We start from the raw sequence: 57,671 nt of genomic DNA on the forward strand, positions 1-57,671 counted from the left end.
CATGCAGTTCGACGAAGGCGAACTTCGAGGTGCGATCGGTGGCGACGAACATGTGCAGCTTGCCCTGCTCGGTGCGCACCTCGGCGACGTCGATGTGGAAGTAGCCGATCGGATAGGTCTTGAACTTCTTCTTCGCCGGCCTGTCGCCTTCGACAGCCGGCAGGCGGCTGATGCCGCGACATCGATCGCTGCCGGCGCCATCACCTCCAGCAGGAGCGCGCTCACAGCGTCGTCGACCGGTGCGCCGCGCACCCATTGGCAATGTTTGCCGGCGTGCCGCACGACGGCTTCGTTGCAGACGTAATACGGGCGCAGCCGCCCCTCGAACGGCTCGTAATGGACCCGCATGCGTGCACCGCAGCGGCCGCACAGTAGCCGTCCCTGCAACAGACCGCTGCCCTGGCGGGGCATGCGCCCGCGCAGGCCAGGTGAAAAGCCGGCGGCGTTCTGTTCCAGGGCTGACTGATTGCGCTCATACTCGGCCCAGGAAATGTAGCCCTCGTGGGCTTCGGGAATAAGCGCCTGCCAGTCGGATCTCGCCACGCGCAGCTGCACGGACTTGAGCTTGGCATTGTAGGCGGTGCGCGTGCGCCCATAGGCGAAGGCGCCGGCATAACGCGGGTTATGCAGAATCTGCAGCACGCGGGAATGGTCGATCCCGCTCCACAGGACGTCGCCCTTGCCGATGCCGCGACGGATACGCCGGGGAAAGAGGATCTTCTCGCCGCGCAGACGGCGCACGACGGCGCAGGCCGAGCCGGTCTGGCGGAAGGTATCGAACAGGAGCCGCACCGTGTCCTGGATCTGTCGGTCGGGATCGAGCACGACCCGCGCGTCAGGGGTGTAGACCAACCCGATCGGCAACGGCATCTCGAGCTCGCCGCGGCGCGCCTTGTTGAGAATGCCGCCTTGCAGCCGCGACTTCAGAACGTGCAGCTCGGCCTCGCTCATCGTGCCCTTCAGCCCGAGCAGCATGCGATCGTGAAATAGGCCGGATCGTCGACGCCGTACTCGTCCATGATGAGCGTACGCGACAGAGCGGCCAGCTCAAGGAGACGGTGCCAGTCGGCATTGTTGCGTGCTAGGCGACACTTCCAGCCCCAGCACGATCCCTGCATGCCCCATCGCCACTTCGGTCACCAGGTGCTGGAAGCCGTCGCGGTCCTGCGACTGCGCGCCGGAGAGGCCCAGGTCACTATCGATGACGTGGACACGTTCGATCGGCCAGCCCAGCGCCACTGCGCGATCGCGCAAGGCGTATTGCCGCTTGGTGCTCTCGGTGTTCTCGAACACCTGACGAAGAGAGGACCGACGCACGTAGAGGAATGCATCACGCCGCAGATGGTCGGCGTCAACCTTCATGGCGATGTCAGTAGACATGATTGCCTCGGATCTCTGCTGCCAGCACATGTTGGCGAGCATGTGCACGAGCTGGCGATCGTGCACTGCAGCCGAAGCCGTGGGCGGTGGTTCCGGCCGCCGATGCATCGGCGGGGAAGGCTGAGGAGCCGCGATCAGCACCGCCAGCCCTTGCCAAAAGCGATGAAAAACGATGGCGCCGGTGTCCTTGACGCAGGCCTGACCGCACAGGACGGCGGCGCGCAGCGTCTCGTAGAAATCCTTGCAGCCGTGCGGCAGCATCGGGGTGCGCGCATGGGGCTCACCGTTTTTTTTTACGGGCGATCGCGCGTTCGATGCTGCTGGGATGGACACTGATACCGAGCGTCGAATGCAGCAGTTGCGCCAGGGATCGCGCCTGCAGCGGGGCACCCGCGTGCTGGTTCTGCTCGATGAGATGCATAACCTCCTCGGTGAGCTTGTGGGCCGACTTTGGCCCACGGGTGCGCGGCAGCAGGCCGGCAATGCCCTCGCGTTCGAACGCGGCCTCGGCCTGATAATAGGTTGGCCGCGACAGACCGAAAAGCGCGGCGGCATCGGCCTTGTTGACGCCATCCTCCTGGACGTGACGCAGCATCTCGTACTTCACCTGCACGAGATCGAGAGGATCGAAGAAGCTGGATTCACGAAACCAGGGTGCGCGGACGGCTTCGGGCCGCGCGTTGAGTGCTCCGAGCTGGCGCAGTCGATCGCGTTTGGTCTCGTTGGACATGGTATATCCCCTTCCTTGTTTGTAAATCAAATTACGCCTCAACAGAGAACGTTTCAATCTAATGAAGGCAGCTTCAATGCTGACGATGTGCTGGAACACCTCGCAATAACGAGGCCGGCGCCCATGGAAACGCCTGCATGCGGGGCATAATTAGGTTTACATATGCGGCATAATTGCCTGACACGCATTCAGCCGACATGGCTGCGCTCGATCTGCTCGATCAACGCCGCCAGGGTTGCCAGGTCACCTACCCGCCGAGACCTGAATGAAAACATCGGGTGCGGCGACGTCCGTCCATGACGCAAGCAGTGAGCGAAGCCGTCCCTCCGCGTCGTAGAACATGACGCGGTCCTCGCCCCAGTTCTGCTTGCGTGTCGACAGCACGAAGCGCTGGCCGCGCCACGGATGGAACGGGTGAGTGATCTCGAACTCTATACGCGCTTGAGTGTCAGCACGAACTGCAGTCCTGAACTTGAAAGAATGGCAAGGCCGAACGCTTCATCCAGACCAGCCTGCGCGAATGGGCTTACGCGCGAGCCTACAACAGCTCTCAACACGGACGAACTGCTGCATTGGCTTCATCGGTACAATTGGCACAGGCCTAACGGCAGCCTAGGATCAAAACCACCCATCAGTCGCATCGGCTTAGATCGGGACAACCTACTGAGGCTCCACAGCTAGCTCTCGCTTCGGGTCATTCTCCTCGTTCCGGTCCTTCGGATGTGGTGCGGCTCAGAAGGCGGGCCCGTTCCAGTCATGACTCGCCGCCGCACCGGTTCCTGGGAAGCAGCCATTGGCGAGCGGAGGACAAAACGATGAGACAGCGAAGCGCTGGGCCATCCGCGCCCACTGGAATTCCTCGCGATCATCTTGGAGCGCATTCGCGCTGTGGTGATGCGCCGATGCATGGTGGTTACAGCGAGTTCGTTGCTTGAAGCGAAGCGACCGCCCCGCCCATTCGTCAGCTGGCGAACAAATCCTTGTAGCCGCTCGTCACCACCCAGTTTGCACGGTCGAGATGACTGCGAAGAACGTTCCGTGCGCGCTCCGGTGCCGGATCAATGCCGAGGATCACATGGGCCATTTCCTCTTCAGTGGCGTTGTCGGCTGAGGCGTCCAGGAGCCTCATATAGGTTGTAAAGTGGTCCTTGTCGTAGGCTGTAATGCGGTCCGACCAGGGGACCTCGTCGGCAAACGGCGTGTTTGATTTGGGCTGTAATATCGCTAATTCTATCTCCGGCCAATGGACCCGCGAAGCCCTCTGCCTGCAAAATGTGGATTACATATTATAGTTGATAAGCTCAAGCTGCCTGATCCGCTGGCTTGCGTGCATGGATATGCGCAAGTTGGTCGGACGGAATGTGCAGAGGATCAGGCAAAGGAAGCGTCTGACGCAGGAGCAGCTTGCGGAGATTTCCGGGTTCAGTCAGCAGTACATCAGCGGCTTGGAGAAAGGCCGAAGAAATCCGACAATTATCACGATCTATGAACTGGCATTGGCCCTCGGCGTCAGCCACATGGATCTGGTTCGGCCCGACAAACAGGCCTGATGCACCCGCCCTCCAAGTAGCTAGCGGCCTGATGGCGCGCGTCGGGGGCTCGTGAACCCAACCCGCTTTTCTTAGGGGCCCCGGCAGCCCCTGCCATTTGGCTCGCCCTGGCGCGGCTATTGGACAGTCGGCCGCTGCGGTTTTTGTCAGCCTTCCCTGGGGCGTGGGGGTTGGTCGGCATTCCCTTTTAGGCCCGCCGCGGGCTCCCGCAACCTTCGCTCTCGCTTCAGGTCCTTCTCTTCGTTACGGTCCTTCGGATGCGGTCCGCCGCTTTCAGCGGGCCTAATCGCTTTTTGCCGCCCACCCACGGGGACAGGCACGCGAGACTGGTATGGAGCGTTGCGGTTAGCGCGCGAACAGCAAAGGAACTGAAAAAACAGGCAACTGTCGCAGCATGGCTGAACCAGCCATCGTGTCGGCATCTAGGAGCCGCGTGTTCGCCTTGCGCTGACACGAAGCTCAGACATGACGTCCGGGAGACGATGCTGGCAAATGGTCTGGCTGAAGCATTCCACCCATAATACCAAAGCCCGTCCCGATCCAAAGCGCTTCTAAGCACTCCATCTCAGGCGCAAGGCCGGTTGGCCAGTGCACCTTCTTGGTCCGCCAGAAGAGAACCCCGCCCGAGAATAGCTTCATGAGGTCTTGCCCTGCAGTGTCGACCGTAAAAAAGGGCGCGCGAGGCGCCCTTCACTTTAAACCGGCAGTCGGGAAGCAGACTTCACTCTGATATTCAAAAGCGGTAGGTGACACCTGCGCCTATCAGCCAGGGATCGAGCTCCGCCTTCCCCGTCAGCTTCGCGCCGGCCACCGTGACGTCGAAGTCCGGCTTCAGGAAAAGCTTCTTCACGTCGAAGTTGACGCCCCAGTGCTCGTCCACCATGTAGTCGAAACCGACCTGCAGCGCCGTGCCGAACGTATTCTTCACCTTGAGAGCGTCGGCGCTGCCGGTGTCCTGGTTATAGAAAACCGTGTAGTTCACGCCGGCGCCGACATAGGGCTTGAACGCGCCGAAATCGGTAAAATGGTACTGCAACGTGAGCGTCGGCGGCAGCAGCCAAACTTTGCCGATGCTGCCCAACCCACCGATCGTCCCTTGGCCCGCGATGTTGGCATAGGTGGTACCGAGTATGAGTTCGGCGGCGATGTTGTCGGTGAAGAAATACGAGATATCGAGTTCCGGCGTCACCGTGTTCGAATAGGAAAGACCGGAGCCGGGAAGCGTATCAACGTAGCCCAGATCTTTCGTAACGACGCCCAACCCCGCAGGCGGACCTGCCAAGGGCTTGGCGCTTCGGTGACCGAGGCTCCCGTCTCCGCCAGGACGGTCTCTGCTTGCGCAGGCTCCGCGGCGACGGCCTGCTGTCCCACGATGATCAGGGCCACCGCCGCTGCTATTGCCCGCGCTACGCCCATTCGCGTTCTCGCCATGATATTCACTCCTTGATGTTCAGAAAGGATGCACTGCACTATTTCGTCTCCTGCTCGAATGAATTGTTGATGGAGCTCAAACGCTCCTCTTGCGTTGCAACGCGTTCCGCCATCTCCGGAAGGTGATCGTTGAAGCCGATTGCGCTGCGGAGAAAATTGGTGCCTAGACTGATGAATGCGGCTTGCTCCCGATTGTCCTTGCCGTAGCCGTGCCCGCCTGCGCTGGCCTCGTAGAAGTAAGCGGGATAGCCAAGAGCCTGCAGTTTTGCGGCCATCTTGCGCGCATGGCCCGGATGGACGCGGTCGTCGCGTTTCGTGGTGGCGATCAGGATAGGCGGATAGGGCTGTCCCGGCGCCGCGGCGTGATAGGCGGAGATTTCCTTCAGGAAAGCCCAATCGTGAGCCTTGTCCGGATCGCCATATTCGTCGATCCAGCTCGCGCCCGCCAAGAGCTTGGTGTAGCGACGCATGTCGATAAGCGGAACTGTGCAGAACAGAGCCCCGAAATGCTCAGGATAGCGGGTCAGCATGTTTGCGATCAGCAGGCCGCCATTTGAGCCGCCCTCAGCGGCAATCCGCCTCGGCAGGGTGATGCCCCTTCGCACGAGGTCGGCGGCAACGGCGGCGAAATCGTCATGGGCGAGACGCTTGCCCTCCCTGCGCCCGGCATCGTGCCAGCGGGTGCCGAACTCGCCGCCCCCGCGGATGTTCGCCTCCACACACGTGCCGCCGCGCTCGAGCCACAGCTTGCCCAGCGGGGAGTTGTAGTAGGGCAGGAGTGATGTGCCGAACCCGCCATAAGCGGAAAGGTGAACCGGAGCATCTCCGTTCCCGTTCGCCGGACCAACCTGCGTGTAGGGGATCAGCTCATGATCGATAGAGACTGCCTCGTGGCGCGTGACCACCAGTCCGGATGCATCGAAATTCTCCGGGCTGCGCTTCAGGATTGCTGAAGCGCTGAGAGACGGCGCGGCATTGAGATCGAATAGCAAGAGCTGCGGCGGCGTGATCGGATCCTGAGCACAGACCAGAACCTCTCCATTGGTCTCGTGAACTGCCGCATCGAATGACCAGACGTGGACAGTCCCTTCGGCGGGCAGGGTGTCCAGGACTCGGCGCGTCCATTCCTGGTGGCCGGGAGTGAACATCTCGAAACGCGGTACGAGATTGACGAGGTAAGAGATAATGAGCTTCTCGTCATTCCAGAAGAATGACTGCAGAGAGCGCCTTTCCCCTGGTTGAAACAGGGTCTCAAAACGGCGTCCGCCTGCGAGGAAAGAGGAAAGCGAGATGACGATCAGCGCGTCGGCGGGATGGGTGGTGCCTCCCACCGTCCAGGGCTTGCGCGGCCTTACCGCCAGCCAGTCGCCGAAGACCCGCCACGACGCGTCGCGAGGAAGATCGATCTGCGTCCTCGGCCCGCTCCTGTCGCCGATCCAACTGATCTTCTCGTAGAAGGCCCGTTTCTCAATGAACCAAAGGCGCTCGCTGCGGCCGGTGCGGTCCGAATGACCAGACACCTCGAGGCTCTCGAACCCGGCCTCGAAGATTACCGGCGTGGTGAGGGGATCCGCGTCACGCTTCCACAGTCGCACGGTGCGCGCATAGCCGGAGCGGGTGGCCATGCCATTACCAAGCGCACTGGAAAGCAGAAGCGTGTCAGGGTCCAGCCAACTAACGTAGCCTTTGGCCTCGGGGAGATTGAAACCGTCGGCGACAAAGCTCAGAGAGATCAGGTCGAATTCGCGATGCACGACCGCGTCGCTGCCGCCGCGCGACAGGCGCAGAACGGCTCTTTCCCGTCTCTCCGGCTCGACGGACGCGCCGTCCCAGATCCAATCCTCTCCGTCGCTAGCCGCGAGAGCATCTAGATCGAGCAGTAGCTCCCATTGGGGATCCGCCTTCATGTAGGCGGCAAGGGTGGTCCGGCGCCACAGTCCGCGTGGATTTCCGGCATCTCGCCAATAATTGTAGAGGTACTGACCACGGCGCGCGATCAGGGGAAGGTTGTCGCGATTGTCGAAAATGGCTGTCAGAGCCGCCCGGTCGCGCTCGAACTGCGTTCCACCGAAGTGCTTCAGGGTCTTTGCCGACTGGCCGGCGGCCCAGGCAAGTGCCCGCTCGCCCTCTACATCTTCAAGCCAGAGATAGGGATCGTCGTCGGGAGCATCCAGCGTTGGACGGACATCAAATGCGTTCATGTCCGGACAGCCTTCAGAAAGAAGGGATAGAGGCTTCCGTCGGCTCGGGAACGCTCAGTGTTGGTAGCGGCGCCCACATGTTCGAAAAGCGTGATCATTGATGAGTTCTTCCAGTCGGTGCGGCATCGCAGGGCTTTTGCGCATAGGATCGCAACCGTCGTGCCAACTGGGAAAATCGTTTCGGAACAATGCGATCGCTCTGGAAGCGTTGTGTCACATGTCCGACATCGTCGAGAATCCGACAACGAGTGCTCTTCCTAATCACCGGATCAACCTCCGGCGCCAGTCGGTGACACCGTGCAGAACTCGAGCAGTGAAGCTCATTGGTGAACTTGGTTGACGCCCAACATCTTCGCTCTGGAGCGCTTCACGCACACGGATTCATGGCAGACACCATGAGGCGATCGATGCGGTTAGCGACCAAGCTGGCTGCGCCTGTGGGTTTCAGCCGCCAGCTGGAAGCAGCGGAGTTCTGAGGAGATGCGAGGAGCGCCCCCAAAGCTCGCGAAGCGCATTGAAATACGTGAGCACTGTCAGATACGGATCGGCGGGATCTTCCCCTTCTTGCGTCGGGCTGGAAGTCGGTGCCTGCGCGCCTGCCAGCAGGGTCTGCATGCTCCGAAGAAAGAGGAGTTTAGGCCCGCGATCCTGACTCGCCACACCGACGTAGAGGCGGGCTGGCTCTCGTGTCGATGGCACAGTCCTGGCGAAGAAGCTGTCGGTACGGTGGATGCCGGGTGGCGGAAATACGGCCGTCTCCGAACGATCGAACAAGGCTGCGATCTGTTTCTCCGCCCTTCGGACGGTCGCGGTCGAAGCGACGATTTTGGACGAATGAGTCCATGAAGACCCGGCCGCGACGACAGCAGGTCGATCGCTGTTTCGTAGAGTGCGGCCACCGTTCCAAGCGGGCCAGAGATCAGGTGCAGTTCGTCCTGGATGACAAGATCCGGCGGATCGAGCCGATGCCCGTTTCCGAAGGGGCGACCTTCGCCTGGCTCATACGCGCCGAAGAACCCCTTGTCCGGATCATACCGGTCTACGTGTCCAAAGAATGCGCCGCTCTTGCCAATCCATGGAAGGGAGGCAAATTTGTCCACCGTGGCGATGAGAAATGCGGGAAGACGGCGGTAAATTGGCTCGTCCACCACGAGCACCGGCAGGTGTCGATCCCGCGTGAAGTCGCATTCGGCGTTCTCGCATTTTGAGCACTAGATTCTGCGGAGCCGTCCTGTTGGGCGTGAAGTGGAAGCTCTCTGGCTTGAAGGGCTCACCACACCACGGACATGCCTTCAGTGGCACCGGGGATTTCGTCTTAGGTCTGCTCTGGTACCGCTTCAGCCAGGTCGTCGCGGCGTCCTTGTCGGAAGAATTTCGCGGCTGGATTGTTCGGTGAGGCTGCGCCGCCTACCCAGAGTCCAATCTCGATCGGCCATTCGCCAAGCGTCTTCCGGCCATTGTCATCATGGGTCCGCAGGAATTCGAGCGCGCAGACGAGACCAGCGGCGTGAGCAGGCGTAACGCGTAGCGCATGATGACGCTGATGCCCGCACCCAGCACGCCAGATCCGCGGAGCCGCCTCAGCACAATCGCATAGGCGGCAAGTCCAAGATACGCTCTTGCCGCCGCCGGTCGGAAAAAAAAGCAGGTCGACGATCTCGCGCTCACCACTGTTTCGGTCGGTCACGCCAACGAGATTGAGGAGGACGAAGGCTAGCTGGAACGGCCGCCATGTTGGCGGGTCTACATCGCCCGGCAGCCTCTTCTGGATCACTGCCTCGCGCCGGCGGTTGGCCATCGCCATCGCCGTATTCATCAGCCCGAATGCTTCACGCGCCACCGTATCACGCTTAAGGAGATCTATCCCATCGCGAATCCTGCTGCCGGCGGTGTCAACATTTTCCAGAAGCGCCTGGCCCGTCTTTAGCCGTCTCGGCGCAAGCCCTGTCATCATTCCTTCCTGACCCCGCCGCCACTCGGCGTAAAGTTCAGGCAGTGAATCCAAGGCTGCACTGACCGCTTCGGCTCCGGAAACGGCAGCCCGAGCGAGAGCCTCCATGCCGAACTCGACGCCATCGCTCCTTGCCGGGACGACACGCTCCACCTCCTGCTGCGGAAGGAAATCGGTCCAAACACGCGTCACGGGGAGCGGATCGTTCGTCGCGTCACGCCGTTCTTGCCAGCCTGCAGATGTGTTGCGACCAACGGCATATTCGCGGACATCGCGATAATGGAGATCGCCCAGCCTAAGTTCGAAATCATCGGACTGGTAGGTGGACAGGTCGCTGCGCGGATAAAATCCATCCGCACATTCGAGCTCGATCCGGGTCTGGAACGCGTAGGCCACGTCCTTGTACGGAGCCTTTGTGCTCCGTCGACGGTTTACCAAGAAGACGGTGATGACGCGCAGACGCTCTTCAGCCCCTTCCGGAGTCTTTTGACGGAGCACACGGTGTGAACGGCGACTTCGATGCCGCCGCCCGGCCTGTGAGGCGCAGCGCTTTCCGGCAGCGGGATCCCGGACTGGTTCCGAGTGACGTCGAGGACGATCGCGGCTTCGCCGGAAACCCGAACCCAACGGAGGTTCTCGGGCTTTTCTGGGTTTGGCTTGCCCTTTCCCGACACTTCGGGAATGAGGAGCGCATCGGGCAATGGGGGCTCCGTCTTATAGTTCCCCATGTTGCGCGCAGCGTGACTTGACTCACCGTTTCCGGAAGAACCACCGTCAACCCTATCGACGACGGAAGAAACCTGTCCCGCGGTGGTTGGTCAGTCGAATCCTTCTCATCGACCTCCTCCTCGACAGCGGAGTCCAGCGTCTCACTGGCGAGAAGGTCGTCGGCGGTTTCTTCGATGGTTTCCTCGCCGTCAGGTATCACAGGCGCAACACCGTCGTAGGCGGGAACGATAAAGCCCCCGACGTACCAGCGATGGCTTCTTGGTCAGGACTTCGCGTGCGAGATCCTGATCAAGGTCAGGATTCGGGCCGACTAGGTCGGATATATCGCGATTTGGACCAGCGAAGCCCCAGTGAGGATCGTGGCTGGCCGTTGATCGGAAACGAATCGGAGGCACCTTCAGGTAACGCACGATGAAGTTCACCATTTCCCTTTCTGATGCAGCTCGTCACACTATTACGCTTGCCACACTGGAAGCCTATGTTCTCGGAGATGGTCGTCCGCGCCGGACAAAGCTGGAAACGCTGGGGTATCTTTGGGGCTTCAGTCGCGAGGACTCGAAAGGAACGACCCATTTCCATGTCGATCTTATGAGTCTCAGCATTTCAGCCGAGCGATCACGGAACAGCGTGAAGCCCAACGATCAGGCTGTCCGCCTGAAGAGCGAACTGATGGATCGATGGGCACCACACTTGACGCTCATCGGTGATTTCCACAGTCATCCCTATGAAAATCTTGCCGAGGTACGGGACAGTAGTGGATTCGAGTTTTCGGATGCTGACGAAGCATCATTTCTAGACGACGACTTCCTGTGGGAGCGGGCTAACGACCAGCCAATCATGCTGGCAATGACAATCTGCAAGCTGGCGCGGGTCCATGAAAAGCATGCCGCTGAGACCATACGCTCGAACATTGCGCATTTCGACGTGGGTGAATTTCGGTTCTGGTTGAATGCTGCTGTTGGATTCCTAGACGCCTCCGGGTCCAGACGCTGCACTGGGAATCGTCCTTCAAACGTGAAACTCAGAATTGATTCTCGCTTCTACAATTACTCGAGAGACAGGCTCGTCGTTGCTACCGCGCATTGATTTCCTCGCCTTCTCCCATGGGAGCTTAAGTTTCGTGCGGAAAAACGATTATCAAGAACTCGCCGACGTAAGTGCGGAAATTGGCACGTACAGGCAGGCCTTACGGTTGGAATGATAATGACACCTAGACCTCATCTTATGACTTGCGAGTCGGTTTCCGATGTAACTACGCGAAATATCAATCGTCACAGCTATGTCCCTGTGGTTCATGACGGTGGTTTCGGGGGACTATTCTTTGCAGAACGCTTCTTCGACGCGACACCGCCGAGTGGAAAAATCTCTGAGCGTGTTTCCGCTCCAGAAGAGACGTTGGTTGGAGCCGACGCAAGCATTTCTAGACTTCATCCGAGACGCCGACCAAAGGCCGTGTCGGCTAGGGTCAGGACTTCGGTAACGGGGCCGTCCTCGTCAAGGCAAATTTGATGCAAGAAGGGATCGCCCATCCGGGTGTGCGGAGAGCGTGATTGCATTTTGGTTGTGCTATATCGCCTGCTTTCCTGCCGTATGAGGTTCTGCCCGGGTTCATGCTTCGGTCCGTGGTCGGCGCGGCGGCCGCCAACATGATGCTTGTCCAATATGGTTCCGATGCGCCCATCTCATTGGCGTGCTCGCCCGGCGGGGCGGCATCAGTCCAGACCGCGGCGTCATCGGGACCACGTCCCGGGTCGGGGACCTCGCAGGTCTGCGCTCAGGCAGACATCAACACGGAGATTAGCTCATGCATGGATCGGCTCTGGCGCTCCTTCGGTAACGGGGCCGTCCTCGTCAAGGCAAATTTGATGCAAGAAGGGATCGCCCATCCGGGTGTGCGGAGAGCGTGATTGCATTTTGGTTGTGCTATATCGCCTGCTTTCCTGCCGTATGAGGTTCTGCCCGGGTTCATGCTTCGGTCCGTGGTCGGCGCGGCGGCCGCCAACATGATGCTTGTCCAATATGGTTCCGATGCGCCCATCTCATTGGCGTGCTCGCCCGGCGGGGCGGCATCAGTCCAGACCGCGGCGTCATCGGGACCACGTCCCGGGTCGGGGACCTCGCAGGTCTGCGCTCAGGCAGACTTCAACACGGAGATTAGCTCATGCATGGATCGGCTCTGGCGCTCCTTCCCAGCGGAAGTTTCCTCCGTCCAGCCACATCCGATGCAGGATCACACCGATCCGACGCGCCAAGGCCACCATGGCCCGCTTGGTGCCGCGCCGTTTCGCGACCCGCGAGGCCCATGTCCGCAACCACGACCCACGGCCCCGGTTCATCATGACGGTTGCGGCCTGGCATAAGGCGTGGCGTAAATGGGCGTCACCGGCTTTGGTGATACCGCCTGTCACGTCGCGCTCGCCGGACTGCTGCCGTGAAGGGGTGAGGCCGACCCACGGGCCGACTTTCTTCGACGACGAGAACCGAGCCGGATCATCCACGGCCGACTTGAAGGTCAATGCGACCACCGCGCCAACGGCCGGCATGGTCATCAGCAAGCGGCAGGTCGGGTCGTCCTGTGCTAGGCTGCGCACATGCCGCTCCAGTCGCGCCAGTTCATGGCGGAGGGTGGCACGGGCGCGAAGCATCGGCTCGGTTGCCGCCACCAGCGTAGTGTTGCTGGCAACCAGTTCCTGAATGCGAGCATCAAACCGTCCTTTGGAGATTGCGCCGACTTTCAAGCCGAAGTTCCGCAATAACCCGCGCAAGGACATTTCCAGAGCGATCACGCCCTGCTGGATGGATTTGCGCGCCCCGAGGAGTGCGCGGATCTCCTGGGCAGACACCGACTTGCAATGGACTGGCCGGAACCAGCCCAAATGTAGCAGCCGGGCAATACCTTCAGCATCGCGCCGGTCTGTCTTGATCGGCATGGCTTTCAGAGCACCCTTCACTTGCCGGGTTTCCATCAGAACCACTTCCAGGCCGGCTTCGGTCAGCCCACGGTGCAGCCATCGCGACAACGGCCCGGCTTCCATCCCGATCATCGCAATTTCGCCCTGTTGCTCCAGCGCGAATTGCGTCAGCGCCGCGGGATCGCTGCCGACCTCAGCCTCCTTCACGATCTTGCCGTGCTCGCTGACAATGCAGACCGCAGTCTTGGCGAGTGAGACATCCAACCCAATGAACAGTTTCATCCCGTAATCCTCCTGTCAGAATCAGATACGGGAGCGTCGGCGGCAACCGGTCAGCATGCAATCGGTAACGGGCAGCGCACGACGCAGGCCCCGTTACAGCATCTCATTGATCCAGAAGATGAACGCTGCAGCGAAGGCGATTGCTGACAAGAATGTGTGCGCGCATCGGTCGTATCGAGTGTGGATGCGTCGCCAGTCCTTGGTCGGTCTGCCGGGGCACCGAGTTATAATGGAGATAATCTTCTTTTGTATCTATGTCGATGATGATATCCGTCATGCCTGCCAAAATGAGTCGGCGCTGGGCACAGCGTGACGACCCTATTCTGGCGGGCCGAGGCGGCTGCCCCAGCACCTAGCAGCGAGAAAACACACGCAAGGAGAACTCCATTGCCTTCTTCAGAGACCAGAGCGCAGACACTCGGCCCTAGCATGATTTGGCGGAACTGGGTGAGCAATCAGGTTTGTCGGGTGAAGCATTTCGAAATGCCAAGTTCGGACGATGACGTCTGCAGAACGATCAAGACAGCAGCTTCAACCAATCTGCGCGTCCGCGTAGTGGGTACGGGGCACTCTTATACGCCGATTGTCCCCACGGACGGAGTTCTAATCTCCGCGGAGCGTCTAACAGGGATCGAAAATATCGACCCAACCAACGGCAGCGTAACCCTCCGCGGCGGAACGCGGATTTGTGACGTTGGCCTTGAACTGCGTTCTGCTGGTTGGGCATTGCCCAACCAGGGCGATATCGATCTGCAGACGATGAGCGGGGCCGTATCGACGGGTACGCATGGCAGCGGCGATAGTTTGCAATGCTTAGCGGGCCCGATAATTGGAATGCGGATAGCGATGGGCGATGGATCCATCGCCAATTTCGATGCTTCGCAAGACATCGATGTCCTCAACGCTGCGAAAGTTTGTCTCGGAATGCTTGGCGTGGTGCTTTCCGTCACGATGAAGCTTGTTCCTGCTTTTGATCTTCATGACAAAATATGGCGTGAGGATTTTGAAGAATGCATGAATCATTTGGATCAGCTATGTCAGGAAAACCGGAGCCTCCGCGTGTTCTGGTGCCCGACCGAACACTCGGCATCGTTATACAGCCTGCCCGACACGTCTGGCATTGGTCGTACGCGCAGTAAAGCTGATGTCTGCGAAATCAGAACGCTGAACGTCACAACTCAGCCGTCAGCAGCTGTCGAAGCACAGGCCGGCGAGAGAATAGGGCCCAGCTATCGGATATTTCCGGGTTCAATTCCGATGCCGAACCATAACGAATGCGAATACTCGGTGCCCTACGAGGACGGTCCGGCGGTATTGCGTGAAATACGCAAGCTGATCCAGACGAAGCATCCGTCGCAGATATTCCCGGTTGAGTATAGAACCGTGGCGGCTGACGATATTTGGTTGAGTCCATACTTTGAGCGGAAGACCGCAATGATATCGGTGTCCGGCGCAGCAGGAGAGGACTACTGGGATTTCATCCGCGATTGCGAGACAATCTTTTCCTGGGTAAAAGGTCGTCCGCATTGGGGCAAACTTCACAGCCTGGGCCGGTCCGAGATCGAAGCCTTGTACCCAAGATACGGGGATTTTATTTCTCAAAGGGCTCGCTTCGACCCGGACGGTCGCTTCCTGAACGACTACCTGCGCGAACGTTTCGGCTAAAAGCTTTTATCTATGGTGGCTTCTGCGGTTCGCTGCATAGCCGCCTGGAACTTGCTGCCATCTTTAGCGATCATGTTGGCGAGGATGTCGATGATCAAATATTGTCCAGCGACCCTGGAGAATGCTCCTCGCGTGATGGGCGTGTCTGTTGAGGATGCTCCCAGTACAGCGTCCGCGTTGGCAGCGATCGGACTGCGTATATGACAGGTGATTGCGATGGTAAATGCGCCAGCCGCCTTGGCCGCCATAAGTGAGTTGATTGTATCCTTGCTCGAGCCAGATTCCGAAATTGCCAGTGCGACTTGCTTCGGCCCGAGATTCACTGCACTCATGACGGCGAGATGTGGGTCGTCCAGCACGCGCGACACCAGTCCGAATCGAACAAACAAGTAATGCGCGTATCGGGCCACATTCGCAGAGCCGCCGAACCCGTACAGATCTATGCTTTTTGCTCGTATGATCTGTTTTGCCGCCAATTCGAGAGCGGCGTGGTTCAACAGGTCCTTTGTCTGCTTGAGCGCGGTGATGGCCGTCGACAGCGTGTCGTCGATGACGTCACCAGACGGGCTGGCGTGTCTGATTGTCTGGTGAGTGGAGAGTTCGATCCCCAATGCCAGTTTGAAACGCTGGAAGCTCGAAAATTTGATGTCTCTACAGAACCTCAAGACGCTCGCTTCGCTCGATCCGGATCCGTCAGCAACCTCCGTGATAGTTTGGTTCACGACCTTCGCGGGATCGTTAAGGACGTACTCACTGATGCGAAGGAGCGCCGGACTGAGGCTGGGCTGAGACGAACGCAAGCGCGCCAAGATCTTTTCCTGCATTTACGATTCCCTTGATGTCGCCGAGCTCCAGCTCCCTAGGCTTGATTGACACAGGCAGTGAAAGCAATAGGAATTTTTCAGCAGATTGCCAAGCCGTGAACATTGTTTTCGTTAGAGCCCCCAGCCGCCTGCCAGCCTTTTTGCACGGCATTTGACCATCATCGCCGCGCGGGGAAAGAGTCGCGCATGATGAAAAAAGCCATCTTTGACAGACGAAAAAAAAGTGATATTCCTTCAGCGAGAGACTGGGACCGCGGCCGCTGGGCGCGAATGCGAACAGAGATGACGAGATGGGTTCTATATCGATTGGTGTCGACATCGGAGGCACCAAAACGCATTTGAGAAGCTGCCTGGAACAGGGCATGGGCCGCGACTTGGTGGTGAGGACCAGTGAATGGCGTTGTGGAGCCTATGACCACGATATTCCTGGACTAATCGCGCTAATCAGCGGATTTGCGGATGGCGCCACTCCCAACGGCATCGCGATTGGCTCTCATGGATGTGATGATGAGGCCGAGTGTGCCATCCTGCAAAAACCACTTTCCAATCATTTTGCCTGCCCGTTGAGGGTCGTCAACGATGCAGAGCTATTTCCCCTAGCCATGGGGCTTTCCAGCGGAATTGGTGTCGTCGCGGGAACTGGCTCAATCGCCGTTGCTCGGGACCAGAAAGGCAGGATGCATGTCGCAGGCGGTTGGGGCTGGGCAATCGGAGACGAAGGGAGCGCTCCCGGTTTAGTACGTGAGGCTGGTCGAGCAGTGCGACGGCACATTGACCTCGGAGGGGCAAGGTCAGAGCCGCTTGTCGAAGCGCTTTGTGAGGCATTTGGACTGAATAGCCCCACGAACATCGGCACCGCTATCGCGAAGGAAGGCGGTGCCTCGGCTCTGGGGCGACACGCACCCGTTATCTTCTACGCAGCCAATGAAGGCTCGTCGTTGGCTAAGCGCGTTATTGACGAGGGCGCAGCGGCCCTGACCCAATTAGTTCACCACCTGAAGTTGGCGGGCGTGTCCGACAAAGACGTGGTGGTAGGCGGAGGGGTCATCCTCGCCCAGCCACTTTTAGCCAATGCGTTCTCCCATCAAATTTCCGATCGTTTCGGGGCGACAGTGGCGGTCACCTTCCTCGACAAGCCGCCGGTCTTAGGCGCCTGCGTCTTGGCGCGGCAACTTTGCAGTGCCGGGGATGGCCCAGAGACCTCAATTGTCTCTCAACATATGGATATCCAATGATTTACAGGTCAACGATCGCCCGTCAACCCAATCAGTTTCGCCATACCTTGGAAGTGGTCGGAACGCAGCTTCGCGACCTTGATCTCGCGCCATTTGAAAAGGGGACTGTCGTCGTTACAGGAATAGGCGCGAGTTACGAGGCAGCGGGGGTAGTGGCCGGTGAGCTGCAACGCCGCGGCAGACGAGCAAATACTTGGCGCGCAGTCGATCTCATGGAGCCGGGGGACCCTGGCGACGCGATCATAGTCTTTTCTGTCGGAGGAAGAAGCATCGAGCCAATCGCTGCACTCACCATCCACAGCACGTTACCATCCCTCGCGATTACAAGCGGAGGCAACGACCCGCTGTCACGCACCGCTTCGGCAGCACTTCGCTTCGAGTCCGGTCCGGATTCACTGCCGTCGAGCACCGGCTACACAGGCTCGCTGCTGGCAGGCGGGCTGCTGATAGATGCGCTCTGCGGTGAAGACAGCTTCAATTGGAACGACATTCCTCTGATAGCAAGCGAGGTCTTGGAAACCTCTGCGAAAAAGATGGCACGCATTGGAGAAATGTTTCATGACCAGCGGGCGATCGATTGCGTTGGCGCGATATCGGCTTTGGGTACGGCGGGCGAGGCTTGTTTGCTCATTCGCGAGGCTGCGAGGGTGCCCACCGGCGTCGCAGACACGCTGCACTACTTGCACGGCCCGATGGAATCGATGGATCAGGCAACCGGGATTTTGATATTTGGTGACGGCCGCGAAGTGCGATTGGCGCAGGAATTGGCTGAAATCGGCTGTGCAGTTCTTCTGGTAACCGCAAGCGAGTCGCCTCAGGACGCCAAAAACCTCGCAGTTGTGAAGGTGCCATCTTTGCAGAACCGCGTGGCACGATCAATCGTGGACATCCTGCCCGCTCAGCTGCTAGCCGCAGAACTGTCCGACGCGGCCGGACTTACTGATGCCCAGTTTCGTTATAGCCAAAATGACACAAAGGTGACCATGGACGAATCGGAGCCCCGGGTCTGAGCACGCGCGCCACGAGATGACACGTTCCGGACATCCTTCTTGGCCCTGATCAAGACAGCAATGGCGAGCCAGTGCAGTGTTCACGCTGTCTCGAGGCCGTCGACGGCAGAATGTGTCGTGCTTCGCCTGCCAATTGAATGGAGCGCAGCATTCTGTTTCCAAAGGCGCATGAAACTTGGAAAGGTAACTCTACGATAAAACTATACGCCGTGGAATCGTCTCGGCACGGTTGACGGCTGCGAGTAACTCACCACGGGGAACACTGCATCGTTGACGTCCTCTGCTTGCTGAAGCTCGCTTAAGCGTTGCTGGCAGCATCTGAGGTGCCCATTCCAGGCGAGCATAAATAACTCCAGGAGCAACGGACGATGGCATCTTCCCGGCCTAAAGTGTATTCGGCGCTCGTTACACCCGCGATCGCGTTCCTATGTCTTGCGACAGTCGTGCCGATTGCAGCTGTCATTGCCCTCTCGTTCGGTGACTTCAACATAGCCTTCCCGGAAAAGACGCGCTTTATCCGGCTTTACAATTACGCGCGGATCTTGTCCGACGGTCGGTTTATCAACGCCGCGCTGGTTACGTTCATTTTGGTCGTCGTCCCCGTCGTCCTCCAATTACTGTGTGGATTAGCGTTGGCAATAGCGCTTAAGGAAAATCTCGTTGGCACACGGTGGATGCGAGCATCTTTCCTGCTTCCGTCAATAATTCCGCCAGCGGTAGGCGGAATTGTGTGGAAGCTGTTCCTCATTCCTGGTGTGGGCGGCTTGTCTTATCTCGCAAGCTTGTTCGGTCACAATTTCGAAGCTGACTTACTTGGAAGCAAAACGTCAGCGCTTATCTCCGTGATCATCGTATCGATTTGGTTTGGCGTTCCCATAGTTGCTTTGCTGCTTCTCTCGTCTTTGGACTCGATCCCAGACGAGATTTATGAGGCGGCAAACCTCGACGGAGCAAGTTGGGCCCAGGCGCAATGGCATATTTCCATACCGCTCGTCTTACCTGCGATGGGAGCCGTCGCCGTGTTTCAAGCCTTAGAGATCCTTGGGATTTTCCCCGTGATCTTCGTGTTGACAGGTGGCGGGCCGGCTGGGGCGACTGAACCCCTAAACTTCTACGCTTTCCTGACCGCATTTACATATCTCGATCTCGATTATTCCGCCGCAATTCTCGTGGCATTCACAACAACGATCGTCGGCGTGTGTTTTTGGTCTATTCGCCAAATCTCGGCCACTCGCGTTGGGAGGTAAGCCCATGCATCGATACCTTGGACGTCACATCTCCGAATATCATCCACTCGCCAAATCTCGGCCCCTCGCGTTGGGAGGTAAGCCCATGCATCGATACCTTGGACGTCACATCTCCGAATATCATCCACTCGCCAAATCTCGGCCCCTCGCGTTGGGAGGTGAGCCCATGCGTCGGGACCTCGGACGTCACATCTACGGATACCTTATCTCCGCTGCCTTTGCGCTATTCCTGTTCTCGCCGATATTGTGGACCCTATCGACATCTCTCAAACAGCCGACCGAGATGTTTCAATGGCCGCCCGTGATCGTGGGGGAGCCATCCGCTCAGCACTATACCGCGATAATCGCTGACAAGGACTTCTCTTCCGCGCTCATCAATTCAATTGTGGTCTCATGCAGCACCATCATATTGACCATGGCGCTTTCGATCCCGGCAGCCTTTGGCATCTCTCATTTGCAGAAAACTGCGATGCGAAGGCTATTGACGCTGGTGTTGGCACTCCGGGCGGCGCCAGCGATGATCTACATCATCCCCTACTTTCTCTTTTTTCGCCAAGTACACCTCGTCGACACGAAGATTGCGCTGATCATCGTCAACACAATGTTCGCGGTTCCGCTTGCGATCTGGTATTTGTCAGCGTTTTTTGACCAAGTGCCGCGTGAAATCGAAGAAGCCGCGATGATAGACGGCGCGTCAACGCTGCAGACGATGACGCTCATCTCGATACCCATCGCCAAATATGGTATCCTGGCAACAGCAATACTGATATTCATTGGTTCGTGGAACGAGTTTCTTTTCGCGCTGACATTGACACGCGATGACGCAAAAACCGCAGCCGTCGCAATACTGAATTTCATGCCATTTGAGGGGACCGATTGGGGCAAGGCGGCAGCCGCATGCGTGCTTATGCTGGTCCCGATCGTGGTTTTCGTGCCGTTCGTAAAGAAATACGTCGCCGGCCCAACAACGACCGGTTCCGTGAAAGGGTAAAACACTAGCTCAAGGAGAAAATCAATGAGGTATCTTGGAATTCTTGCCGTTGCGTTCGGTGTTGCCGTCGGCGGGGGAGCGACGGCTCAACAGCGCTATGACGGCGCGAAAATAAAGGTCCTATCGACAAACTCGGCATACGATTTGGAGCTCAAAAAATTCGCGCACGAATTCACAGAGAAGACTGGCGCTGAAGTGCAGTTTGATCTCTTCGGTTATGCGCCGACCGTTCAAAAAGTGTCGGTCGCGCTCCTAACGCGTTCAGATAGTTACGACGTGGTATACTTAGGGAGCGAGGAGTTCGGGCGATACGCATCTGGCGATATCCTGGAGCCGCTCGATAATTACATAGACATGAAGAGTGCGGACGTACAGGATTTCATCGCTCCCGTGCTGCGCCTCTACAATAAGGACGGCAAACAGCTGGCATTTCCGCATTTCGCGGCGACACAGCTCCTGTATTATCGTGCCGACTTGTTCGAGAAAGCCGGAATCAAACAGCCACCGCAAACGTGGGAAGAGTTCCGTAATGATTGTGATCTGCTGAGAAAGGCAGACATTCAGTGCACGGCGCTACGGGGTCAACCGGATACTGGCGAGAATATATGGTTTTGGGGCCAGGTTCTTTATGGTTTTGGCGGTAAATATTTTGCGGACGAACCAGCGGATCTGACGCCCACGGTAAATTCGCCCGCTGCGGTGGAGGCGCTGAAATGGTACACGGATGTGATGACCAATTTCACTGTGCCTGGGAGCATCTCAGCAACCTTCGATGATGTTGTCATCGCGATGCAGCAGGGCCGCATTGCTATGACTGTCGAAGGCGCTCCCACCGCAGGTCGCATTCTCGATCCCAAGCTGTCGAAGGTCGTCGGCAAGCTTGGGTTTGCTTTGCCCCCTGGCGGCGTAAGTGGGAGGTTCCCGCCCTTTGCGGGACAGGCGTATGTCATTCCAGCTGCATCAGAAAACAAGGCAGCTGCAGCGGCCTTCCTTCAATGGGCGACGAGTAAAGATCTCATGAAGCGGATTTCGCTCGACAGCACCTTTGTCGCCATCACCAGGACATCGCTGTGGGACGATCCGGAAATCCGTGCGAAACATGACTATGATTATGGCCATGGATCGTTTGCGGCAACGTATGCAGAAACGCTTCGCGGGGCGCCCGAGTGGTATTATCCTCGCATTCCAGAATTCAAGGAGATCGGCGATCGCCTTGGCCGTGCCCTGCAAGAAGCGGTTGTCAGGAGCAAGAGCCCAGAGGCTGCCTTGGACGATGCTCAAGGTGATGCGGTCGAAATCGTGAAGCGCGCTGGATACCTGAAATAGCCGTTACACGTCGCCACCGGCGCGGTTTTGCGCGCCGGTGCGCGCGCGAACTGAACCTCCATAGCGCGTGGGATGAGAGTTGAGGAACTTTAGTATAGTCTGGATTTGCAGCGATCAGCAGCGTTGGGACACCTTGCAGTGCCTAGGGTTCAAAGGCACGCAGACTCCCAATATTGACCGCCTGGCGGCGAGGGGCACGGCATTCGCCCGTGCGTATTGTCAGAGCCCTATCTGCACGCCGAGCCGAACGAGCTTTCTGACAGGCTTGTATCCGATCGCACACCAAGTGCATCAGAACGGCGCCGGCACATTTCCTTCGCATCTCGTTTTGCTCCCAAAACTGATGGCGAACGCCGGATACTATACAGGGCACATAGGAAAGCTGCACCTGTCTGCCACACGTGGCATGATAGAAAAGCGCCCCGATGATGGATTTGCCGAGTTCTACTGGAGCCCTGAGCCATTTCCGGAGTGGTCAGGCAACCACGACTATCATGCGTGGATGTGGTCAAAAGGGGTCAATCCCGAAGCCTACTTCAAACCCTATCTTGACCAACACTATGGTCCGGGACCAGCCGCAGAATATCGGCAGGCGCGTTGGGCAGGCGATCGGGCTGAGCGCTTCATCAAGATGCATTCTGATCGTAGTTGGTATTTAGGCGTTAACATCGACGCGCCTCATCCGCCCCTCAATCCCCGCCAGACTACCTCAGGCGGTTCAATCCAAATGATATGCCTGATCCTGCGTTCAAGCCGATTGATCTCGAGCACCAGAAGAAATTTGAACGAGTCGATCAGCAAGCGAAATTCGCGGTGGATCCTTGGCACGCAGCAACAGACGCGGGTGAGGCGCACAACGACGAATTGGCAGGACCTACGCATGAAGCGCCACCAACGAAGTTCAATATTTGGGAGATGAGAGCGGCCTATCACGCCGAGGTGGCACAGGTGGACGATCTGGTCGGCCGGATACTAGACACTTTGACGGAAACCGGCCAGCTGGATCGCACGATCATCGTCTTCATGAGCGATCATGGTGATATGATGGGCGACCACGGCCTGCTCTACAAAGGCTGCCGGTTCTATGAGGGTGTGGTGCATGTCCCACTTGTGATTTCCGTGCCTGGCAGCCCAGCCCAAGGATCGGTGTCGAATGCACTTGTCGAGCTGGTCGATATTGCGCCCACATTGCTCTCGTTATCGGGGCTTGAGGTCCCAAAGGCCATGCAGGGGCTGTCACTCGACCAGATGCTGCTTGGGAACACTTCACTGGATTGCCATAAGCCATACGTTGTCAGTGAGTATCACAACTCCCTCAGGTTCCGCGGCAGCCGAGGGTCTCGCGCATCGATGTACTATGATGGACGTCACAAACTAAATGTATATCACGATGTTGGAATAGGAGAGCTGTTCGATCATAAAGAGGACCCCAATGAGCATTATGACCTATGGGATAGCCACCATCACAGGGGGTTGAAATACGACCTATTAGGCCGCAGCTTTTCCGCAATGATGCTTAGAAGTGGATCCGGCCCGGAGAGAATTGAGGACTATTGACCTTGGCGGACCGACGCCAGGAAGGTCACGAGCGAGGCATTGTTCTCGCGACCTTGGGGCTGCCCTCGGTCGATTGTCCAGAAATTGTTCGATAATTTATGGTATCTCGCTGCTCTTTCCTTCATTCATAAGGGGTGAGGATTGTGGAAATGAGCGTCAACTCACCTGCAATGAAAGCGGCATCGCACGAGAGCATCTTGGCTCGCCTGCAGGACGACATCGATCGATTGCCCAATGCGCTCGCTCGCATTGCCAAATACATTCTGGAAAACCCGGAAAAGGTGCTGCACCAATCGGTCGCGGAGCTAGGTGAATTCGCGGCCAGTGGTGAAGCGAGCATATTGCGGCTTTGCCGGCAGATAGGCTTTTCCGGCTTCCGCGACTTCAAGCTGGCATTGGCGGCCGAGATTGGCCGCCCGGGACTGCCTCCTACTGCTGCTGGAACTGCGGATAGCGCTCTGCAATCCTTGCACGACACCATGGCGCAAAACCTCAGCATCGCACACAACAATGCCGATTCCGAAACTCTCGCGAAGGTCGCCGCCGCGCTTGCGGCAAGCAGACGGATCGACCTCTACGGCGCCGGAATGTCCGGTATAACGGCAGAACTGCTTGCCTATCGGCTTTTGCGTGTCGGGCTAACGGCCTTTGCGTTCAGGAATTCCAACATGGCTCACGAAGTCGCCAGCGGGCTTAGTCCCGGATGCGTTGCGATCGGCCTTTCGATCTCCGGCCTCACGGTTGACACCGTCCAGTTCCTCAAGGGCGCCCGTTCTGCGGGGGCACTGACCGTCGCCATCACCAACCGCGCCCGCAGCCCGCTCGAGAAAGCGGCTGACTTCACCCTGCAGGCCTCCGGCCTTCAAGACCACCCGATCGGCGGCACCCTAACATCGACGATCGGCAAGATCTTTGTGATCGAAAGCCTCATGCTGGCGCTCGGAAAGGCGATGGATAAACCGGTTGCCAAATGAAATTAAACTCCATATTGTCACTAAAATGAAATAAAGCACCGATAGAAGTCACGCCCACCGAAAGGGAACTCGGAATGGCAGCGTTAGACCTTCACATCGACGACATCGGCAAGCGGTTTGGCGCGATTGATGTCCTGCGCGGCATCTGTCTAAGGGTTGCTGCGGGGGAGTTTGTGACACTGCTGGGGCCGTCCGGGTGTGGTAAATCAACGCTTCTTCGGATCATCGCGGGGCTGGAGCGTGCCGACCAGGGCCATGTGCGTGCAGGCGGCAGGGGGCTGGACGCGGTGGCGCCGAAGGACCGCGACCTAGCCTTCGTGTTCCAGAGCTACGCCCTTTATCCGCATCTGAGCGTGCACGACAACATTGCTGCCCCGCTGGTCATGCGTGAGCTAAGCAGCTTGGAACGGCTTCCTGTGATTGGCGCGCTGCTGCCCGGAGCCATCCAACGCAAACGCTCGATCCAGGAGCGGGTCCGGCAGACATCAGGGCTTCTCAAGCTCGACGCGCTGCTCGAGCGTCGACCGTCGGCGCTGTCGGGCGGGCAGCGCCAGCGCGTGGCTTTGGGACGCGCCATGGTGCGCAAGCCGAAGATCTTCCTGATGGACGAACCCTTGGCAAACCTGGACGCAGCGCTGCGCATCCATACGCGTGGCGAGATCGCACGGCTTCACAAGGAAATGGAAACGACGACTATCTTCGTTACCCATGACCAGGCCGAGGCGGCAGCGCTTTCAGACCGCGTCGCAGTCATCTTTGGCGGCGAACTCCGTCAGGTCGCAGCCCCTGCCGATCTCTATCGCGAACCCGTCGATCTAGACGTAGCGCGCTTCCTGGCGCAGCCATTCCTGAACGAGCTGGCAGTGGCCGCACCTATAGGCGGCGCGCTCATGATCGGCGGCAGCAGGATCATCATTCGCGATGCGCTCGGATCCGGGCTGGCCGGAACGCTGGCCTTCCGCCCCGAGCATGCGACCCTGGCTGAGAAGGATCATCCAGGAGCCCTGCCGGTTCGCGTCACGCGCATTGAGCACGCAGGGATCGACGCTCACGTCTTTGTCGATGCCGAGGCCGGCGCTCAGTTCGTCGCCCGCATTTCCGCCGAGCGCGCGCGATCACTGCGTGACGGCGACAATCTGGGACTGACCATCGACGCTGAACAGGCATGGTTCTTTCCTTCCAACGGCTCGCGCCAGCGTGGCGATCACAGCGGGGCAGCCTGACATGGCCTTAGCCAACGACATTCCGCTCAGTTCCTTAGCTCCGAACACTGCAGGCAGCTACCGGCCGGCTCGGGCCCAGGCGCAAGCTGGCATAATTCTGTCCGTGCCGGCGACGCTGTTGCTTGTTGCCCTTGTAATCGGACCCGCCATTCTTGTCTTCTTTCTGTCCTTCACGAATGCGTCGCTCGGCTTGGCCGGAATCCAATTCATCGGGGTTGCTAATTATACGCGCATGTTGACCGACCCTGGCTTTGCTCAGAGTCTGCGCAACACCGCGCTCTATGTGGCTGTGGTCGTGCCGACGGCAATCGGGTGGGGGCTGCTCGTCGCCGTTTTGATCGCTAGATCACGGTTCGCAGTTCTCTATCGAACCGCTTACTTTCTGCCCGTGGCTGCAAGCTTGGTTGCTCTCGCGACCGCGTGGGAAGCAATCCTGCATCCAAGTCTGGGTTTTGCCAACACGCTGCTGCAGCTCCTGGGCGCATCGCCCGTCAGGTTCCTGTCCGACCCGGCGACGGCCATATATGCGCTCGCGGCGATCGGCGTCTGGCAGTTGGTTGGCTTCAACATGATCCTTTTCCTGGCTGGCCTTTCGACCATTCCAGAGGAGCTCTACGAAGCTGCGACTATCGACGGGGCGGACAGGGGACTGAAGCGCTTCCTTCTGGTCACCTGGCCGATGCTGGCGCCAGTTACGGTGTTCGTCACCGTGATGACAATTATCCGCGCCTTTTCGGTTTTCGAAACGGTCGCGGTCCTCACACAGGGAGGGCCGATGAAATCTACCTCCGTCGTTCTTTACACTTTTTATGAAGAAGGTTTCCGCTTCTTCCGCGTCGGATATGCTTCTGCGATCTCCGTTTCCTTTTTTGTCTTCGTGACTTTCCTGTCGCTCGTCCAGATGCGCGTCTCCGAGCGTCGGGCGCGCTGGAAAGCAAATGGAGGCCAGTGATGATCCTGGGGCAATCTTCCTCTTCCCGCATTGTCTCGCATGCTGTGCTTGTCACCGGCGCGATCATCATGGTCTTTCCGTTTCTGTGGATGATCCTTGCCTCGCTGACGCCACAGAGCGAGATCTTTGACGGCAGCCTGCTTCCAACGCCGACCCTTCACGGCGCAATCGACAATTACGGCACTGCGCTCTCGGCAATTCCGCTGCTTCGGTTCATGGCAAATGGCTTTGTCGTGTGTCTGGCAATTCTTGTGTTGCAGATCGCGATCGCCATCCCATGCGGCTATGCGCTGGCCAAGCTGTCCTTCCCGGGCCGCCCTATTCTGCTTGTCGGCGTCCTGCTCGGCCTTCTGGTGCCGGTGCAGATACCAACCATCCCGATCTACATAGCCCTCGCAAAATCCGGACTGCTCGACAGCTATGCCGCTCTGGTTCTGCCCTGGATCATTTCGGTGTTTGCCATCTTCCTGTTCCGGCAGTTCTTCGTGACCTTTCCCGATGAGGTGCTCGACGCGGCGCGGCTCGACGGTTTCAGCGAGCTATCGATCGCCTGGCGGATCATGCTGCCAGCAGCTTGGCCGGCCGTCGTCTCCTTCTCGATCTTCTCTATCGTGGCCCATTGGAACGATCTTTATTGGCCAATGGTGGTGATAACCAATCCCGACATGATGACGGCTTCGCTCGGCATTGCCTATTTCCGGCAGGCCGGCGAGGGCGCCGGAAATGTCGGTGCGCTGATGGCGGGGGGCGTTCTCGTAACTGCTCCCTTGGTCTCTTTTTTCCTTCTCATGCAGAAACACTTCATCCGAGGTCTGGTGCTCGGCCGACACTAGCTCCGTCTCTAAAAACCCCCATCTCAAAACTCAGGAGAGCAATGTGAAAACAGTTGCAATGATCCTTGCTGCCGGTGTCGCAGCGGCAGCCATGCCAGCGCAAGCCGAGACGAAACTCAATGTCTATTACGCCTGGCCCGAACACGAAGTGATCCACAAGCCGATTGCAGACCGCTTCATGGCGGACCACCCGGAAATCAAGATCAGCTTCCGCGCTGCTGCGCCGAGTTATGACGAAGCTGTCCAGACGTTGATTCGTCAGAGCATGGCAGGCGAGTTGCCGGACGTTCACTATGTCGGCTTTAACGTGCTCCGTCCGCTCGTCACGCGCGGGCTCGTAAAGCCCATCGACGATCTCGTTGCCGCCGATCACCTGGCCGATAAGGGCTACACGGAACAAATCCTGTCTCTGGCAAGAATTGAGGGCCATCTGTACGGACTTCCCTTCGCCATGTCGACGCCGGTCGTTTATTACAATGCCGATCTCGTGAAGCAGGCGGGCGGCGACCCCGACAAGGTTCCGACCGATTGGGACAGCTTCGTCGCACTGGCCGGCAAGGTCGGTGCGCTCGGCAATGGAACGTCCGGCATGTATTACCAGCTCGGCTCGGACGACTGGGCCACGCAGAACCTGGTACGCAACTTCGGCGGCCAGATGATGAACGACAAGGAGAGCGACATCGCTTTTGACGGTCCTGCAGGCCAGGCTGCCGTCAAGCTGTTCAAGCGGTTCCACACCGACGGCGCTCAGCCGGCGATCGACTCCCATGCCGCCCGGCAGCTCTTCACCTCTGGCAAGCTCGGCTTCTTCTTCGCCTCTGCCGGCAGTGTGAGCGGTTTCGAAGGTGAAATTGGAGATCGGTTCAAGCTCCGCACAGCCAAGCAGCCGCTCGGCGCTGAAGATGCGACGATGCCGACGGGCGGCATGGTTGCGATAATCCTTACCGACGATCCCGCCAAGCGCGCCGCCGCCTGGGACTACGTCAAGTTCACCACAAGTCCTGAAGGCCAGAGCATTGTCGTGCCGAATACTGGTTATATGCCGACCAACACGCTTGCCCTCGACAAGGATCATCTCGCCGGCTTCTACGATAAGCACCCGAACTGGTACACCAGCGTGCTTCAGACGCCCCGCGCCCGCCCGTGGTTCTCCTGGCCTGGTGATAACGGCGTGCAGATCGGGGAGGTCCTCCGCGACGAGATGACGGCTATTGCGCTTGGATCCAAGGAACCGGAAGCCGCTCTCGCAGACATGGTGTCCGAGGTTCGCGCACTCCTGCCGAAAACGAACTGATCGCCTCGTCCGAGACGCTGCACGCTCCTGTGCGGCATCCCTCCCTTTTTCGGGATTATCCATGAAACTCATTCATCTGACCGACCCCCATCTTGTGCCGTTAGGCGCCATGCTCTTCGGCTTCGATCCTGCCCAACGGCTTCGCAAGACCATTGAGCGCATCAACCGCGATCACGCCGACGCCGAGCTTTGCGTCGTGACTGGCGATCTCACTGACAAGGGAGATTTCGCTTCCTATGTCCTACTTCGCGAGGTGCTGCAGGAACTGCGCGTGCCCGCCCGCCTTCTGCTCGGCAATCACGACAGCCGCGAGAATTTTGTTCGGGCGTTTCCTGGAGAGCCGCGCGATGAGAACGGCTTTATCCAGTCGGTTCACGACGGATCTGCCGGGCGCCTCATTTTTCTCGACACATTGGTGGAAGGTTTCGGTCATGGCTCCTTGGACGATGGTCGGCTCGAGTGGCTGCTGGCCCGGGTGGCCGAGGCGTCGGATGTGCGGGCCTACCTCTTCGTCCATCATCCGCTGCAGCCGATCGGCCTGCCGCATTTCGAACCCTGGAGCACCGAGAATTGGCGCCCGATCATGCAGGCGATTGTCAGCGCCGGCAATGTGCGGCACATTTTCCACGGCCATGTGCATGTCGATGTTGGCGGCACCTGGAGCGGCATCCCTTTCAGTGCAAACCGCGGCGTGGCGCATCAGATCATTCCACATTTCACGCGGAGAGACGCGGACTTCGTCGAGGATGCGTCCGCTTTTGACATCGCGATAATCGACGTTGATGGGGTCCTGGTGCATCGCTTCGAAGTTAGCGACCGACATGTGGTCGAGGTCTCCGCAGAAGGTTGGGTTCCCGAGGGCATGCAATGAATCAACAGGCCTCTTATGAACTGGTCATCTTCGATTGCGACGGCGTTCTGATCGATAGCGAGACGCTGGCAAGTCGAATCGATGCCGAAGAACTTACCCGCATTGGCTATCCCATGTCGTATTCTGATGTGATTCTGCGGTTTACCGGCCTTTCCTCAGCCACCATGCGGAAAATGATCGAAGAAGACTGGGGCCGCCCTCTACCCAGCGACTTCGACGTCATCGTGCAATCCCGGATAAAGGAAAGCTACCAGACGGAACTGCAAGCGATCAGCGGCATTGACCAACTCCTGCATCAGTTGCGATTGCCGCGCTGCGTCGCATCGAGCAGCGCCCCCGACAAGCTGCGGCTTGGTCTTGAACTGACGGAACTTTGGGCATACTTCCATCCCCACGTGTTCAGCTCCGCCATGGTAAAGGCCGGTAAGCCTGCACCGGACCTCTTCCTGTTCGCTGCCGCCCAGATGGGCACTAAGGCAGCGCGCTGCGTCGTTGTCGAGGACAGCATTGCAGGCGTTCGAGCCGGTGTGGCCGCGGGGATGATGGTGATCGGTTTCACCGCGGGCGGCCACTGCCACGACGACCACGGTCAACGATTGCTGTCAGCCGGCGCTGCGGTGGTCGCGCGATCAGCCGAAGAACTTAGCGTCCTGCTGATGACGAGCGAAGTCCAGCCCAATACAAAATGGCAGGAGGCGGACCCGGTGGCAGCAGGTGCCGTAAGGTGAACTGCAGCAGCTTCCCATCCACTCAACCCCACAAAAATGTCTTCCTATACCGACTGTCCCGGCGATTCCGTCCACTTGACATAAATCCGAACAAAGCTCCCTTGCATTCGATATCGGCGAAGTCTGACAGGCGGATGCGGCATGGGGCGGGCGCGCGCAAGCGACACTCAACGGTGTTCGACCGAGCTGCTCACAAATTACAATTGAGGGTCAAGAAGGAGCATTCGTGTCTGCGTGGGGGAACTCACCGGAGCTCGAAGCACAGGCCCGTGGCACCGTTTCGATGATGGACGAGTTACTTCATGATCAACCGAAAGCGATAGCGACCGAGGTCCCTTATGCGGCCCGAGCATTTACAACTCGCGACATTTATTGGCCGTTCGTCGGTCAACTGTTTGCTTGGAATCGAACACCTCGATCCGGGCGGCAGAGAGGGTCGACCCCTCACTGCTCACGGTTCGCTGTCAGACGCCTGGAATAGATGGTCACCACAACGACGGCAATCAAGTGGCCTGACGCAGCAGCGGTCTCTTGTCCCACTTCCTCCCAGGGTCGGGCCCAATCTGAGTGTGGAGCAATGCAGAAAATCATTCATATCACGGATCCTCATTTTGTTGCCCCTGGCAAGACGCTTTACGGCATCGATCCGGCGCAGAGATTGCGCGACACCTTGGACCATGTCTCGCGCGTACACGCAGATGCCAAGCTCATCCTTATTACCGGCGATCTTGCTGATACAGGCGATCCAGCCGCTTACGCACTCTTGCGCGAGATCTTGTCGGAGGTCCGGCTCCCGGTCCATTTGACGATCGGCAACCACGATGACCGCGGCGCATTTCGAGGCGTATTCGGCGGGGAAGGATTCGTTCAGGCGGCTGTCGACTTGCACGACTGGCTCGTCGTCTTGCTCGACACAAAGGACGACATCAGCCATTTCGGTTGTCTTGACGGTGGCCGGTTTGAATGGCTGCAGGACCAGCTTTTCCGTGCCGCCGGCCGACCAGTCGTGGTTGCTATGCACCATACGCCGGCGGATTTGCATGTGCCTTGTTTTAAGACGAGCGATATGAAGGAGTCCGATCGGCTCCTTTCCATCCTTCGGAAAAACGCATCGGTCCGCCACATGCTCTTTGGTCACCGGCATGTTGCTGCAGCAGGCAGTTTGTCGGGCATATCGTTTACTGCCAGCCGTGGCACGGCGCAGCATATCGTTCTGGACTGGGAACAATATGGCAAGCCCATATTTGTGGCGGCTGCGCCATCATACGATGTCGTCATGTTGGACGGATCGGATGTCGTTGTCCATCGTCACGAGGGACTTGATCAGCTGCCTGTCATTCGTCCCGGTGATCCGAAATGATGGCTTCACCATCGATCAAAACGTCCGATCGGTCGCGGCCTCGACTGATCATCTTCGATTTTGACGGCACCCTTGCGGAGACGGAAATCGTAGCATCGGAGGTGATTTCGGCAAAACTTGCCGCGGAAGGTTTCCAGGTGCATCCAGATGAAATAACGGCAACGCTCTCCGGTGTTGAGCGAGACGATCAACAACGGCATCTGGAAAGACTTGTCGGTGTAAGCCTGCCGAAGAACTTCATGGAAACGGCCGCGGCTGAGATCCAGCTGGCCGCCTCTGGGATCCTGTCGGCGACACCTGGCGCGGTTGAACTGCTCCAGTGGCTTTCCATTCCCTTTTGTGTCGCATCGAACACATCTCGTTTCGAACTCATCCACCGCATGAGAGCCGCCAATCTCTTGGGGCTTGTTGGCTCACGGTTCTTCTCCTCCGATGACATCGGTGTCCGGAAGCCTGACCCTTCTGTGCTGCTATTGGCGGCGGAAATCATGGGCGTGTCTGCCAGAGAGTGCCTTGTCATTGAGGACAGCGTCATCGGTCTTAGTGCCGCGCGAAATGCAAATATGCGCTACTGCGCATTCGGGGGCGCCCGCCACCATACGAGTCGACTGAGGAATGACCTCCGGACCTTTGAGCCGGAGGCATTGTTGCTGAACTTGGCGGAACTTAAAGGTTTGCTTTGCCCAATGTAGAAAGAGGGCAGCGGCGTGGACGGTCCGCCCGCGCCTGCATCCGGAACACCATACCCCGGCGGCAGTGCAATGGCGGACAGGTCATCAAGCTTGGTGCGGGATGCGGTATGCGGTCTGGTCGCCAGCGGGCCTAGCTCACAATCCAGAATCGCGCATTTTGTTGCCTAAAACCCCGAGCTTCTTGGGGACTTATCTATCTCCAAACTCGTAAGTCAAACAAACAGCGGAGAAGCGTCGGTTTTGCGTTTTTGCCGTACTCTTGGCCTCTCTGGGTTTCGCGAGTTCAGGGTGGCGTTACCGGGGAGATTGAGCGCGATAAAGCCCGGCGACTGACGTAAGCGCTGTTCCGGTGGCACCTTTCGCGCGTTGACGTGAGGGACGATGTTCGGAGCCTTTGAGGGCTTCGACACATGACGATTTCAGAGCTTACGCTTACATCCAGCGATCACGAGCCCGCGCGCCGGTTCGAGGTGTTCACGGGCTCCGGTCGGCGGCGCGAATGGCTGCCGGAGGAGAAGGTGCGGATCGTGGCGGAAAGCTACGAAGCCGGCGCGACCGTGAGTGCGGTGGCGCGGCGATACGCTTTGTCCCCGCAGCAGCTGTTCGCCTGGCGTCGGGCCGCTCGTCAGCCGTTGGCGGAAGCGCCGGCAGCACCGGAATCGTTGTTTGTTCCGGCGGTGATTGCAGCGTCGAGGCCTGAACCGGCGGCAAGGCGGCGGCGGAAGCAGAAAGCCGCCCGAGACGCCGGTGTGATCGAGCTGGAGATCGACGGCATCACCATGCGCGTTGGCCGGGGTGCGGATGCGAAGACCGTGACCGCAGTGATCCGCGCGCTGAAGGCGACGTCGTGATCGGGCCGACGGGCGCGGTCAAGGTCATGGTGGCGACGAAGCCGGTCGACTTCCGCAAGGGTGCGGAGGGGCTGGCTGCGCTGGTGCGCGAGACGATGGGCGCCGATCCGTTCAGCGGGGCCGTCTACGTCTTCCGGGCGAAGCGGACGGACCGGATCAAGCTGATCTTCTGGGATGGCACAGGCGTGTGCCTTTACGCCAAACGCCTGGAAGATGGGGAGTTCCGCTGGCCGAAAGTGCAGGACGGCGTGATGCGGCTGACGGCCGCGCAGCTGTCGGCGCTGCTCGAAGGTCTCGACTGGCGGCGGGTCCATGAAGCCCGCCGGACGCGTGTTCCGGTTCAGGCGAGCTGAGCCGCGACCAAGTGAATCAGCCTGGATTGCGCTGTCGCGGGCTGTCGGCGAATATGGTCTGATCCGCTCATGGCGATGACGGCTGACCAGCTTCCCGACGATCCGGACGCGCTGAAGGCGATGGTCCTGGCGCGCGACGTCGAGAATGCCCGGCTGATCCAGATCATCAAGGAATTGCAGCGTCATCGCTTCGGCCGTCGCGCCGAAAAGCTTCCCGAAGATCAGTTGCTGCTGGGGCTCGAAGAGGCCGAACAGATCGAGGCGGCCGGCGAGGAAGCGGCCGAGAGGGCTTCTCCGGACCAGCGACAGGCAAAGACTGCCAAACGCCGGGCCAACCGGGGCTCGCTGCCGGCGCATCTGCCTCGCGTGGAGATGGTCGTCGACGTCGAGGACCATGCCTGCCCGGGCTGCCGCAATGGCTTGCATCGGATCGGTGAGGACGTGAGCGAGCGGCTCGACATCGTTCCGGCGCAGCTGCGTGTGATCGTCGTGCGCCGGCCCAAATATGCCTGCCGCGCCTGTGAGGACGTGGTCGTTCAGGCTCCGGCACCCGCCCGGCTGATCGAGGGCGGTTTGCCGACCGAGGCGACGGTCGCTCAGGTGCTGGTGTCCAAATATGCTGACCACCTGCCGCTCTACCGACAAGCGCAGATCTATGCCCGGCAGGGCATCAATCTCGACCGGTCCACGCTCGCCGACTGGGTCGGCCGCGCCGCCTGGCATCTGCGTCCGGTGCATGAACGCCTGCTTGGCAAGCTGAAGGCTTCGCCGAAGCTGTTCGCCGACGAAACCACGGCGCCGGTGCTCGATCCTGGCCGCGGCAAGACGAAGACTGGGCAGCTGTGGGCCTATGCCCGCGATGACCGACCATGGCAGGGGAGCGACCCGCCGGGCGTCGCCTATGTCTATGCGCCGGACCGAAAGGCCGAGCGTCCGATCGCTCATCTCGCAGGCTTCACCGGAATCCTTCAGGTCGACGGCTATGGGGGCTATCGCGTGCTGGCCGAGAAAAGCGGCGTGACGCTCGCCTTCTGCTGGGCACACGTCCGCAGGCGCTTCTATGAACTGGCAGCCGCCGGTCCCGCACCGATCGCCAGCGAGGCGCTCCGGCGCATCGCCGAGCTCTACAGGATCGAGGATGACATCCGTGGCCGGTCGGCCGACGAGCGCCGCGCAATGCGTCAGGAAAATAGCCGCGCTACCGTCGCCGATCTCGAACCCTGGCTGCGCGAGAAGCTCGGTCTGATCAGCCAGAAGACCAAGCTCGCCGAGGCGATCCGCTACACCCTCTCGCGCTGGGAAGGCCTGACCCGCTTCCTCGACGACGGCCGCATCGAGATCGACTCCAATACAGTCGAGCGCTCCATCCGTCCGATCGCGCTCAACCGAAAGAACGCCCTCTTTGCAGGCTCCGATGGCGGTGCCGAACACTGGGCAGCCGTTGCGTCGCTGATCGAAACCTGCAAACTCAATGGTGTCGAGCCGCTAGGCTATCTCGGCGATGTCCTCACCAGGATTGTCAACGGCCATCCCAATAGCCAGATCGACGAACTGCTGCCCTGGGCCTACATCCAACCTTCCGAGCTTAAGGCCGTGGCCTGAGAACAGCGCTTACCGACTGACACAGCACCTCGCCACTGAACTCGCATGTAAGACCGGAAATTGCGAACCTGAGCGCGGCCTTCCTACATTCGGTTGAGGCCTCAGCTCGCCTTCTCGACTACGCCCAGATCGAGCGCCTGACGGAGCGACTACAGAGTGCTACGCGTGTCGAAGCTCTTGGTATGGGCGTCTCCGCAATCTGCGCAGAGCTACTGTCACAGCCGCCTGATCTGGCTGGGGACCCCGGATTGTGAACATCGCTCGCGGTCTGGCTCATGGGCTGGACGCTTCGGCTTATGCTATCGGCATCTCCTATGAAAGATATGAGCGAGAGGCCGTCGCCTTTCTCAGAACTGGCCGCGACCGAGGAGCGCATACGCTTGCAATAACGACGCGTGACAAATCGCCAGTCTCTGGGGTGGCGCATGAGGTGCTCCTACTCAGCTCCGGCGCGGGCCCTGGCCGAACCTGGACCGGCAACGCTTATGCCTTCAATGGCTCTTCTGAGTGAGTGCATCGCCGAGTGTCTGAAGGGGCACAGAAATCCCAATGCCTCGCGAACCAAAGCATAGCTGTGCGAACGCTTGGTAAGATCTCTGTTGGTGCCAACACCGCCTTCAGCGAAGCCTTCCTTTCGCTCTTCAGATCGCCAAGTGTAGTTTTAGTCGGAGCCGGGCCTCTCCGAGGGCAATGACAAGAGATGCCACCCCGGTAAGTTCCGTCAGAACGGTCGCTCCGTTAGTGACGACGACCGTCGTGCGGCGACCACCGAAGTATGGTCTACGAACAAAGCGAGGGCCAAGCGCAAACTGGTGAAACGACAGATGTACGGCCGCGGCAAGTTGGATCTGCTAAGGGCCGTTAGTCGGCGCTGTAAAGAAATGTCACCGAGAGTGGGTCAAAGCCCCCGTGGTAAGCGCTCGCCGGGCGGAACTGGTCAGGGTTGCGCAGTCCGCTAGTCTAGCGTGGCGAAGCGACGAGCGCAGGAAATGGTTTGCGCGCAGCTCAGGTGCGTCGAGCGCCTAACGCCTCCTAGATCTTTCCGCGTCCGGTCCTCTGAGGCTTCCTCCCGGTAGTGTGCTGAGAGTTCTGCAAATTCGCTGAGAGGGGGCGGTCATGGCAGGCTGGTGATGTTCAACGTCACCTGATTCCCGCGAAGGAACGCCACCATGACCCAAGACTGAAAGTAAGACCGCCAGCGCCGCCGTCAAAGACATTCTGCTTTCGGACCCGCAAGGTCTGCACGAAGTGATCCGGGCGGTGATGCAGGAGGTGCTCGAGGCCGAGATGGACGAGGCTCTGGGTGCTTCGAAAGGCGAGCGCACACCGGAGCGGCTCGGCTATCGCTCGGGTTATTATGGCCGCACTCTTGTCACCCGTGTCGGCAAGCTTGAGCTGCGAGTTCCGCAGGACCGGGCCGGCCGCTTCTCCACCGAGCTTTTCGAGCGTTACCAGCGTTCGGAGCGGGCCTTGGTGGCCACGCTTGCGGAGATGTATGTGCAGGGCGTGTCGACCCGCAAGGTCAAGGCGATCACGGAAGAGCTGTGCGGTCATTCGTTCTCGGCCTCGTCCATCTCGGCCATCAACAAACGCCTGGACGAGAGCCTGAAAGCGTTTGCCGAGCGCCCGCTTCAAGAGCCTTTTGCCTACCTCATCCTCGATGCTCGCTACGAGAAGGTGCGCGAAGCCGGCATCGTCATGAGCCAGGCGGTGCTGATCGCGGTTGGCATCGACTGGGACGGCCGGCGTCAGATCCTGGCCGTGGAGATGGCCAATCGTGAGAGCCGCTCGGCCTGGAGGGACTTTCTCGTTGGCTTGAAGGCACGCGGCCTCAAGGGCGTCGAGCTGGTCGTGTCTGACGATCATGCCGGCCTGGTCGCGGCGATCGGCGAGGTGATCCCGGAAGCGGCATGGCAGCGCTGCTACGTGCACTTCCTCAGGAACGCGCTCGATCACCTGCCGAGAAAGCATGGCGACGATTGCCTGCAGGAACTGCGCTGGCTCTACGACCGGCGCGATCTCGCCGAGGCCAAGGCCGATCTCGCCGCATGGCTTTCCAAATGGTCGGCCCGCTACCCACGACTGACGACATGGGTGGAGGAGACCATCGAGTACACGCTGACCTTCTTTCGTCTGCCACGCCAGCACCACAAGCATCTCAAGAGCACCAACATGCTTGAACGGCTCAACGAGGAAATCCGGCGCCGCACCTATATCCTGCGCATCTTTCCAAACTCACAGAGCTGCCTACGCCTCGTCAGGGCGCTGGCCGTCGAAACCAACGAAAACTGGATGGAGGCCAACCGCTACATCAACATGGACGACCTGCGCGAGCACAAGAAGCTCACTCTGCGCCAAGCCGCATGACCAGCACCATGGCCGCCCCTTTTTGCAGAACTTGACGCACACAACCGGCTTCCGCATCCGAGCGCCGCGGCTGGCCATGGTCACACCTCATACGCATGGTGTATGCAGCTGAGGCGGCGCGCGGTGCATGCGTCATGTCCGGATGTCGAGAAATAGCACGCCGCAGAAACTCAAATTCTGCTAATCGAACGTTCAAAGGACGTCGAAACAAGGGGAAGCGTAGAGATGTGGTTCTGCAAAAATGCGGCCCAATGTCGTCGGACAGAAATGCCCAGTTTGGCTATTGAAGCCAAGAAGAACGCAAAAGCCGATGCAGCCTACGACGCGGTACTTCAATTGCTCTACAGCAAATCCCACATGCCGGGGCAGCATCTCAGCGATAAAGAGCTAGCGTCCGACCTCAACATCGGCCGGACTCCTATACGCGAAGCACTTATCCGACTTGCAGCGGAAGGGAAGATCGTGTCCTTTCCTCAAAGGGGCTACTTTACGAGACCTCTGGTCGAGTGGGTTCTATTGGACTCGTATGTGGTGGCGCGCGAAACACTTACCTTCGCCCTAACTCGTACACGGACTCACCCTCTCGACCGAACCGCCCCCTCTGGTGAGTTATCTCCAACGGAGCTCGCTCTTCGAGCGGAAGAAATATTCACTGACATAGCTCTGGGGGCATGTAATTGCGAAATTTGCCATATCATCGACAAGTTCTGTTTCTGCTCTCATGCCCTTCGCATGGAAATAACCGCGTCTGAGCTTTCCCCGGCTTTTCGAACCAGTCTTGCAAGGCTAACTGACGCAATGCCTCAGCTCGGCAAGACTACGAGCGCAGTGGCATCCGCATTGACTAACCACCTTGATGTAGAACAGCGCGCAGTGTCGCGCGCTTTGCAAAATATGAGCAGGAGACAGCTGGCAAACTTCACGTTTACAAAGAAGTATTGGTGAGCGATTTTCGCCGACATCAGCCGAGTAGCTGAGCCATTCGGCTTGGGCCGTCGCAGGAGGGCTGCGGGTCCCGTGCGATATGATGCTGGAGGCGGTCAAGAGACGCTTCGGATCGACGAGGGTGCCTCATCCGATCGAGACCTGTCGGAAAATGGCACCCCTACACCGGCAAGGAACACGCGCCTTCGCCTCTGCGCTGACCGCGTTACTTGCTCCACGCCCGTGAAGCGCCCCACTCCAGCGACGTGTCGGAAGCCTGGGTCAAAACCTTCAAGCGTGATTGCGTTCGCATCACTCCTTGCATGATCACCCATGGTTCTCCGCCAGATCGCCCGGTGGGATGACTACAACGAGATACATCCTCACTGAGCGCTCAGAATACGATCCCGGGAGGTCATTCTGACACAAACCCACTAGCCGGAGTGTTCGCGAAAGGGGCTACTAACATTGGACGCCGGCCCTCGGTCCGGCGAGTGCTTCAACCAATTACGGAAGCTCGGGGTGCTCCCAGCTCGCCAAGGTTGGCTGATTATCTGGCCCGCGGCTTTGGCGGGATGATATTCCTGCGCATCCGCGCTGCGCTTTTTATCTTTTAAATGGTGCCGGTACTAGAGGCTGAAAAAGCAACCTCGCGTTGTCACTTCCGATACTAAAATATCCCAGATAGGAGGCTAAAGGTAGGCGGAGAATAAATAATATATCCATAAATATATTTCAGAGGACCACTTCCCCTTCTTGTCAAGGGCTATTAGGTGTTGATTTACGAAGGAGGGACTGCATCGTTCAGCGAGTTCATTTCCGACGAGGTTGACGCCTCATACGCCGGTTGCGAGCTTGAAAGCTCTTTCCTGAACTCAACGTAGCGAGGGCGCTACGGCGCCCAGCCTGTTCTCAGGAGCGACTCTGCTCTTGTGGGTTAGCCGAGCCTCGTTGCAAGACGCAAAAGTATGCGAGAGACGGGTCGGTTCGGCTCGTGACTTCGCGAGTGGCCGATGGCCGATGTAACACAACCAGGCTAGATCATATGACCAAGGATGTAAGCTTAGCCACGGCAGCAAGCACACGATGCGCCCACCAGAAGGACACTTCTCTTGCGCTCTTTGGAGGAGATCCCACGGTGCCGGCTGGGCGAGTTGTTCTTTGGCCAGCTGCGAAACGTAAACATTTGAAGGCGCTCGCAAATGTTGTCGAAAGCGGCAAATATCATCGCGTCAATCACCCTATGGTGATTGAGCTCGAAAAGCGGCTAGCGGATTGGTCGGGTAACTGGTCTGTGCGCGCCGTTGGAAGCGGCACAGCCGCTATTCACGTGGCTCTCGACTACTACCGGAACCGAGGTCGCCGAGTCGTTACGTCGGCTTTGAACTGGCCGGGAGCCGTCGGCCCAATCACGATCAGTGGACTCGAACCGGTCTTTGTCGATGTTGAGCCAGACCTTGCCGGAGTTGATGAGAAGATGGCGGCCTCCCTCATCAAGCCAGGTGACGCGGCGACGCTCATAACTCATCTGTTCGGAAATAACCTCTTGGTTCCCAGCTTGAGATTGGCGGCGCGAGCGCGAGGCGTGGCGATTATCGATGATGTTTGCCAATCAATTGGCGCTGCGAAAGATATTGTCAATGGAGCTTACTTGGAGAGCGATGCACTCTCTCTCTCCGGCAACGGAGCTAAACACCTCGGGGCAGGTGAGCTTGGATTTGTCCTGACGAGGGACCCTGCTCTGATCCACCATGTAGATAATGTTTCGCTGACAAGCTCGTCGCGATGTGGAGCTAGGATATTCTCCCCGAACTCCAAAGGCTACAATTACCGACCCAATGTATTCTCTGCTGCCATTGCTAATCACAGGCTCAAGCAGCTTGACCGGCAGCTTAAAAAAAGGCGAAGGAATGCTAGGTTCCTTTGGCAGGAGATTGGCCACCTCTCAGGGCTTCTGCCTCTTTTCGATCCAGCAGATCATCAACAATCGATGCTGAATCTCCCGTTGCGTCTTGAGCCGGAAAAGCTCGGTTTTCTACCTGGCCCTACGGCCAGGGATTTCATCATTAAGCTTCTTCAAGCCGAGGGAGTTCCCGTTGCGGTCTGGCTGACGAAGCCCGTCTTTGAATATCTGCCGGATATCTGCGGCCAATGGTCAAGGACCGATTTTCCAAACGTCATGAAGATATTGAACACCATGTTTTACGTGTCGGAGATCGCTCCACCAAACGACGTTGAAGTGATGAAATTGTACGCGGCCGCGTTTCAAAAGGTCTGGGCAGCGCTTCCAAACCTAGCTTCGAAAATTCCTGAGATCGTATCTGTTGCCTGAGGGCGGGATGGCAAGCCGATGGACTGCTCAATAAAAGGTTTTCCACCATATGGCTTTTCGATTGTTCTCAAATTCGGCGGGAGCATCATGCGTGATCTTGCCGTGTGTAAGCTCGCACTGGCTGAACTTGAGCGTCTCGCCGATAAGGGCCATCGAATCCTACTTGTTCCAGGCGGCGGCATCCCGGACAAAGCAATTGAGGCGATTGATGCAGCCGAGCGATTAGATCCGTGTACCGCGCATCATGCGTGTGCTCTAGCACAGGACCAAACGGGGTATTTGCTTGCGGATGCCGCCTTCTCTTCCAAACTAGTTCCATCGGCCAGCCTAGGCGAATGCCGAACTCTCGCGAGACTTGGGAAGATTCCAGTGCTGCTGCCTTCCCGTTTGCTGTTTGCGGCTGACCCAGTGGAATGGAGTTGGGACGTCACATCCGACGCCGTTGCCGCGTGGATCGCTTGGTTAACTGGGGCACCACAGCTGGTGATTTTGACAGATGTCGATGGCGTGCATCGCGGTGGAGCAACCGACGATCCCGCTGCACTTATAGAGCAGATCGCTGCTCAAGATCTTGTCCTTCTCGGCCACACCTCGATTGACGCCTGCGCGGTCGAATTCATGGCGAAGAAAAGCCTTCCCGGCGTTGTGATTAATGCCCGTCATCCCGCTCGTCTCGCCGATTGGCTGGAAGGGAGACGCGTTAGAGCGACTAGGATCACCGTCGCGAGCAGGAAGGCCCATATCACAAGCGACCCTTTGGGGGGGCGGCATGATGTCATCCACGGCGCTGATAGTGTATGGCCCGGAAGTCGCGCGCTCTGGCCTAACCTCGCTGCTCGACGAATTTATTCGCCGGCGAACCGGTTTGGAACTCTCGGAACGGTTCTTTTCGATTCATAGTCGCAAATCCATTGATGCGTTTTATACCCTTACCTGTTCCACCGGCGGGAAGCATTGGCCATTGGTGCTGGACTTATTCGACATGCGTCCGGTTTGCGCCACGATCTGGAGCGGACCTAATGCGCTGCACTTGTCGCAAAAACTGAAGGGTAACACACAGCCGGCCCAGGCTTTATCCGGCACCGTACGTAGTCTCTTTTTCTGCGATAATCCCGTGACGAACCTCCTTCATGTGAGCGATAGTCATCAAGTAATGGATGCTGAGCTGAGAATACTTAGGTGCCGGTCGTTGGGCGACGAAGCGACTGCTTGGATTTCTCTCGATTCCGGCTACATTGCCCATTCATCTTTCCAAATGTTGCTAAACGTTCTCGGCGACAGGGGAGCTGCGCCGATGCCGGACAATCGGAGTGATGGTAGCGCGTTTGCCCACGCAAGATTCTGTTACGACAGAGCACTCCTAACCGCAGCAAAGTCGGGCCTAACGACAGCCGTCCAGCGGTATTTCCAGGGGGATCGAGCCGGTCTAGAAGGCCTCTTCCGGTATGCACCCCTCCGCTCATCTTGGGACCGCCTCATTCTTGAGGCCGGTCTGTTTTCAATGCCTCTTTGGAATTGCTTACTGAAGCGAACCGTTGATGCCGTCGAGCCGGGAAAACAACCAGGCATGGCACCGCGCCGGAAGGCCGGAGAACAATGAGCGAACTTGATCGTATCAGGACAACGCTTCGGACAAGTCAACAAGCCACTTTCCCGCGTCAGATGCAGGCATTCGGACTGGATCTGGTCGTACAGGAAGGGGTTTTTCCTCCAGAGCACTTCCAGAGTTGGCGTTGGATTAGCGAGAATTTTCCCCCATTCGACGGAAAGACCGTCTTAGAAATCGGCTGCGGTTTCGGTCTTCCCGGCCTTCTGTTGGCAAAGACTGGCGCGCTGTCGTTGCTGACTTGTGACATCAATCCGAGGGCCGTCGCGAACACGTTGGAGAATGCTGCAAGAAACGGCATTAGTAACGTCGAGGTCATCGCAAGCGATATATTTAACAATGTTCCACCTGGCAGAAGGTTCGACATCATATTTTGGAACTACCCGTCGAGCTACGCTCCAGAAGATTACGAGTTTGTCCACGACCTCGAAGGTGGTGCGATCGATCCAGGGTACAACTTGCTCGAGAGATTTCTTTCAGATGGCCCAAGGTTCCTTACGGAATCAGGTCGTATCGTTCTTGGGTTCGGCACTAATGCCCGTGACGACCTTCTTGAAAAGATTGCGGGTTCAAATGATCTCACATCTGTGCTTCTGCGAGCCGGGACCTATCCCGACGTCAACGTAACTTACAGGCTGTTCTCAATATCAAAGAAGGCCACAAGCGCATGATGCCCGAGCTGATGCGCATTGCGTTGGTCGCCATTTCGCGCAATCGGAGCAAAGATAGCTGGGTAGCGGGCAGTAGCGTCCTTTCGCAGTTCATCCAGCGTGCGCCGAACGACATTGACATTCATCATGTCAATTTGGCCGCATTCAATCAGGCTGTGGATAAGGATACCAGGGCTCTGGCGGACGCGGGGTTCTCCATTGCCACATCGCGACCTGCCGACGCGGAGCTGGAGATCGTATTCTTGAGATCGAACGGGACCCTGGCGATAAATTGGGTTCTCGAACAGGAACGACCGACGGCGTTAATCAACGATCCGCTTTTTGGGACAAGGGCGAGTTTCGCGGACGTCATCGCGCGAAAGGTCGAGATGCACCTGGAGAACCACCATTCGAAGCACAGGGATGATCTCCTTGCACTCCTGGAGCATTCCGCCTCAATCTCGGCCGAAATGAGTCTGGACCAATTGGTTGGTAGCATCTCCGCGCTAGACCTCGCGAAATACGTCAATACCAACCTTCGTGGCAGCACGCGATAGATGTCAGCCCCCAATCTCCCGGGAATTCCCGAACACCGTGGCAAACGTAGAAGTGGACATGGAAGAAGCTCGACCTGGTCCACCGATCTGCCGACCGGCAAAAGGAGCCGCTGACTTGCTGTCGGTGAAGAAGGAAGCCAGGATCTTGCCTGCCTTCCTGCGTCCCACGCTGCTGCGGCCGACCCATGCCCTCTCGAGGCCCTCCAGCGCCACTCAGTCGGCGAGCGCGCCGTCGAACCTTGCGCATGGACCGCCTAGGTCACGGAGTCGACCTGGTGCTGCAGCCTTGCCAACGACGAGGAACCTGCCTTGTCCTCCGGTTTGATCCCGGTGTAGTAGTTCGTCAGCTTCTCAATTGTTGAAGCTTCCCCTATGATCACCAAACACCCGCGCGCCGTGGCAAGAGGGTTGCTCGGTGAGTTCGTCGTTTCCATGTAACAAGCACGCAGTACGCACAGTCGAAAGTGCGGTTCAAGTTTATCGCTTCAATGGCTCGTGCACGCGAGCACGCGCGACGAAGACCGAGGTGGGATCCGGAAATAACCTCGGAACTGCCCGAATTGGCCTTGGTGGGGATTCAGACTTCCGCCATCTGCAGACACTGGCAAAGATATTCGCTCAGCAACACCAGAGGCGGCACGTGCATCGCCGACCCGGCCTGTGGCCAAGCCTCAGCCGAGGTAAACAATACCACCTCGTCCGCAGTCCGGGCGATCGGGCAGTCAACGCGGGTCGTAATGGCAATCGTGTATGCTCCGGTTTCGCGCGCAATAGCCAGAAAATCCTTGGTTTCCACAGTGTGGCCACGCGACGAAATGCCAATGGCGAGGCTCAACGAGCCAAGCCCTCGCGCGAGAGCGTGAGACACGGTGGCGGACCCCGAGCAATGTGCGGGGAAACCTAGGCAGATCAGTCGCATGGCCAGAATATCAGCGCAGACGGATGACGGCCCCGTGCCGAACAGTTCGACGCGTCGGGCCGCTCGGATGCGGTTGGCAAACCCACTAATTTGAAGGTCGTCAAAACCACGAGCGGACGCGGAAATTGAGTTTTGTAAAGCAGAACTGAGGATGGCGATCCGAGGAGCTGTGTCTACAGCTTCTGATGGCGCGCGTTCAGCCAGTTCGCCGCTCAACTTCCGCCGCTCAATTTCGCCGCTGAGCGCAATCTTAAACTCGCGAAATCCCGAGAGTCCCAAGGTTCGGCAAAATCTTACAATTGAAGCAGAACCGGTAGCGGTGTTGCGCGCAAGGTCGGCAATGGACAGCGCCAGAACAGCCTCGGGGTCTTGTGCAACATACAGAGCTATACGTGCGAGCGCATTCGGAGCCGTGTTAATTGCATCATAGATGATGTCTAGCAGCAATTTCTGTGTATGTCGGGGCTTCCGCATGTGTCTTAGTGTTCGTTCCAAGCTGGCAGTCGACCCGCGAAGGCCTAGCAAAGCCCTGCATATTCGAGTCTCGCTGACGGTTCACTGACGCAGATCATAGACAAGGTCGATATCGGATTCCGGCTGCCGCTCCGTTCGCGCCCATGTCTCGGCAGTCGGGGCAATGGACGCGAGGGCATGCGCTCGGCCGCTCGCGAGGCGGTCTTGCGAGTGGCCTCGTTTAACGACGTCTCCTGGCCCGATGCTGTCAATGGAGCTTACTTTACTGGCTGCGCATGCGCCGCGCAAACCGTGGTGTCCTCGTCGTCAGGGCAGTGGGGACGACTGCACGGCAACGCAAGCGGTGCCGTCTGGGAAAATATATTCATTAGTATATTGGCGACATAACCAATCTTACTTGCGTTCTTCTATGATTAGGTTCATCGTCCGATCGAAAACGGGGGCATGACAAGGTGACTACATCTCTAGGGAACGCCGACGTGGCGTTTGGTAAATAGCTCATCTCAGCAAGTTGGCCACGAGCTTGCCGATGCCACCCGTACTAGCGGTTCGTCTCGCGGCTAGCGCATGCGACGGGCTTTACTTCTCTGGTACGGCAACAGAGGGCGCGACTGCTTGGGGTCAAGCTGGTCAGGAACTTGTCCTGTCGCGCATTGGCTCCGGCTGTTTAAAAAAGCCGCTGCAACAGTGAGGAAACCACAATGTTTCACCCGCTTCCAGAAGAGCTGCGCGATATCGCGGGTCAACCCTTTCCACTTTATCCCTGCTCGAATGAATCTTGGTCAATCAAGCCGACGGCCGGCCGCTCAAGCTCGCGGGTTATGATATGTTCCATTCCGAAGGCGGGCACCCACCTATATGCCCGTCTGCTTGGACTGCTCGGGCTTGTACAGTCGGATGTGTTCTTTAATAAAGACTATCTTGGAGACTTCCGCTTTGTGGATGTCGAGCGAGCTCGCTTCACTCATTCCGAAAATATTCTATGGATACCGATCGAGATATCCTCGCGCTTTATTCAGCCCGGTCAGTTTGGCTATGGGCATCTACCGTGCGACATCGGCACTCGCCATTGTTTAGCGGATTTCAAGATCGTCTTTCTTTCGCGCGAAATGCGTGCGGCAATTGTGTCGCAGATGCGATATGTAGGTGACAGCGATTGGTGCCCGCCTGAGAGGGCTGAGATTACGTGGCGCAATGAGCCGGACGGACCTGACAAAATGCTGAAGTACTTCGATGAGATCGCGCCTTTCATTTTCAATGATCGCTGCCATCCAGTGGCACCGTGGGCGGATCAGGAGAATGTTCTTGGATTGAGCTATGAGCAGATCATAGGCGACCAAGGACGCGAAGTTCAGCTCGAGACCATTCGCAGAATTGTAGAGTTTTGCGAGATCGAGCGGCCGCCGCAGCCTGAGCTGATCTTAAACCAGCTAATCGGACAGCAGACCTTCACCCTGTCCAGCGGGCGAACTTCGTGGGAGGCTTGCTGGAATGCCGAGATCGAGGCGCGGTTTACCGCGCTGGGAGGGACGAGACTCAACGAGCGATTCGGATTTGGTTCGTAGATTTCAGGCTGTCGCAGAGCCCGGCGATGGCAGGTACGCTCGGAGCCGCTCGCCGGACGTTTATGCGAGCGATATTCTGGAAAGGCGCGCTGACCACTGCCCACCTGCCGCCCGCGCAATCACTTCCTGAAGTGCCGACATCGCGATTGGCGCGGGGCTTGCAAGGACCCTTGGTGCAACGTTCGACCGGAGCGCAGCGACGGGAGATGCCCGGGAGGGAGGAACCTGCCTCGATCCGGTTAGGAGACAAGAATTGTTGAATATAATCCCGCACACCGCAGCGCGAGTCCCGCGCGCCCTAAGCCCTCTTATCCCAGCTTTACGTGCAGGTGTTTGCTGCAGTCACGCTCAGCCATCGCACTCGGCCGCCTGAAGCCGCTCGGCGAACGGCGACCGCGGGGGCAGTTCGCACGCACACAGCGCCGCTCACGGATGGGTCGGCTGTTGGGCCCAGCCATCCCACCGCATCTCTTCGAATAGCACGAGCCCCTTGACCTCCCGTCATCCGCGAACAGCGGGTGAGGCATTAAAGCGGTGCCCCCTTTGACGTCAAAAGGCCAGCCGTTGCCGCCCTGCCGTTCACTGTTAATTGGAGCCTAACCATGCCTTACGCCAAAAGCCGGCCGTATCGCTCTTTCAGCCCTAGCCCTGCTTTTTTTCGGGCTGGCGACGCAATATGGTCCAGTTGCCAAAGACTACGTGCGCCAGCATGAAAACCATAGCCGGCTCGTCGCGTTTTGGCGGAAGCTCATTCCAGAGCGGCGCGACGCACTCTTAAACGACGCCGCTGCGCCAACTGCTGGCAACCCGAATGGCGACGTCCCTCTCGTCTTATTTTTGGACTACAACTGCCCGCGGTGCCGGGCGGAAGACCGTACAATCCAGCAAGCCCTCAAGCATGATCCCATGCTGAAGGTTGTCTACAAACATTGTCCGGGCAAGAGACCGGGTTCCAAATTTGCCGCACTGGCGGCGCTCGCCTCCAGCAAACAGGGAAAATATGAGGCGTTCCATCACGCCCTTATGGCTGCTCGCGGCCAGCTCAGCCAATTCGACATCTTGACTATCGCACGACACGTTGGCCTCGAGGTTGAGCAGCTCAAGCGGGACATGGAAGACCGCGCCATCGAAAACGTCCTCGAGCGCAATTGCGCGCTCGCCAAGGAGCTGTACATCAACGTCACGCCGGCGTTGGTTCTCGGCGACGAAGTGATTTCAGGTGTGCTCAAGATTCACACGCTGGAACGCTTCATCGCCAAAGAGCGGGAAGAAGCTAAGCGTCGTGCCGGATCACAACTTCGGCATTTTGACAGCGTGGCGGCCGGTGCGATCCCGTTCTTTGGCCACGAGTGCCGCTTCTCGCGCCGGGCCAAATCTCTTATATGGCCCGGCAACGCGGTGCTAGCGTGCAAAGTCCTGCATTCAGCTCGCTTTCCTCAACTTGGCCGAACGCGATCGCACAGCTCGGGATCTATTCAGCCGGTCCTGGTGTTTCCGTTCCGCCATCGGCGTCTTTCACCGAAGCCTCGCCAGAAGATAGGCGGGAGACGCGCCGACGCCTGCTTCAGATCGCGGCCGGCGCGACGATGATCGTCATGGGCTCTCGCCCCCCTGGGGTGATCGTACAAGTCCCGATTGTCAGAAGAATCTGTTGACGTGGACGCCTCGGCGCCAAGCTCGCGCCACCTGTCGACAGCGCGGCCCTTGGCGTGTTGGATAAAGCCGCAAAGCGGTTGCAAGAAATCCCGTTCGGATTGACGAAAATGACGGTGGCCGCACCCATGCACCTCGATCATGCCATTCAAGGCCGAGGCTCTGGTCGAGGTCACCTCATTGAGGATGACGGCGGCCGGAATTGCCTGGATCAAGCAGCCAACCGTGGTGCGCGACACCTCATTTATTGAATTGAGGGTGGCGCCGGTGTTCCGGCATTGAAGTCCTGATATCAATTGTGCGACAGGCTGCCTCATCGAACCGCTGGCGGAGGCAAGCGTGGGCTGCAGCACCAGATCACAGGCATGCCGCCAGCGAGGCCATCCCATGTGCTTAATGGCCATGCCGCCAAGATCGAATTCGCTACCCGCATGAAACCTTGGTGTGGTGGAGGTGTTGAGAGGCACCTGCGCCAGGCTGGCGAACGGTTAGAAGCGGGCAAAACCCGTAGCTCAGCTCATAGCCCGCCTAAACAAAGGCGGGCATCGTAGAAGGCCGCAGTCCTTCGGACTTAGGTCCAAAAGAGCGGCCCAGGTGATTTCGCAAGCCGGGCGGGGGTTTGCGCCGTTCGCATCAAGAGCTGTCCGCCCGGCCAATTCTGTCCCTCACATAAGCTGGCGGTCAGCCGCAAACGGTATACCAGCTGTCGAATCGGCCATTGTTTGGAGCCGCACACAGAGCGCCGTAACAAACCTTCTCACCCTTGAAGTAGGCCAGGAACTGCAGCAAATGCGATATTTCGTCCTGTTCATCTTGGTCCCGGATACGCTCCGGACCGCCCTGCGACTTCAGTGCCAGCTCGATCAACTCGATCGCCCGATCTTTGTTGCCGCTCTCGTGATAGTACAGGGCTGCCAAACGATAAGGCAGGAGCTTACGTTTGTCGCTTTCCGGGGGATTCAGTGCCAGGATGTGTTCGGACAGCTGTTTTCCCATCGCCAAGCGCTCAGCAGACGGAAAGTGCGAATGGTCAAGGTTCGGAAAGAAGAGCTCGTCTAACGCCGCAACCATCCAATTCTCGGAGTTTCTGTTGATCGCGTCGCGAACGAATTGGCGCATGACGGGCAAGCCGACCTGCATGTCCTTCATTTTGTGAAGCAACAGATTCACATGAGAACGGCGGAAACCGAGGTTGTCCGGCATCAAGGCGATGCCTTCTTCGATCGCCGAGAGCGCCGTCTTCCAATCCTTTTTCTCCACCGCCGCCCGATATCTGTCCTTGATCGGCTTCTTCAGCGCTTGTTCGCGCGCTATGGGTTCGCCTTCCGCGATCCGCTCCGCATCGGCGGATTTTGCCTGATCGCTGGTGCGCCAGCTGCCGTTAAGCACCTTCGGCAAGACCTCATCGAGTTCCGTCGGTTCACCAATAAAGGCGATGCAGCCGTCTCGGTCGACCACGAAACTGGTGGGAATCCAGAAAGAAAAGCTGGGCTCCAGCCAAAGCTTGTCCATTTCGCCTGTGGAGTCGAATGCGATCCGATAGTTCAGATTCGGGAACTTTTCCGTCAACCAAGCGTCCAACGTGCTTCGGGCCTCATCGGCCGTTGGAGCGCGTTCACTAGCCGCGACTCCTACGATCTCAACGCCGCTTTCCCTGTATTTCTCCTGCAGCTGCATCAGATGGGGCATCCCGTCCACACACGAACCGCACCAAGTTGCCCAAAATTCGACGATGTACACTTTGCCGGGCTCGAAGCTGGTGAGGGGCTCGCCACGCAGCCAGGTTTCCGCTTGAATCGAAGGAGCCGGGGACTCGATCTGCAACACCACGTTGTTCTCCAAAGCCGTTGTCAAAGGTTGTGAGATTTTCTGCACGAGCTTATTTCCCTCTCAGAGACGGCACACGGTTCAGGGGAGAGAACATCCTCGTCTGCTCCATTGCATACCGTCCTGCTGCAAGCGTTGCAAGGTCCATGCCAGCGGGCTCAGCGCGCAAGTGCATGAATATGCTTTGAAAACCCTCCGCAGTGCCCGGATGGCGGTTGGATTGAACCTGACAAGTTTCTGCCTTTGTCAGGTTTTGAACGCGCATTGCCCGTGTTTCGCGCCGCCAGAAAAGCGTGGCCCATCCGCACGATCCTGAAGCCCAAACCGTCGAACACGTGCGACACCGCCGCAATATGTCGTGCCATGCATCGATGCCAAGCGCCTCGGCGTTGAGCTCGCAGCACGCCAGAACATCATCGACGAGACGTTCAAGCTCGACCCGGGAACGGGAAAACGGCCCGAGGTTTGGCCTTGGTCGGGACGGCCGAACGGCAATATCGCCGAGAGGGAAAGACGCAGAAGAAGATCATCACACCCGGCGAGCCGAAAGTGTCGGCAAGCCATCGCAGAAGGCAGCAAACATGCAGGCCCAGACGTATCGCTGGGCGATCTGAGGGAGTGGCATACGTTGCGCGCCTGGTGCAGAAATTGCTCGCATCATGCCGAAGTAAGGTCGGCCGCGCTAATCCGCCGGTATGGCAAAGGCGCACTATTCAGCACGGTCGAGGGCACTTGGTTGCCCGGGAATTGAACCGGCTCATCACTGGTCAGTGATAATGCCAGCCAGTTCATCTCGAACGCCATCCTCTCCTGCGCGGATCAGAACCGGTCGAATGGCATTCCATGCGCATGGCAAGCATCGCTATCGCCTGTGGCGCGCCGACTGCAACACCGCGCGGCCGCACTCCCAAATCGCCTGGCAGACACCGGCCAAGTTCGCCACCACCTTCAATCCGCGACGGTCGCTCGCGCTGCGCTATGCGAAAGGCTCCGCGCCAGCCCCCGTCGCTTCATCCGCCCAGCAGCGCACAACCCACGCCGGAAACGAACCCAAAACTGGAGAAACTCGGGGCGACGTCATTTAGATTCCACCCATGCAGAGGTACTTCATTTCGAGGTAGTCTTCGAGCCCGTGGCGGGAACCCTCCCGCCCGATGCCGGACTGCTTCATGCCGCCAAAGGGCGCCGCTTCCGAAGACATACGCCCCGTATTGATGCCAATCATGCCATATTCCAATGCCTCGGCCACGCGCCAGACACGCCTCAGGTTCGAGGCATGGAAAGGTGGCGAGCCCGTAAATCGTGTCGTTTGCCTCACAGACAACCTGATCCGCATCGTGGAAGCGGATGATCGGCGCCAACGGCCCGAAAGTCTCCTCTTGCGCAACCGCCATGATGCTGGAGATCTCGGTGAAGGCTGTGGGTTGAAAACGTTCGGCCCCGCATCGAATTATCCCACCCTTAGCAACGGCATCTGCGATGTGGGACTCGATCTTGGCCAAAGCATGCATGTCGATGAGTGGTCAGACGTCCACTCCCGGAGCGAAGCCGTCGCCAACCGATAAGTGCCGGACTTTCTCCACGAACTTCTCGACGAACTCATCGTGAACGCTCGATTGGACGTAAAGCCGGTTCGATGAAACGCAAGTCTGGCCGGCATTGCGGAACTTCGCCTGGATCGCCCCGTCAACGGCAGCGTCAATATCCGCGTCGTCGAAGACGATGAAGGGCGCATTGCCGCCGAGCTCGAGGCTGACCTTCTTGATCTAGTCCGAGCACTGGCGCATGAGCAGTCGGCCAACCTCGGTGGAGCCTGTAAAGCTGATGTTTCGGACCTTGGCATTGGAGCAGAGTTCGCGGCCCCACGCGATCACCTTCGGACGCATAGACCAGGTTGACAACGCCGTCAGGAAAGCCGGCTTGCTGCGCGAGGGCAAACATTGCACCTGCCACGAGCGGCGTCTGTTCAGCAGGTTTGAGCACGATCGCGCAGCCCGCCGCCAGGGCCGGCGAGATCTTGCGCGCCACCATCGACGCTGGGAAATTCCATGGCGTAATCGTGCCGACGACACCGATCTGCTGATTGATCACCATCATCCGACGGTCTGTAGACGGTGCGGAGATCGTCTCGCCATAGATGCGATTGGCTTCTTCGGCGTACCATTGCAGATACGCGGCCGCATGCGAAACCTCCGACTTGGCTTCGGCAAACGGCTTGCCCATTTCCGCAGTCAGAATCGCGGCGAGATCGCCTGCATGGCGATGATCAGCTGATGCCATCGCCAAAGAAGGTCGCTGCGCTCTCGGGCGGTCAGCGCCGCCCATCCAGGCTGCGCGACATAGGCCTCGTCTACCGCAGCCCGTGTCTCCTCCACGCCCATGTCGGACGTCCTGCCAGCACTTCGCCGCTCGACGGGTTGAGGACCACAAATGACCGCTCGCGAACTGACGTGCCAAGTGCCGGCAGGCGATGGACGGCGCCAAACAGGTCCGGGGATTTCAGTGGCGGATCATCGGCAGGCACAGGGGCAAACCGGGTTCCTCTCAAAGGCAGCTGATATGTATAATCGGCAGAGCCTCGGCGTGTACTCCGCACCTGCGGGTCCTTATAGGGCCTCGGCCATACGGCTGGTAGACCATCCACTCAACTTGAAAGGGAGAATTCTTGAACGCTTCTGGTCGATGGCTTGCGGTTCTCATCAGGTGCAAACTGAACAATGGACATCGGCTTCCCGACCGCGCGTACCGGCCATCGGTCCGAATAGCAGCAGTGCAGCCAAATGCCTTTTTTGAGCATCATCGGATTGAAATTGCTTTCAAAAGTCCTCGATCTTGCCGCCCCCCATCGCGAGCGCCACAAACGGGCGTGGAAAATCAAAAGGGACCACAATCGAGAATCAGCACGGTGATGCCTTCTTTGCGACCGTAGGCACGCAGATCATCTGCCAGCTGGGCTCGGGACCGTGCAGGTCGCGCCCCAAAAAACGAGAAGGGGGTCGTTGTGGTGGAAGAGGTCGGGGATTTTCGAAAGAGCGTCGTTTACGGCGGGTCGTCCCTGTAGAGCATTCCCCTCGAATGCGACCGCCTTCAAAGGAGGACTTGCCATCGACGCCACGCTGATAACCGCTGCTGGCAAGCTGGAACTCAATACCGGTTAATTGCACTGAGGGCGGCGGCAACCACCCCTCGAAAACTTTTTGCCCGGGGGCTTAAGCTCGGAAAGAGTGTTCCTTATCATATTGTGTTCAAAGTAAATGGACGTGGTGCGTTTCGTGGGTTGAATCACATAAAGTAGTCTGTGTTAACGTCTGCCAAACCACGTTCCCTTGCCGGTTCCATGTTGGGGCTAGATGGTTTATTTCGACCAGGGTTGCCACATGTTTTTTGACGGTGTTCCGGTTTGCACCGGTCAGGTTGACGATCTCGCCAATGGTCATTCGCCCGCGCTCCTTGAGGGCTTCAACTAGTTGAAGGGAGAATTCCGGAAGCGTACCGAGCACGAGACGCTCGCGCTCGATTTTCTTCTCAAGCCGCTGCTTTTGCTGCTGAAGAGCGCGCAGGAAATAAACAGCCCAGCGCTGCCAATTAGGCCTCGGACTGCGGATCGTTTTTTGAGTTTGCCGAAGCGCCAGATAGTAGCCCTCCTTGCTGTTCTCGATCACGCTTTCGAGCGAAGAGTAAGGCACATAAGCATAGCCACTGCGCATCAGCAGAAGCGTCGTCAGAACGCGATAGCCTTCCATTGCCGTCCTGGAATGGATGGATCTCCAAAAAGACCACCGTGAACATTGCCACGACGAGCAGAGATCTCGACCGCATCGACTGCGCCAGCCGACGCCCGGAGGGATTGTGCAGACGATCGAGCGGTTACGTCGCCGGCGCTAGAAAATAGGCCCTCCACTGAGCATCTATCATTAGCCTGAACTTTCGAGCCCTTGCCAAGCTTTGTCGGGGCGGTCTCGCCCATCACGGCTGGGAAGTGCGGTCCATGGAAACCGGCGTATCAGTTAGATCGATCATCTATGCAAACCCTTCGATGCGTTCGTGGACAATCGCGCGCATTTGCTCCGCCATCTTCGCGCCTTGAGAGCCGTCTGATAGAGGCGGCGGCAATTCGAGGTGGTTGAGCGCGCGTGAGAGGGCTGCAACAAGATCGTCGATGCTGGTATCCGCATCGGCTGCCTTGAGGCCAGCCGTGCTCGCGAAAGCCTTGAAGTCGGCGCGCCGCAGACGATCGTCCTTGCCGTTCAGCTTGAGGGCCATCCGGTCTTTTTCGAGGCGTGGAAACACGCGAGTCGTGACCGCGTCGTAGAGCGGAGCCATGCGAACTGAGCTGAATTGCGTGCTGCCGGGCTCTGCGATTTCCAGCAGTGCCATGTTCTTCAGGTGCATGTCGCCATCGGCGATCAGCCAGGCGAATAAGGATCGCTTCAGGACAAGCAGGACGTCTTCTTCGGGAGAGGTCGATAGCGGCCTTAGTGCCCGCGCGATGCGCTCCATCGTGCCGTCGTATTTTGCTTCGGTGGGCACGCCAAGTACCGAGCAGAAGTCCTCAAGCGCGAGCAGGTGTTTGTCCTCGAGGCTCGTTCTGATATCGAACCGCTCCACGAGTAGCGCCGGAGGCATCCCGTCAGGCATCGGGACGAGCGCTGTCGCGGGCGTCTTGAAACCGGCCGCGCTGCCCAAAGCGAGCGACTGCCATTCGATAACTGGCAGGGCCTCAAATCCGCCCGTACCCGCAGGTTTGAGAATGTGGGTAAAAGGCCGGCCGATACTGGGAGAGAGGGTGCCATCCGCACTGAGGAACATAGGCGCTTTGATCTGAACACCCGAAAGGCGAGGCGTATCAGTACGCTCGAATATCTGTGCGAGATTGCGTTCGAAACTCTGCTCCAGGTCGCCGCGACCCGGCCCTGCATACTGGCCAGTGAAGACAGTGTTTCTAGTGAAGCCATTGAGCCGGGTTAACAGGATGTCGGGCGGCAGGGCGGAGAGATCGCTCGCACGCTCGACGATGGTGATGTTGGACATGTAGCGTTTGCCCGAGCGTAGCGTCGCGCGCTCGTCGCGGTCGTTCAACACTGACTCAAGCCAGCCTTCAGGCAGCAGCGACAGAATGAAAGGAGGGAGCTTGCCCGGCGTGGTCTGGCGAACAAGTGGCGGGCCCTGATCGTCTGCATTCCAGCGCCACTCAAAACCATCATGTGTGAGATTTCCGAGCGGAGCGCCGTGCCACGCCACGATCAGATCGAGCGCGGCTCCGTTGCGTGCCGGTTCTGTGGTCAGTGGAGGGCGGAGGAAAAAGCGCTCGGCGTGCTCGCCCTCGCGATACCACTGGTTCGCGCGGGCAAGCGCCCATGTCGCGTCGGCAGCGCCCTGGGCGCTGCCGTATTGTTCTATGAGGCGGTTCGCGATTGCCTCGCGCATCGTCTCGCCGATGGATGCCGCGTGTTCGCTGCGCAGGCGGAAAGCTTCGAGGAAGCGCTGGCGCATCGAGGAGACGTCGATCCGGAATTCTCCCATTCCATCATCGACAATCGCTTGAGCGACTGATGGGTGGTCGGGAGCTGCGTTCTGAATGATTTCCAGCAAGCGCAAGCGCCTGCGCTGTATTCGTCGCCCGCTCAGGAACAGGCGGCCATCCCGGGTCGGGCCGAGAAGCACAGCGCTCGCCGCCGAGAGGTAAGCGTTCGGATACAGGTATTTGGCGATGCGGACGGCGTGCTTGAGTATCGTGGCCTCGATATCCTCCCCGGCATCGACATAGATGCCGCGCATTAGCTGGACGAGCTTGCCCGTTTCAGCCTGATAGTGGCTGCGGGTTTTATCGATGTTTTCCCCAACGAGGTGAAGGGCCATTTTCTAACTTTCCCGTATCTGAGATACGGGAAAGCTAGCATAATCCGCTTCATATTCAAGAGTTTCTAACTTTCCCGTATTTGGCATACGGAAAGTTAGAATACTTTCTCGGAACGACGGCGTTCTCGGGTCGGGAATCGAACCACGGGAGAGAACCTGGTCTGCGAGGGCGAGCAGGCAGAACTCAAGGCGTTCATTCTGCCACACCATAGTCGGATCAGCCACACGTAGGTCGGCGAGTCCTTCAGCTATTGTAGAGCGTGGGATTATTCGCTGTCACGGGCCAACGCCCATAATCGCGGGCTCGGCCGAAAGCAGCTTCTTCGCCGCCGCCCTGCCTGCTCGAGGATCACCTGCTCGATGAGGGCCGGGCGGCGCTGGATGTAGTCTATGCCGAGTTTGTCGAGCTGCAACCCGACAAGCGTGGCGGAAATCGGCCTGGAGGAACCCAGATTGTCGATAGCATAGGCGCCGATCAGATACTTCTTGCTCGCTTCGAGTTCGGCCGCTGTTGGGCCTGTGTCCACCAGCTCCTTGATTAGTTGTCTTATCAGGTCGAGCGTCTCGGCCGCCCTGTCGGCGCGCGTCGACGTCGTCACGACAAGCATGTTGGGCTGGTAGTCTTCCAAGCTGGACGAGACACCGTAGGCAAGGCCGCGCTTTTCGCGCACTTCCTGGAACAGACGTGAGGTAAATCGTGAGCCTCCGACTATATCGTTCATCAGCTGTCCCGCGTAGAATTCCGGGTCGTTGCGTCCCATGGCGGGAAAAGCCAGCTGGAGCGAAGTCTGGGGGAGGGCGTTGCGACCTGCGTCCGCTCGCCGCTTCGGGGTGACATCAGGTACGGGGGCGAGCGCCTGTTTCTGAGGCAAATCGCCGAACAGCTGGTCGAGCCTTGCTCTCAGGGCTTTGGCATCTATGTCGCCTACGACCGCCACATGCAGCCCGTCGCGGGCGAAAGCGGCTTTGTGGAAGGCGCTTAGATCGGCGGGCGTTACGCTGGTCAGGCTCCCTTGGGCGGTCTCGAATACGGATGCGTGCCGTAGAGTCCGCGCCGCCAGGCCAGCTCGGGGATCGCGTGAGGTTCGCGCTCATCGGCAATGATTTCGGAGAGAAGCTGGGCGCGTATGCGGTCGAAAACTGCTGGTATAGCCGGCTGCGGGTCCCGCCGCCGAGGATGTCGGCCAGCAGTCGAGCGCCTCGGCCTCGCCGGGTGCGGCCGTATGATAGGACGGCACCATCCATTGCGTGGAAAAGCGCGGCACCGAATTGCGCACGCCGGTCAGCGTCACCGTGCGCTTGGCGTTTTGCTCCGGCTCGACTGGGCGGATGCGGGTTAGACCAGGAGCCGTCGGCACGGTTCCCTACGTCTTATCGGCCAGCGCCTTGACCGTTTCCGGCTCGACATCGCCGGCCACCACCAGGACGGCGTTGCTGGGCGTGTAATATTTGTCATAGAAGGCTCTGGAGTCGGTGCCGTAGCGGATCGTGTTGGAATTTGGCGGAGCAGCCTCCGGCAAATTGAGGTTATCGGTTCATGCGGCGAGGTCAATCTGCTGATCGAGTGGCTTGGCGGGGAGCGTGTGCCATCCGTCGATTTTTCGCATCGAGATTTCGCCGGACGCAATCAACGCCCAGAACAACATTGCCGCGGTTTCGGCCGAAGGCAGCACGGTCTGGGTCTTGATGCGCCGCTTGAACTCTTCATGCAGACGCTCAATCGCGTTTGTAGTTCTGGTGCGCTTTTCCACTGGCTCGGCGGCAGGCGCGTGAAGGCGAAGAGGCGCTCACCGGCCTCCTCCAGGCTGTCGGCCACCGCCCGGCACTTGAGCCGCCATTTGCGCAGGAACGCCTTGCGGCGGCTCTCGATCTCCTCCGGCGTGGCCGCGTAGATCATGTCGGTGTAATCGGCGCTGATCTCCTTGTGCAGGCGCTCGGGAGCGTGGGCGAGCAGGTTGCGGTGCTTGTGAACCGTGCATCTTTGAACCGGCACCCCGTCCCACAGCCCAGCGATCGCCCCGTCCAAGCCGGGTGCGCCGTCGACGATGAGGAACTCAGGGCGGCGGAGGCCGCGTGCGACGAGATCGTCGAGGATCGCCCGCCAGGCCTCGGTCGTCTCGCCGCCCATGTTCTTGACCGCGAGCAGGATCTTGTGGCCGTCCGCGCGCACGCCGATGACAACGA

General features: G+C 58.6%; 46 protein-coding genes and 9 pseudogenes (2 of these 55 only partly in view). 35 read left to right on the forward strand and 20 right to left on the reverse strand.

Annotated elements, in window-relative coordinates; all coding sequences use genetic code 11:
- Both EJ073_RS23310 and EJ073_RS32490 read right to left on the reverse strand, forming a co-directional pair.
- Positions 1 to 175 (reverse strand): annotated as a pseudogene (locus EJ073_RS23310) (IS481 family transposase) (its annotated part extends 35 nt beyond the left edge of the window); the annotation flags it as partial.
- 95 nt (positions 176 to 270) lie between these two features.
- A pseudogene (locus tag EJ073_RS32490) lies at positions 271 to 741 on the reverse strand (recombinase family protein); the annotation flags it as partial.
- Between EJ073_RS32490 and EJ073_RS32495 the strand changes: the two are divergent.
- Complete coding sequence (locus EJ073_RS32495) at positions 625 to 990, forward strand: hypothetical protein (RefSeq protein ID WP_245455334.1); 366 nt, start codon at positions 625 to 627, stop codon at positions 988 to 990. The pseudogene EJ073_RS32490 and the gene EJ073_RS32495 overlap by 117 nt on opposite strands.
- 57 nt (positions 991 to 1,047) lie before the next feature.
- Here EJ073_RS32495 and EJ073_RS32500 read toward each other — a convergent pair whose 3' ends face one another.
- From EJ073_RS32500 to EJ073_RS32510, 3 genes are all read right to left on the reverse strand, one after another.
- Positions 1,048 to 1,641 (reverse strand): recombinase family protein, encoded by a 594-nt coding sequence (locus EJ073_RS32500; protein WP_245455335.1) that lies wholly within the window; start codon positions 1,639 to 1,641, stop codon positions 1,048 to 1,050.
- A gap of 19 nt (positions 1,642 to 1,660) precedes the next feature.
- Positions 1,661 to 2,110 carry a helix-turn-helix domain-containing protein gene (locus EJ073_RS32505; RefSeq protein ID WP_126057747.1) on the reverse strand — a complete coding sequence of 150 codons (450 nt, stop codon included), beginning with the start codon at positions 2,108 to 2,110 and terminating at the stop codon, positions 1,661 to 1,663.
- Positions 2,111 to 2,353: 243 nt separating this feature from the next.
- Positions 2,354 to 2,494: a DUF5372 family protein gene (locus EJ073_RS32510; RefSeq protein ID WP_245455336.1), complete on the reverse strand. Its 141-nt coding sequence runs from the start codon at positions 2,492 to 2,494 to the stop codon at positions 2,354 to 2,356.
- Positions 2,495 to 2,580: 86 nt separating this feature from the next.
- Here EJ073_RS32510 and EJ073_RS23335 point away from each other — a divergent pair.
- Positions 2,581 to 2,791, forward strand: a pseudogene (locus tag EJ073_RS23335) (integrase core domain-containing protein); the annotation flags it as partial.
- A gap of 280 nt (positions 2,792 to 3,071) precedes the next feature.
- On the opposite strand, the gene EJ073_RS23340 reads toward EJ073_RS23335, so the two are convergent.
- A complete protein-coding gene (locus EJ073_RS23340; protein WP_126057748.1) occupies positions 3,072 to 3,332 on the reverse strand; it encodes a DUF2285 domain-containing protein in 261 nt (86 codons plus the stop codon).
- A 109-nt stretch (positions 3,333 to 3,441) separates the two neighbouring features.
- Here EJ073_RS23340 and EJ073_RS23345 point away from each other — a divergent pair, with 109 nt between their 5' ends.
- Positions 3,442 to 3,660, forward strand: coding sequence for a helix-turn-helix transcriptional regulator (locus EJ073_RS23345; RefSeq protein ID WP_029354714.1), 219 nt, complete (start codon positions 3,442 to 3,444; stop codon positions 3,658 to 3,660).
- A gap of 733 nt (positions 3,661 to 4,393) precedes the next feature.
- Here EJ073_RS23345 and EJ073_RS23350 read toward each other — a convergent pair.
- Positions 4,394 to 5,091: pseudogene (locus EJ073_RS23350) on the reverse strand (OmpW family protein).
- Between the two features lie 38 nt (positions 5,092 to 5,129).
- Positions 5,130 to 7,292, reverse strand: coding sequence for a prolyl oligopeptidase family serine peptidase (locus EJ073_RS23355; protein ID WP_126057749.1), 2,163 nt, complete (start codon positions 7,290 to 7,292; stop codon positions 5,130 to 5,132).
- Between the two features lie 842 nt (positions 7,293 to 8,134).
- Here EJ073_RS23355 and EJ073_RS23360 point away from each other — a divergent pair.
- Complete coding sequence (locus tag EJ073_RS23360; protein WP_126057750.1) at positions 8,135 to 8,500, forward strand: hypothetical protein; 366 nt, start codon at positions 8,135 to 8,137, stop codon at positions 8,498 to 8,500.
- Between the two features lie 107 nt (positions 8,501 to 8,607).
- On the opposite strand, the gene EJ073_RS23365 is transcribed toward EJ073_RS23360, so the two are convergent.
- Positions 8,608 to 9,639 (reverse strand): hypothetical protein, encoded by a 1,032-nt coding sequence (locus EJ073_RS23365; RefSeq protein WP_126057751.1) that lies wholly within the window; start codon positions 9,637 to 9,639, stop codon positions 8,608 to 8,610.
- A 744-nt stretch (positions 9,640 to 10,383) separates the two neighbouring features.
- Between EJ073_RS23365 and EJ073_RS23370 the strand changes: the two genes are divergently transcribed.
- Entirely contained in the window at positions 10,384 to 11,058 is a 675-nt protein-coding gene (locus tag EJ073_RS23370; RefSeq protein WP_126057752.1) for a hypothetical protein, read from the forward strand.
- A 1,073-nt stretch (positions 11,059 to 12,131) separates the two neighbouring features.
- Here EJ073_RS23370 and EJ073_RS23375 read toward each other — a convergent pair.
- Positions 12,132 to 13,166, reverse strand: a complete 1,035-nt coding sequence (locus EJ073_RS23375) for an IS110 family transposase (RefSeq protein ID WP_126057753.1) — start codon at positions 13,164 to 13,166, stop codon at positions 12,132 to 12,134.
- A gap of 447 nt (positions 13,167 to 13,613) precedes the next feature.
- Here EJ073_RS23375 and EJ073_RS23385 point away from each other — a divergent pair, with 447 nt between their 5' ends.
- A complete protein-coding gene (locus EJ073_RS23385; protein WP_164783573.1) occupies positions 13,614 to 14,831 on the forward strand; it encodes a D-arabinono-1,4-lactone oxidase in 1,218 nt (405 codons plus the stop codon).
- On the opposite strand, the gene EJ073_RS23390 is transcribed toward EJ073_RS23385, so the two are convergent.
- Positions 14,828 to 15,655 carry a MurR/RpiR family transcriptional regulator gene (locus EJ073_RS23390; RefSeq protein WP_029354755.1) on the reverse strand — a complete coding sequence of 276 codons (828 nt, stop codon included), beginning with the start codon at positions 15,653 to 15,655 and terminating at the stop codon, positions 14,828 to 14,830. The genes EJ073_RS23385 and EJ073_RS23390 overlap by 4 nt on opposite strands.
- A 290-nt stretch (positions 15,656 to 15,945) precedes the next feature.
- Between EJ073_RS23390 and EJ073_RS23395 the strand changes: the two genes are divergently transcribed.
- From EJ073_RS23395 to EJ073_RS23525, 25 genes are all read left to right on the forward strand, one after another.
- On the forward strand, positions 15,946 to 16,890 hold the full coding sequence (locus tag EJ073_RS23395) for a BadF/BadG/BcrA/BcrD ATPase family protein (protein WP_051695319.1): 945 nt from the start codon (positions 15,946 to 15,948) through the stop codon (positions 16,888 to 16,890).
- Positions 16,887 to 17,900, forward strand: coding sequence for a glucosamine--fructose-6-phosphate aminotransferase (locus EJ073_RS23400; protein WP_091597870.1), 1,014 nt, complete (start codon positions 16,887 to 16,889; stop codon positions 17,898 to 17,900). Before EJ073_RS23395 ends, EJ073_RS23400 begins: the two co-directional genes overlap by 4 nt.
- 368 nt (positions 17,901 to 18,268) lie before the next feature.
- Positions 18,269 to 19,147 carry a sugar ABC transporter permease gene (locus EJ073_RS23405; RefSeq protein WP_091597867.1) on the forward strand — a complete coding sequence of 293 codons (879 nt, stop codon included), beginning with the start codon at positions 18,269 to 18,271 and terminating at the stop codon, positions 19,145 to 19,147.
- Between the two features lie 166 nt (positions 19,148 to 19,313).
- Entirely contained in the window at positions 19,314 to 20,138 is an 825-nt protein-coding gene (locus EJ073_RS23410) for a carbohydrate ABC transporter permease (protein WP_190233809.1), read from the forward strand.
- A gap of 24 nt (positions 20,139 to 20,162) precedes the next feature.
- Complete coding sequence (locus tag EJ073_RS23415) at positions 20,163 to 21,464, forward strand: sugar ABC transporter substrate-binding protein (RefSeq protein ID WP_091597862.1); 1,302 nt, start codon at positions 20,163 to 20,165, stop codon at positions 21,462 to 21,464.
- A gap of 732 nt (positions 21,465 to 22,196) precedes the next feature.
- On the forward strand, positions 22,197 to 23,021 hold the full coding sequence (locus tag EJ073_RS32815; protein WP_126057757.1) for a sulfatase-like hydrolase/transferase: 825 nt from the start codon (positions 22,197 to 22,199) through the stop codon (positions 23,019 to 23,021).
- A 149-nt stretch (positions 23,022 to 23,170) separates the two neighbouring features.
- The gene (locus EJ073_RS23430; RefSeq protein ID WP_051695325.1) at positions 23,171 to 23,995 is read left to right on the forward strand and encodes a MurR/RpiR family transcriptional regulator; all 825 of its coding nucleotides are present in this window, start codon (positions 23,171 to 23,173) and stop codon (positions 23,993 to 23,995) included.
- Positions 23,996 to 24,069: 74 nt separating this feature from the next.
- Positions 24,070 to 25,218 (forward strand): ABC transporter ATP-binding protein, encoded by a 1,149-nt coding sequence (locus EJ073_RS23435; protein ID WP_091597856.1) that lies wholly within the window; start codon positions 24,070 to 24,072, stop codon positions 25,216 to 25,218.
- Position 25,219: 1 nt separating this feature from the next.
- The gene (locus tag EJ073_RS23440; protein ID WP_091597853.1) at positions 25,220 to 26,170 is read left to right on the forward strand and encodes a sugar ABC transporter permease; all 951 of its coding nucleotides are present in this window, start codon (positions 25,220 to 25,222) and stop codon (positions 26,168 to 26,170) included.
- On the forward strand, positions 26,170 to 27,003 hold the full coding sequence (locus EJ073_RS23445; RefSeq protein ID WP_029354774.1) for a carbohydrate ABC transporter permease: 834 nt from the start codon (positions 26,170 to 26,172) through the stop codon (positions 27,001 to 27,003). The genes EJ073_RS23440 and EJ073_RS23445 overlap by 1 nt, the downstream gene beginning before the upstream one ends.
- A 43-nt stretch (positions 27,004 to 27,046) precedes the next feature.
- Positions 27,047 to 28,297, forward strand: a complete 1,251-nt coding sequence (locus EJ073_RS23450; protein WP_029354776.1) for an ABC transporter substrate-binding protein — start codon at positions 27,047 to 27,049, stop codon at positions 28,295 to 28,297.
- 61 nt (positions 28,298 to 28,358) lie between these two features.
- Entirely contained in the window at positions 28,359 to 29,168 is an 810-nt protein-coding gene (locus EJ073_RS23455; RefSeq protein WP_126057758.1) for a phosphodiesterase, read from the forward strand.
- Positions 29,165 to 29,896, forward strand: a complete 732-nt coding sequence (locus EJ073_RS23460) for an HAD family hydrolase (RefSeq protein WP_051695327.1) — start codon at positions 29,165 to 29,167, stop codon at positions 29,894 to 29,896. The genes EJ073_RS23455 and EJ073_RS23460 overlap by 4 nt, the downstream gene beginning before the upstream one ends.
- A 577-nt stretch (positions 29,897 to 30,473) precedes the next feature.
- Entirely contained in the window at positions 30,474 to 31,256 is a 783-nt protein-coding gene (locus tag EJ073_RS23465; RefSeq protein ID WP_029354781.1) for a metallophosphoesterase, read from the forward strand.
- Complete coding sequence (locus EJ073_RS23470; RefSeq protein WP_091597848.1) at positions 31,253 to 31,948, forward strand: HAD-IA family hydrolase; 696 nt, start codon at positions 31,253 to 31,255, stop codon at positions 31,946 to 31,948. Before EJ073_RS23465 ends, EJ073_RS23470 begins: the two co-directional genes overlap by 4 nt.
- 410 nt (positions 31,949 to 32,358) lie before the next feature.
- Positions 32,359 to 32,799, forward strand: a complete 441-nt coding sequence (locus EJ073_RS23480; RefSeq protein ID WP_091600664.1) for a transposase — start codon at positions 32,359 to 32,361, stop codon at positions 32,797 to 32,799.
- Positions 32,796 to 33,152: an IS66 family insertion sequence element accessory protein TnpB gene (gene tnpB / locus EJ073_RS23485; RefSeq protein WP_091600663.1), complete on the forward strand. Its 357-nt coding sequence runs from the start codon at positions 32,796 to 32,798 to the stop codon at positions 33,150 to 33,152. The genes EJ073_RS23480 and tnpB overlap by 4 nt, the downstream gene beginning before the upstream one ends.
- Before the next feature lie 69 nt (positions 33,153 to 33,221).
- The gene (locus EJ073_RS23490; protein ID WP_126057759.1) at positions 33,222 to 34,754 is read left to right on the forward strand and encodes an IS66 family transposase; all 1,533 of its coding nucleotides are present in this window, start codon (positions 33,222 to 33,224) and stop codon (positions 34,752 to 34,754) included.
- 1,215 nt (positions 34,755 to 35,969) lie between these two features.
- Positions 35,970 to 37,121, forward strand: a complete 1,152-nt coding sequence (locus EJ073_RS23495; RefSeq protein ID WP_091595888.1) for an IS256 family transposase — start codon at positions 35,970 to 35,972, stop codon at positions 37,119 to 37,121.
- 225 nt (positions 37,122 to 37,346) lie between these two features.
- Positions 37,347 to 38,066, forward strand: a complete 720-nt coding sequence (locus tag EJ073_RS23500) for a GntR family transcriptional regulator (RefSeq protein ID WP_029354792.1) — start codon at positions 37,347 to 37,349, stop codon at positions 38,064 to 38,066.
- 1,024 nt (positions 38,067 to 39,090) lie between these two features.
- Positions 39,091 to 40,377 carry a DegT/DnrJ/EryC1/StrS family aminotransferase gene (locus EJ073_RS23505; RefSeq protein ID WP_091595886.1) on the forward strand — a complete coding sequence of 429 codons (1,287 nt, stop codon included), beginning with the start codon at positions 39,091 to 39,093 and terminating at the stop codon, positions 40,375 to 40,377.
- Positions 40,378 to 40,395: 18 nt separating this feature from the next.
- Positions 40,396 to 41,277, forward strand: coding sequence for an aspartate kinase (locus EJ073_RS23510; protein ID WP_245455147.1), 882 nt, complete (start codon positions 40,396 to 40,398; stop codon positions 41,275 to 41,277).
- Positions 41,171 to 41,977 (forward strand): nucleoside-diphosphate kinase, encoded by an 807-nt coding sequence (locus EJ073_RS23515; protein ID WP_245455337.1) that lies wholly within the window; start codon positions 41,171 to 41,173, stop codon positions 41,975 to 41,977. The genes EJ073_RS23510 and EJ073_RS23515 overlap by 107 nt, the downstream gene beginning before the upstream one ends.
- Positions 41,974 to 42,654, forward strand: a complete 681-nt coding sequence (locus EJ073_RS23520) for a methyltransferase (RefSeq protein ID WP_029354798.1) — start codon at positions 41,974 to 41,976, stop codon at positions 42,652 to 42,654. Before EJ073_RS23515 ends, EJ073_RS23520 begins: the two co-directional genes overlap by 4 nt.
- Positions 42,651 to 43,190 carry a hypothetical protein gene (locus EJ073_RS23525; protein WP_051695334.1) on the forward strand — a complete coding sequence of 180 codons (540 nt, stop codon included), beginning with the start codon at positions 42,651 to 42,653 and terminating at the stop codon, positions 43,188 to 43,190. The genes EJ073_RS23520 and EJ073_RS23525 overlap by 4 nt, the downstream gene beginning before the upstream one ends.
- A 577-nt stretch (positions 43,191 to 43,767) precedes the next feature.
- On the opposite strand, the gene EJ073_RS23530 is transcribed toward EJ073_RS23525, so the two are convergent.
- Positions 43,768 to 44,556, reverse strand: coding sequence for a MurR/RpiR family transcriptional regulator (locus EJ073_RS23530; protein WP_164746656.1), 789 nt, complete (start codon positions 44,554 to 44,556; stop codon positions 43,768 to 43,770).
- A 728-nt stretch (positions 44,557 to 45,284) separates the two neighbouring features.
- Here EJ073_RS23530 and EJ073_RS23535 point away from each other — a divergent pair.
- The 3 genes from EJ073_RS23535 (at position 45,285) to EJ073_RS31715 (ending at position 48,083) form a co-directional block, all read left to right on the forward strand.
- On the forward strand, positions 45,285 to 46,148 hold the full coding sequence (locus tag EJ073_RS23535) for a sulfotransferase domain-containing protein (protein WP_126057760.1): 864 nt from the start codon (positions 45,285 to 45,287) through the stop codon (positions 46,146 to 46,148).
- A gap of 699 nt (positions 46,149 to 46,847) precedes the next feature.
- Entirely contained in the window at positions 46,848 to 47,738 is an 891-nt protein-coding gene (locus EJ073_RS23540) for a DsbA family protein (protein WP_236370657.1), read from the forward strand.
- A gap of 204 nt (positions 47,739 to 47,942) precedes the next feature.
- Positions 47,943 to 48,083 carry a hypothetical protein gene (locus EJ073_RS31715; protein ID WP_164746818.1) on the forward strand — a complete coding sequence of 47 codons (141 nt, stop codon included), beginning with the start codon at positions 47,943 to 47,945 and terminating at the stop codon, positions 48,081 to 48,083.
- Positions 48,084 to 48,482: 399 nt separating this feature from the next.
- On the opposite strand, the gene EJ073_RS23550 is transcribed toward EJ073_RS31715, so the two are convergent.
- The gene (locus EJ073_RS23550) at positions 48,483 to 49,676 is read right to left on the reverse strand and encodes a TlpA disulfide reductase family protein (RefSeq protein ID WP_236473684.1); all 1,194 of its coding nucleotides are present in this window, start codon (positions 49,674 to 49,676) and stop codon (positions 48,483 to 48,485) included.
- 715 nt (positions 49,677 to 50,391) lie between these two features.
- On the opposite strand from EJ073_RS23550, the pseudogene EJ073_RS23560 reads away from it, so the two are divergent.
- Positions 50,392 to 50,713: pseudogene (locus EJ073_RS23560) on the forward strand (IS3 family transposase); the annotation flags it as partial.
- Here the strand turns inward: EJ073_RS23560 and EJ073_RS23565 are convergent.
- From EJ073_RS23565 to EJ073_RS23590, 7 genes and pseudogenes are all read right to left on the reverse strand, one after another.
- Positions 50,710 to 52,160: pseudogene (locus tag EJ073_RS23565) on the reverse strand (NAD-dependent succinate-semialdehyde dehydrogenase). The pseudogenes EJ073_RS23560 and EJ073_RS23565 sit on opposite strands and share 4 nt — an antisense overlap.
- 713 nt (positions 52,161 to 52,873) lie before the next feature.
- Positions 52,874 to 53,371, reverse strand: a complete 498-nt coding sequence (locus tag EJ073_RS23570) for a helix-turn-helix domain-containing protein (protein ID WP_236473726.1) — start codon at positions 53,369 to 53,371, stop codon at positions 52,874 to 52,876.
- Positions 53,372 to 53,390: 19 nt separating this feature from the next.
- Positions 53,391 to 53,447 (reverse strand): annotated as a pseudogene (locus tag EJ073_RS33000) (hypothetical protein); the annotation flags it as partial.
- Positions 53,448 to 53,648: 201 nt separating this feature from the next.
- Positions 53,649 to 55,487 (reverse strand): HipA domain-containing protein, encoded by a 1,839-nt coding sequence (locus tag EJ073_RS23575; protein WP_091595876.1) that lies wholly within the window; start codon positions 55,485 to 55,487, stop codon positions 53,649 to 53,651.
- A 266-nt stretch (positions 55,488 to 55,753) separates the two neighbouring features.
- On the reverse strand, positions 55,754 to 56,548 hold the full coding sequence (locus EJ073_RS23580; protein ID WP_329608241.1) for a pitrilysin family protein: 795 nt from the start codon (positions 56,546 to 56,548) through the stop codon (positions 55,754 to 55,756).
- Positions 56,549 to 56,630: 82 nt separating this feature from the next.
- Positions 56,631 to 56,962: pseudogene (locus EJ073_RS23585) on the reverse strand (insulinase family protein); the annotation flags it as partial.
- A 60-nt stretch (positions 56,963 to 57,022) separates the two neighbouring features.
- A pseudogene (locus tag EJ073_RS23590) lies at positions 57,023 to 57,671 on the reverse strand (IS256 family transposase); it runs 606 nt beyond the window's last position.

Source organism: Mesorhizobium sp. M4B.F.Ca.ET.058.02.1.1, from assembly GCF_003952505.1.
GTDB lineage: Bacteria > Pseudomonadota > Alphaproteobacteria > Rhizobiales > Rhizobiaceae > Mesorhizobium.

Excerpts from the sequence above, each read along its gene's own strand:
- EJ073_RS23490 (WP_126057759.1), top strand. The coding sequence starts at position 33,222 with ATGGCGATGACGGCTGACCAGCTTCCCGACGATCCGGACGCGCTGAAG.
- EJ073_RS23410 (WP_190233809.1), top strand. The coding sequence starts at position 19,314 with ATGCGTCGGGACCTCGGACGTCACATCTACGGATACCTTATCTCCGCT.
- EJ073_RS23370 (WP_126057752.1), top strand. The coding sequence starts at position 10,384 with ATGAAGTTCACCATTTCCCTTTCTGATGCAGCTCGTCACACTATTACG.
- EJ073_RS32815 (WP_126057757.1), top strand. The coding sequence starts at position 22,197 with ATGCCTGATCCTGCGTTCAAGCCGATTGATCTCGAGCACCAGAAGAAA.
- EJ073_RS23345 (WP_029354714.1), top strand. The coding sequence starts at position 3,442 with ATGGATATGCGCAAGTTGGTCGGACGGAATGTGCAGAGGATCAGGCAA.
- EJ073_RS23390 (WP_029354755.1), bottom strand. The coding sequence starts at position 15,655 with ATGCAGGAAAAGATCTTGGCGCGCTTGCGTTCGTCTCAGCCCAGCCTC.
- EJ073_RS23505 (WP_091595886.1), top strand. The coding sequence starts at position 39,091 with ATGACCAAGGATGTAAGCTTAGCCACGGCAGCAAGCACACGATGCGCC.
- EJ073_RS23435 (WP_091597856.1), top strand. The coding sequence starts at position 24,070 with ATGGCAGCGTTAGACCTTCACATCGACGACATCGGCAAGCGGTTTGGC.
- EJ073_RS32495 (WP_245455334.1), top strand. The coding sequence starts at position 625 with ATGCAGAATCTGCAGCACGCGGGAATGGTCGATCCCGCTCCACAGGAC.
- EJ073_RS23460 (WP_051695327.1), top strand. The coding sequence starts at position 29,165 with ATGAATCAACAGGCCTCTTATGAACTGGTCATCTTCGATTGCGACGGC.
- EJ073_RS23375 (WP_126057753.1), bottom strand. The coding sequence starts at position 13,166 with ATGAAACTGTTCATTGGGTTGGATGTCTCACTCGCCAAGACTGCGGTC.
- EJ073_RS23510 (WP_245455147.1), top strand. The coding sequence starts at position 40,396 with ATGGACTGCTCAATAAAAGGTTTTCCACCATATGGCTTTTCGATTGTT.
- EJ073_RS23500 (WP_029354792.1), top strand. The coding sequence starts at position 37,347 with ATGTGGTTCTGCAAAAATGCGGCCCAATGTCGTCGGACAGAAATGCCC.
- EJ073_RS23360 (WP_126057750.1), top strand. The coding sequence starts at position 8,135 with ATGAAGACCCGGCCGCGACGACAGCAGGTCGATCGCTGTTTCGTAGAG.
- EJ073_RS23575 (WP_091595876.1), bottom strand. The coding sequence starts at position 55,487 with ATGGCCCTTCACCTCGTTGGGGAAAACATCGATAAAACCCGCAGCCAC.
- EJ073_RS23455 (WP_126057758.1), top strand. The coding sequence starts at position 28,359 with ATGAAACTCATTCATCTGACCGACCCCCATCTTGTGCCGTTAGGCGCC.
- EJ073_RS23415 (WP_091597862.1), top strand. The coding sequence starts at position 20,163 with ATGAGGTATCTTGGAATTCTTGCCGTTGCGTTCGGTGTTGCCGTCGGC.
- EJ073_RS23430 (WP_051695325.1), top strand. The coding sequence starts at position 23,171 with ATGAGCGTCAACTCACCTGCAATGAAAGCGGCATCGCACGAGAGCATC.
- EJ073_RS32505 (WP_126057747.1), bottom strand. The coding sequence starts at position 2,110 with ATGTCCAACGAGACCAAACGCGATCGACTGCGCCAGCTCGGAGCACTC.
- EJ073_RS23395 (WP_051695319.1), top strand. The coding sequence starts at position 15,946 with ATGGGTTCTATATCGATTGGTGTCGACATCGGAGGCACCAAAACGCAT.
- EJ073_RS23525 (WP_051695334.1), top strand. The coding sequence starts at position 42,651 with ATGATGCCCGAGCTGATGCGCATTGCGTTGGTCGCCATTTCGCGCAAT.
- EJ073_RS23445 (WP_029354774.1), top strand. The coding sequence starts at position 26,170 with ATGATCCTGGGGCAATCTTCCTCTTCCCGCATTGTCTCGCATGCTGTG.
- EJ073_RS23400 (WP_091597870.1), top strand. The coding sequence starts at position 16,887 with ATGATTTACAGGTCAACGATCGCCCGTCAACCCAATCAGTTTCGCCAT.
- EJ073_RS31715 (WP_164746818.1), top strand. The coding sequence starts at position 47,943 with ATGCCATTCAAGGCCGAGGCTCTGGTCGAGGTCACCTCATTGAGGATG.
- EJ073_RS23440 (WP_091597853.1), top strand. The coding sequence starts at position 25,220 with ATGGCCTTAGCCAACGACATTCCGCTCAGTTCCTTAGCTCCGAACACT.
- EJ073_RS23480 (WP_091600664.1), top strand. The coding sequence starts at position 32,359 with ATGACGATTTCAGAGCTTACGCTTACATCCAGCGATCACGAGCCCGCG.
- EJ073_RS23355 (WP_126057749.1), bottom strand. The coding sequence starts at position 7,292 with ATGAACGCATTTGATGTCCGTCCAACGCTGGATGCTCCCGACGACGAT.
- EJ073_RS23405 (WP_091597867.1), top strand. The coding sequence starts at position 18,269 with ATGGCATCTTCCCGGCCTAAAGTGTATTCGGCGCTCGTTACACCCGCG.
- EJ073_RS23465 (WP_029354781.1), top strand. The coding sequence starts at position 30,474 with ATGCAGAAAATCATTCATATCACGGATCCTCATTTTGTTGCCCCTGGC.
- EJ073_RS32500 (WP_245455335.1), bottom strand. The coding sequence starts at position 1,641 with ATGCTGCCGCACGGCTGCAAGGATTTCTACGAGACGCTGCGCGCCGCC.
- EJ073_RS23520 (WP_029354798.1), top strand. The coding sequence starts at position 41,974 with ATGAGCGAACTTGATCGTATCAGGACAACGCTTCGGACAAGTCAACAA.
- EJ073_RS23470 (WP_091597848.1), top strand. The coding sequence starts at position 31,253 with ATGATGGCTTCACCATCGATCAAAACGTCCGATCGGTCGCGGCCTCGA.
- EJ073_RS23535 (WP_126057760.1), top strand. The coding sequence starts at position 45,285 with ATGTTTCACCCGCTTCCAGAAGAGCTGCGCGATATCGCGGGTCAACCC.
- EJ073_RS23570 (WP_236473726.1), bottom strand. The coding sequence starts at position 53,371 with ATGGAAGGCTATCGCGTTCTGACGACGCTTCTGCTGATGCGCAGTGGC.